This window comes from Streptomyces sp. NPDC041713 (assembly GCF_055591085.1).
In genome coordinates this window covers 166,247-223,917 of sequence record NZ_JBVIZY010000011.1, presented here as the reverse complement: position 1 = coordinate 223,917, position 57,671 = coordinate 166,247, and the positions used below count along the sequence as shown (strand labels likewise).

47 protein-coding genes and 1 pseudogene (1 of these 48 cut by a window edge) are annotated in these 57,671 nt (G+C 71.8%); 29 read left to right on the top strand and 19 right to left on the bottom strand.

Annotated elements, in window-relative coordinates:
* The 5 genes from ACZ6CV_RS29520 to ACZ6CV_RS29500 form a co-directional block, all read left to right on the top strand.
* Positions 1 to 450, top strand: the final stretch of a protein-coding gene (locus tag ACZ6CV_RS29520; protein ID WP_469253876.1) for an oxygenase MpaB family protein. Its footprint begins 543 nt before the window's first position; 450 of the gene's 993 nt are visible here — the last part of the coding sequence; its start codon lies beyond the left edge, outside the window; the stop codon is at positions 448 to 450.
* Positions 432 to 2,666 carry a serine/threonine-protein kinase gene (locus ACZ6CV_RS29515; protein ID WP_469253874.1) on the top strand — a complete coding sequence of 745 codons (2,235 nt, stop codon included), beginning with the start codon at positions 432 to 434 and terminating at the stop codon, positions 2,664 to 2,666. The genes ACZ6CV_RS29520 and ACZ6CV_RS29515 overlap by 19 nt, the downstream gene beginning before the upstream one ends.
* A 576-nt stretch (positions 2,667 to 3,242) precedes the next feature.
* Positions 3,243 to 4,802, top strand: coding sequence for a phytoene desaturase family protein (locus ACZ6CV_RS29510; RefSeq protein ID WP_469253872.1), 1,560 nt, complete (start codon positions 3,243 to 3,245; stop codon positions 4,800 to 4,802).
* A 161-nt stretch (positions 4,803 to 4,963) separates the two neighbouring features.
* A complete protein-coding gene (locus ACZ6CV_RS29505) occupies positions 4,964 to 6,091 on the top strand; it encodes an NAD(P)H-dependent flavin oxidoreductase (RefSeq protein WP_469253870.1) in 1,128 nt (375 codons plus the stop codon).
* Positions 6,088 to 7,638 (top strand): acyl-CoA synthetase, encoded by a 1,551-nt coding sequence (locus ACZ6CV_RS29500; protein ID WP_469253869.1) that lies wholly within the window; start codon positions 6,088 to 6,090, stop codon positions 7,636 to 7,638. Before ACZ6CV_RS29505 ends, ACZ6CV_RS29500 begins: the two co-directional genes overlap by 4 nt.
* A gap of 78 nt (positions 7,639 to 7,716) precedes the next feature.
* On the opposite strand, the gene ACZ6CV_RS29495 is transcribed toward ACZ6CV_RS29500, so the two are convergent.
* Complete coding sequence (locus tag ACZ6CV_RS29495) at positions 7,717 to 10,125, bottom strand: penicillin acylase family protein (protein ID WP_469253867.1); 2,409 nt, start codon at positions 10,123 to 10,125, stop codon at positions 7,717 to 7,719.
* Between the two features lie 117 nt (positions 10,126 to 10,242).
* Here ACZ6CV_RS29495 and ACZ6CV_RS29490 point away from each other — a divergent pair, with 117 nt between their 5' ends.
* Positions 10,243 to 11,760 carry an acyl-CoA synthetase gene (locus tag ACZ6CV_RS29490; RefSeq protein ID WP_469253865.1) on the top strand — a complete coding sequence of 506 codons (1,518 nt, stop codon included), beginning with the start codon at positions 10,243 to 10,245 and terminating at the stop codon, positions 11,758 to 11,760.
* 129 nt (positions 11,761 to 11,889) lie between these two features.
* On the opposite strand, the gene ACZ6CV_RS29485 is transcribed toward ACZ6CV_RS29490, so the two are convergent.
* Complete coding sequence (locus tag ACZ6CV_RS29485; RefSeq protein WP_469253863.1) at positions 11,890 to 12,294, bottom strand: helix-turn-helix transcriptional regulator; 405 nt, start codon at positions 12,292 to 12,294, stop codon at positions 11,890 to 11,892.
* A gap of 228 nt (positions 12,295 to 12,522) precedes the next feature.
* Between ACZ6CV_RS29485 and ACZ6CV_RS29480 the strand changes: the two genes are divergently transcribed.
* Positions 12,523 to 13,236 carry an anti-sigma factor antagonist gene (locus tag ACZ6CV_RS29480; protein WP_469253861.1) on the top strand — a complete coding sequence of 238 codons (714 nt, stop codon included), beginning with the start codon at positions 12,523 to 12,525 and terminating at the stop codon, positions 13,234 to 13,236.
* Between the two features lie 117 nt (positions 13,237 to 13,353).
* Here the strand turns inward: ACZ6CV_RS29480 and paaK are convergent, their stop codons facing one another.
* Positions 13,354 to 14,661 carry a phenylacetate--CoA ligase PaaK gene (gene paaK / locus ACZ6CV_RS29475; RefSeq protein ID WP_469253859.1) on the bottom strand — a complete coding sequence of 436 codons (1,308 nt, stop codon included), beginning with the start codon at positions 14,659 to 14,661 and terminating at the stop codon, positions 13,354 to 13,356.
* Positions 14,662 to 14,861: 200 nt separating this feature from the next.
* On the opposite strand from paaK, the gene ACZ6CV_RS29470 reads away from it, so the two are divergent.
* Positions 14,862 to 15,707, top strand: a complete 846-nt coding sequence (locus tag ACZ6CV_RS29470) for an alpha/beta fold hydrolase (protein WP_469253857.1) — start codon at positions 14,862 to 14,864, stop codon at positions 15,705 to 15,707.
* Between the two features lie 148 nt (positions 15,708 to 15,855).
* Complete coding sequence (gene aroQ / locus ACZ6CV_RS29465; protein WP_469253856.1) at positions 15,856 to 16,488, top strand: gamma subclass chorismate mutase AroQ; 633 nt, start codon at positions 15,856 to 15,858, stop codon at positions 16,486 to 16,488.
* Here aroQ and yczE read toward each other — a convergent pair.
* On the bottom strand, positions 16,471 to 17,121 hold the full coding sequence (gene yczE, locus ACZ6CV_RS29460) for a membrane protein YczE (RefSeq protein WP_469253854.1): 651 nt from the start codon (positions 17,119 to 17,121) through the stop codon (positions 16,471 to 16,473). The two genes, aroQ and yczE, sit on opposite strands and share 18 nt — an antisense overlap.
* 134 nt (positions 17,122 to 17,255) lie before the next feature.
* On the opposite strand from yczE, the gene yczR reads away from it, so the two are divergent.
* Positions 17,256 to 18,755 carry a MocR-like transcription factor YczR gene (gene yczR, locus ACZ6CV_RS29455; RefSeq protein ID WP_469253852.1) on the top strand — a complete coding sequence of 500 codons (1,500 nt, stop codon included), beginning with the start codon at positions 17,256 to 17,258 and terminating at the stop codon, positions 18,753 to 18,755.
* Between the two features lie 180 nt (positions 18,756 to 18,935).
* Positions 18,936 to 19,835 carry a LysR family transcriptional regulator gene (locus ACZ6CV_RS29450; protein ID WP_469253970.1) on the top strand — a complete coding sequence of 300 codons (900 nt, stop codon included), beginning with the start codon at positions 18,936 to 18,938 and terminating at the stop codon, positions 19,833 to 19,835.
* A 665-nt stretch (positions 19,836 to 20,500) separates the two neighbouring features.
* On the opposite strand, the gene ACZ6CV_RS29445 is transcribed toward ACZ6CV_RS29450, so the two are convergent.
* On the bottom strand, positions 20,501 to 21,169 hold the full coding sequence (locus ACZ6CV_RS29445) for a hypothetical protein (RefSeq protein WP_469253851.1): 669 nt from the start codon (positions 21,167 to 21,169) through the stop codon (positions 20,501 to 20,503).
* A 100-nt stretch (positions 21,170 to 21,269) separates the two neighbouring features.
* Between ACZ6CV_RS29445 and ACZ6CV_RS29440 the strand changes: the two genes are divergently transcribed.
* The gene (locus tag ACZ6CV_RS29440) at positions 21,270 to 21,551 is read left to right on the top strand and encodes a hypothetical protein (protein WP_469253850.1); all 282 of its coding nucleotides are present in this window, start codon (positions 21,270 to 21,272) and stop codon (positions 21,549 to 21,551) included.
* Between the two features lie 21 nt (positions 21,552 to 21,572).
* On the opposite strand, the pseudogene ACZ6CV_RS29435 reads toward ACZ6CV_RS29440, so the two are convergent.
* Both ACZ6CV_RS29435 and ACZ6CV_RS29430 read right to left on the bottom strand, forming a co-directional pair.
* A pseudogene (locus tag ACZ6CV_RS29435) lies at positions 21,573 to 22,414 on the bottom strand (IS5 family transposase).
* Positions 22,415 to 23,256: 842 nt separating this feature from the next.
* Positions 23,257 to 24,870: an acyl-CoA synthetase gene (locus ACZ6CV_RS29430; RefSeq protein ID WP_469253968.1), complete on the bottom strand. Its 1,614-nt coding sequence runs from the start codon at positions 24,868 to 24,870 to the stop codon at positions 23,257 to 23,259.
* A 264-nt stretch (positions 24,871 to 25,134) separates the two neighbouring features.
* Between ACZ6CV_RS29430 and ACZ6CV_RS29425 the strand changes: the two genes are divergently transcribed.
* The 9 genes from ACZ6CV_RS29425 (at position 25,135) to ACZ6CV_RS29385 (ending at position 34,515) form a co-directional block, all read left to right on the top strand.
* Positions 25,135 to 25,935, top strand: a complete 801-nt coding sequence (locus ACZ6CV_RS29425) for a crotonase/enoyl-CoA hydratase family protein (protein ID WP_469253849.1) — start codon at positions 25,135 to 25,137, stop codon at positions 25,933 to 25,935.
* A 97-nt stretch (positions 25,936 to 26,032) separates the two neighbouring features.
* Positions 26,033 to 26,992, top strand: a complete 960-nt coding sequence (locus ACZ6CV_RS29420) for a Zn-ribbon domain-containing OB-fold protein (RefSeq protein ID WP_469253847.1) — start codon at positions 26,033 to 26,035, stop codon at positions 26,990 to 26,992.
* Complete coding sequence (locus ACZ6CV_RS29415; RefSeq protein WP_469253846.1) at positions 26,992 to 28,071, top strand: thiolase domain-containing protein; 1,080 nt, start codon at positions 26,992 to 26,994, stop codon at positions 28,069 to 28,071. The genes ACZ6CV_RS29420 and ACZ6CV_RS29415 overlap by 1 nt, the downstream gene beginning before the upstream one ends.
* 8 nt (positions 28,072 to 28,079) lie before the next feature.
* Entirely contained in the window at positions 28,080 to 29,246 is a 1,167-nt protein-coding gene (locus ACZ6CV_RS29410) for a thiolase domain-containing protein (RefSeq protein ID WP_469253967.1), read from the top strand.
* A 106-nt stretch (positions 29,247 to 29,352) separates the two neighbouring features.
* Positions 29,353 to 29,595, top strand: a complete 243-nt coding sequence (locus ACZ6CV_RS29405) for a DUF397 domain-containing protein (RefSeq protein WP_355809102.1) — start codon at positions 29,353 to 29,355, stop codon at positions 29,593 to 29,595.
* A 259-nt stretch (positions 29,596 to 29,854) separates the two neighbouring features.
* Complete coding sequence (locus ACZ6CV_RS29400; protein WP_355809099.1) at positions 29,855 to 30,355, top strand: hypothetical protein; 501 nt, start codon at positions 29,855 to 29,857, stop codon at positions 30,353 to 30,355.
* A gap of 294 nt (positions 30,356 to 30,649) precedes the next feature.
* A complete protein-coding gene (locus tag ACZ6CV_RS29395; RefSeq protein WP_469253966.1) occupies positions 30,650 to 32,974 on the top strand; it encodes a glycoside hydrolase family 95 protein in 2,325 nt (774 codons plus the stop codon).
* Between the two features lie 394 nt (positions 32,975 to 33,368).
* Positions 33,369 to 33,857: a lamin tail domain-containing protein gene (locus ACZ6CV_RS29390; protein ID WP_469253845.1), complete on the top strand. Its 489-nt coding sequence runs from the start codon at positions 33,369 to 33,371 to the stop codon at positions 33,855 to 33,857.
* Between the two features lie 478 nt (positions 33,858 to 34,335).
* A complete protein-coding gene (locus ACZ6CV_RS29385) occupies positions 34,336 to 34,515 on the top strand; it encodes a hypothetical protein (protein WP_362362227.1) in 180 nt (59 codons plus the stop codon).
* Between the two features lie 77 nt (positions 34,516 to 34,592).
* On the opposite strand, the gene ACZ6CV_RS29380 is transcribed toward ACZ6CV_RS29385, so the two are convergent.
* The 3 genes from ACZ6CV_RS29380 to ACZ6CV_RS29370 form a co-directional block, all read right to left on the bottom strand.
* Entirely contained in the window at positions 34,593 to 35,018 is a 426-nt protein-coding gene (locus tag ACZ6CV_RS29380; protein WP_469253824.1) for an NUDIX hydrolase, read from the bottom strand.
* Positions 35,019 to 35,191: 173 nt separating this feature from the next.
* Positions 35,192 to 37,174, bottom strand: coding sequence for an N-acetylmuramoyl-L-alanine amidase (locus tag ACZ6CV_RS29375; RefSeq protein WP_469253822.1), 1,983 nt, complete (start codon positions 37,172 to 37,174; stop codon positions 35,192 to 35,194).
* Positions 37,175 to 37,446: 272 nt separating this feature from the next.
* Positions 37,447 to 37,719: a hypothetical protein gene (locus ACZ6CV_RS29370; protein ID WP_469253820.1), complete on the bottom strand. Its 273-nt coding sequence runs from the start codon at positions 37,717 to 37,719 to the stop codon at positions 37,447 to 37,449.
* A gap of 392 nt (positions 37,720 to 38,111) precedes the next feature.
* Between ACZ6CV_RS29370 and ACZ6CV_RS29365 the strand changes: the two genes are divergently transcribed.
* Positions 38,112 to 38,582, top strand: a complete 471-nt coding sequence (locus ACZ6CV_RS29365) for a hypothetical protein (RefSeq protein WP_469253818.1) — start codon at positions 38,112 to 38,114, stop codon at positions 38,580 to 38,582.
* A gap of 198 nt (positions 38,583 to 38,780) precedes the next feature.
* Complete coding sequence (locus ACZ6CV_RS29360) at positions 38,781 to 39,005, top strand: DUF6207 family protein (protein WP_469253816.1); 225 nt, start codon at positions 38,781 to 38,783, stop codon at positions 39,003 to 39,005.
* A 54-nt stretch (positions 39,006 to 39,059) separates the two neighbouring features.
* Here ACZ6CV_RS29360 and ACZ6CV_RS29355 read toward each other — a convergent pair whose 3' ends face one another.
* Positions 39,060 to 40,763, bottom strand: a complete 1,704-nt coding sequence (locus tag ACZ6CV_RS29355; RefSeq protein WP_469253814.1) for a putative Ig domain-containing protein — start codon at positions 40,761 to 40,763, stop codon at positions 39,060 to 39,062.
* Between the two features lie 452 nt (positions 40,764 to 41,215).
* On the opposite strand from ACZ6CV_RS29355, the gene ACZ6CV_RS29350 reads away from it, so the two are divergent.
* A complete protein-coding gene (locus ACZ6CV_RS29350) occupies positions 41,216 to 44,104 on the top strand; it encodes an AAA family ATPase (protein WP_469253812.1) in 2,889 nt (962 codons plus the stop codon).
* Positions 44,105 to 44,126: 22 nt separating this feature from the next.
* On the opposite strand, the gene ACZ6CV_RS29345 is transcribed toward ACZ6CV_RS29350, so the two are convergent.
* The 5 genes from ACZ6CV_RS29345 to ACZ6CV_RS29325 form a co-directional block, all read right to left on the bottom strand.
* Positions 44,127 to 44,486 carry an STAS domain-containing protein gene (locus tag ACZ6CV_RS29345; protein WP_469253811.1) on the bottom strand — a complete coding sequence of 120 codons (360 nt, stop codon included), beginning with the start codon at positions 44,484 to 44,486 and terminating at the stop codon, positions 44,127 to 44,129.
* Positions 44,483 to 45,781: a PP2C family protein-serine/threonine phosphatase gene (locus tag ACZ6CV_RS29340; RefSeq protein WP_469253965.1), complete on the bottom strand. Its 1,299-nt coding sequence runs from the start codon at positions 45,779 to 45,781 to the stop codon at positions 44,483 to 44,485. The genes ACZ6CV_RS29345 and ACZ6CV_RS29340 overlap by 4 nt, the downstream gene beginning before the upstream one ends.
* The gene (locus tag ACZ6CV_RS29335) at positions 45,781 to 46,590 is read right to left on the bottom strand and encodes an alpha/beta fold hydrolase (protein ID WP_469253809.1); all 810 of its coding nucleotides are present in this window, start codon (positions 46,588 to 46,590) and stop codon (positions 45,781 to 45,783) included. The genes ACZ6CV_RS29340 and ACZ6CV_RS29335 overlap by 1 nt, the downstream gene beginning before the upstream one ends.
* A 140-nt stretch (positions 46,591 to 46,730) precedes the next feature.
* Positions 46,731 to 48,266 carry a carboxylesterase/lipase family protein gene (locus ACZ6CV_RS29330; RefSeq protein ID WP_469253807.1) on the bottom strand — a complete coding sequence of 512 codons (1,536 nt, stop codon included), beginning with the start codon at positions 48,264 to 48,266 and terminating at the stop codon, positions 46,731 to 46,733.
* Positions 48,263 to 49,183: an MBL fold metallo-hydrolase gene (locus tag ACZ6CV_RS29325; protein ID WP_469253964.1), complete on the bottom strand. Its 921-nt coding sequence runs from the start codon at positions 49,181 to 49,183 to the stop codon at positions 48,263 to 48,265. Before ACZ6CV_RS29325 ends, ACZ6CV_RS29330 begins: the two co-directional genes overlap by 4 nt.
* A 189-nt stretch (positions 49,184 to 49,372) precedes the next feature.
* On the opposite strand from ACZ6CV_RS29325, the gene ACZ6CV_RS29320 reads away from it, so the two are divergent.
* From ACZ6CV_RS29320 to ACZ6CV_RS29305, 4 genes are all read left to right on the top strand, one after another.
* The gene (locus tag ACZ6CV_RS29320; protein WP_469253805.1) at positions 49,373 to 50,272 is read left to right on the top strand and encodes a helix-turn-helix domain-containing protein; all 900 of its coding nucleotides are present in this window, start codon (positions 49,373 to 49,375) and stop codon (positions 50,270 to 50,272) included.
* A 52-nt stretch (positions 50,273 to 50,324) separates the two neighbouring features.
* Entirely contained in the window at positions 50,325 to 50,792 is a 468-nt protein-coding gene (locus ACZ6CV_RS29315; protein WP_469253803.1) for a VOC family protein, read from the top strand.
* 111 nt (positions 50,793 to 50,903) lie between these two features.
* The gene (locus ACZ6CV_RS29310; RefSeq protein ID WP_469253801.1) at positions 50,904 to 51,422 is read left to right on the top strand and encodes a methanogen output domain 1-containing protein; all 519 of its coding nucleotides are present in this window, start codon (positions 50,904 to 50,906) and stop codon (positions 51,420 to 51,422) included.
* Positions 51,419 to 52,156 carry a hypothetical protein gene (locus ACZ6CV_RS29305; protein WP_469253799.1) on the top strand — a complete coding sequence of 246 codons (738 nt, stop codon included), beginning with the start codon at positions 51,419 to 51,421 and terminating at the stop codon, positions 52,154 to 52,156. The genes ACZ6CV_RS29310 and ACZ6CV_RS29305 overlap by 4 nt, the downstream gene beginning before the upstream one ends.
* A 143-nt stretch (positions 52,157 to 52,299) precedes the next feature.
* On the opposite strand, the gene ACZ6CV_RS29300 is transcribed toward ACZ6CV_RS29305, so the two are convergent.
* On the bottom strand, positions 52,300 to 53,487 hold the full coding sequence (locus ACZ6CV_RS29300; protein ID WP_469253797.1) for an aminoglycoside phosphotransferase family protein: 1,188 nt from the start codon (positions 53,485 to 53,487) through the stop codon (positions 52,300 to 52,302).
* Positions 53,488 to 53,721: 234 nt separating this feature from the next.
* Between ACZ6CV_RS29300 and ACZ6CV_RS29295 the strand changes: the two genes are divergently transcribed.
* A complete protein-coding gene (locus tag ACZ6CV_RS29295) occupies positions 53,722 to 55,215 on the top strand; it encodes a DNA-binding protein NsdB (protein WP_469253795.1) in 1,494 nt (497 codons plus the stop codon).
* 16 nt (positions 55,216 to 55,231) lie between these two features.
* Here ACZ6CV_RS29295 and ACZ6CV_RS29290 read toward each other — a convergent pair whose 3' ends face one another.
* Together ACZ6CV_RS29290 and ACZ6CV_RS29285 are read right to left on the bottom strand one after the other, a co-directional pair.
* Positions 55,232 to 56,656: a PP2C family protein-serine/threonine phosphatase gene (locus tag ACZ6CV_RS29290; protein WP_469253793.1), complete on the bottom strand. Its 1,425-nt coding sequence runs from the start codon at positions 56,654 to 56,656 to the stop codon at positions 55,232 to 55,234.
* Positions 56,657 to 56,823: 167 nt separating this feature from the next.
* Entirely contained in the window at positions 56,824 to 57,483 is a 660-nt protein-coding gene (locus ACZ6CV_RS29285; RefSeq protein WP_469253791.1) for a TetR/AcrR family transcriptional regulator, read from the bottom strand.
* Positions 57,484 to 57,671: the final 188 nt, after the last annotated feature.

Genomic DNA, 57,671 nt, shown 5'->3' with positions numbered 1-57,671 from the left:
GCGTCGACGGCCGAGCTCGCCGCCTACTTCGCGAAGGTGCGGCCCGAGCTCGCCCTCGGCGCCGACGCCCGCGCCGTCGACGACTTCCTGCAGCGTCCGCCCACGCACCCGCTGCTCGTACCGGCGCGCGCCCTACTGTGGCGGCGCGTGGTGAACCTCGCGTACGCCTCGCTGCCGCCGTACGCCCACGCGCTGTACGGCAGGGCAGCCCCGCGCCCCGCCGCGGTGACCCGTCGGCTGGTCCTCACGGGCACCCTGCTGCGCCGCGTCCCCGCGCGCGTACGCTGGCAACTTCCGCCCCAGCACATCCTGCGGGCCATGGCCAGGCTCGGGCCGGGCAGCCGCCCGGCGCCGTACGGACTCCGCAGACGGAACGCCATACTGGACGGACCGGGGAGGGCGCAGCGAAGCAACGGGGGCGACAGCGGGAGATGGCGGACACGAGGCTGATCCAGGGCCGTTACCGGCTCCTGGATCTGATCGGCCGTGGCGGCATGGGCGAGGTGTGGCGGGCACGCGACGAGTCGCTCGGCCGCCGGGTCGCCGTCAAATGCCTCAAACCGATGGGGCCGCAGCACGACGAGTCCTTCGCGCGCGTGCTGCGCGAGCGGTTCCGGCGCGAGGCGCGCGTCGCGGCGGCGCTGCAGCACCGCGGGGTCACCGTCGTCCACGACTTCGGCGAGTACGAAGGCGTGCTGTACCTGGTCATGGAGCTCCTGGAGGGCCACAACCTCAGCGAGCTCATGGAGGAGAGCAAGCAGCAGCCCCTGCCGGTCGCCGACGTCGTGGAGATCGCCGACCAGGTCGCCGCGGCCCTCGCGTACACCCACGGACAAGGCATCGTGCACCGGGACCTGAAGCCCGCGAACATCATGCGGCTCGCCGACGGCACGGTGAAGATCTGCGACTTCGGCATCGCCCACCTCGGCGCCGACATCGACTTCAGCTCGCGCCTGACCGGCACGGGCATCGCGATGGGCACGCCGCACTACATGTCGCCCGAGCAGATCGGCGGGGACACCGTCGACCAGCGCAGCGACCTCTACTCCCTCGGGTGCGTGCTCTACGAGATCGCCACCGGGGCCCCGCCGTTCGACATGGAGGACGCCTGGGCCGTGCTCGTCGGGCATCGCGACACCGAGCCCGAGCCGCCCCGCGTCCACCGCGACGAGCTGCCGGACTACTTCGACCGGCTCGTCCTCGACCTGCTCGCCAAGGAACCCGCCGACCGGCCCCGCGACGCCCACGAACTGGGCCGACGCATCGCCGAGGGCCGCGGCACGCCGCCGTACGTCACGACCGTCGCGCCCTCCTCCCGCCGCCCCGGGCAGCCGCCGTCCCCCGAGGACCACCTGCCCTCCTGGACCCGCGGCATGACCACGGGGCACAAGGCGAGCGGCCCCTCCGCGCTGCGCACCACCCCGCCCGAGGCGGCGGCCGGCCTGACCGGCGAGTGGATCCCCCGCGTCGACGCGCGCCGGGCGGCTGCCCCGCGTGGACCCGAACGGCCCGCGCCGCCGCCGGAGGTGCTCGCCACGCTCACCAGCCGCCACAACGCGGGTCTCAGTCTGGGGCGCCTCGGCCGCTGGGACGAGGCGGGCGAGGTGCACCGCGCGGTCGCCGCGGAGCGCGAGCACGCGCTCGGCCCCGACCACCCCGACACGCTCGCCAGCCGCTACGAGGTGGGCTTCACGCTCTCCCGCACCGGCCGCGCCGCCGACGCGCTGCGCGAGTACGGTCGCGTCGCGCGGGGCCGGGAGCGCGCGCTCGGCGCCGAGCACTCGGAGACGCTCGCCGCCCGCCAGGAGATGGCCTTCGTCCTGGGGCAGCTCGGCCGGCACTTCGACGCCCACCAGACGTACGTCTCGGTGCTCGCCGCCCGCGAGCGCACCGCGGGGCCCGACCACCCGGACACGCTGCGCTGCCGCCACAACCTCGCGTACAACCTGAGCCGCCTCGGCCGCCTGGAGGACTCGCACCGGCTGGCCGAGGAGGTCGCCGCGGCCCGCGCCCGGGTGCTCGGACCGACCCACCCCGACACGCTCGTCACACGGTACGAAGTCGCGTACGCGCTCGGCCAGTTGGGGCGCTGGCCCGAGGCGCTGGAGACCTACCGCGAGGTCGCGGAGGCGCGGACACGGGCGCTCGGCGCGGACCATCCCGACACGCTCGCCGCCCGCTACGAGGTCGGCATCAGCCTCGGCAGGCTCGGCCGCAGCGCGGAGGCCCTCGACCTGTACCGCGACCTGATCGACGACCGTACGCGCGTGAACGGCCCCGCCGACCCCGAGACGCTGCGGGCCCGGCACGGACTCGGCGTGAACCTGGGCCGCCAGGGCCGCTGGGAGGAGGCGCTGGCGGAGGCCGGCGACGTGTGCGCCGTCCGCGAGCGGGTCCTCGGCCCCGACCACCCCGACACGCTGGTGAGCCGCCGCGAGGTGGCCGTCGGCCTCGGCTGGCTGGGCCGCTGGGCCGACGCGCTCGTCGAGTACCGCAGGGTCGCGGCGGCCCGGGAGCGGGTCCTCGGCGCCGACCACCCCGACGCCCTGGCGAGCCGCAACGACGAGGCCCACTGCCTGGAACAACTGGGCCGCGGCCCCGAGGCGGTGGACCTCTACCGCAGCGTGGCGGTACGCCGGCAGCGGTGGGCCACGGGCGGGTACTGAGAGCGGCGGGGCGCGGGGTGTGGTCCGCCGATGGGGCGAGACGCTAGCGGTGCGTGCCGGCGGATGGGAGGGGTGGCCTGGTCGGGGTCTCCTTCGCGCCCGTGCCGCCGCCTCCGAGTAGTGCCAGGATCAGGAGGACGACAACCAGCACGCCGCCGCCGCCCGCTGCCGCGGCGGGACGGCTGATCCGGCGCTCGTGCGGACGGACGTGGACACCGTTGCGGAGGTGGCCGCGTACGTGCACCGTCGCGCCCGGCGGAGAGGGAAGTGGGGTGCTGGTGGAGCGGGTGACAGTGCGGCGAGCGGAGGTTGCGCTGCTCCGAGGCCTGTTGCGGCGTTGGTGTGGTCGGACGTAGGAGCCGTCCCGGCGGTAGTGCCCACGAACGTGAGTCATCGGGGTTTTCCTCGGGTGATTTCGGGCGACCGGGCCCACTTGGACCCAAGTACGAAGGTAGCGGCCGCCACTGACAATCGGCGGGCCCAAGCAGGCCGTCCCGTCGGCCGATTGGGCGTGAGCAGCTGCCCGCCCGGACCGCGGAGGGCCACAGGCCCGCGCCCTCCGTGCTAGGAAGAGCCATGCTTGATCGTGATGCGTACGACGCCGTCATCGTCGGCGGGGGCCACAACGGTCTTGTCGCCGCCGCCTATCTCGCCCGCGCCGGGCGGTCCGTGCTGCTGCTCGAGCGGCTCGCCGGGACCGGTGGCGCCGCCGTCTCCAGCAGGCCCTTCCCCGGGGTCGACGCGCGCCTCTCGCGCTACTCGTACCTCGTCAGCCTGCTCCCCAAGAAGATCGTCCGGGACCTCGATCTGGACTTCAGGGTCCGCACCCGCACCGTCTCCTCGTACACCCCGGCCGAACGAGCCGGCCAGGCCACCGGACTGCTGGTCGGCGGGGGCGAGGCCCGTACCCGGCAGGCCTTCGAGCGGCTGACCGGGGGGCACCGGGAGTACGACGCCTGGCGGGAGTTCTACGCCATGACCGGGGAGGTCGCCCGGCGCGTCTTCCCCACCCTCACCGAACCCCTGCCCGAGCGCGCGGAACTGCGTGCCCGCGTCGACGACGAGGTGGCGTGGCGGACCCTTTTCGAGGAGCCGATCGGTGCCGCGATCGAGGAGCGCTTCGAGGACGACCTGGTCCGCGGGGTCGTCCTCACCGACGCGCTCATCGGCACGTTCGCCGACGCCCACGACCCGTCACTGCGGCAGAACCGCTGCTTCCTGTACCACGTCATCGGCGGCGGCACCGGCGACTGGAACGTGCCCGTCGGCGGCATGGGCGCCCTCACCGCCGCCATCGCCGATTCGGCGCGGATGTCGGGCGCCGTGCTGCGCACGGGGTGCGAGGTGACGCGCATCGACACCGACGGGCGGCGCGCCGAGGTCACGTACGCGACGGAGGACGGCGTGCACACCGCGGCCGCCGGCCACGTCCTGGTCAACGCCTCGCCGCAGGCCCTCGCCGCGCTCCTCGGCGACGAGCCGCCCGCGCCCGCCGAAGGCGCCCAGCTCAAGGTCAACATGCTGCTCAAGCGGCTGCCGAAGCTGCGCGACACGAGCGTCGACCCGTACGAGGCGTTCGCCGGGACCTTCCACATCGCCGAGGGGTACGAGGCGCTGGCCGCCGCCTACGCCCAGGCCGTCGCGGGCCGGCTGCCCGCCGCGCCGCCCTCCGAGATCTACTGCCACTCACTGACCGACCCGACGATCCTCGCCCCCGACCTCGTCGAGAGCGGCCACCACACCCTCACCCTCTTCGGCCTGCACACGCCCGCCCGCCTCTTCGCCCACGACAACGACGCCGTACGAGCCGACCTCCTCACCGCCACCCTCGCCCAACTCGACGCCCACCTCGCCGAACCGATCGCCGACTGCCTGGCCCTCGACGCGGAGGGACGCCCCTGCATCGAGGCGAAGACCCCCCTGGACCTGGAACACGACCTGCGCCTTCCGGGCGGCAACATCTTCCACCGCGACCTCGCCTTCCCCTACGCCCAGGAAGGCACGGGCCGTTGGGGAGTGGAGACCCGACACCCGAACATCCTGCTCTGCGGCGCGGGCGCGGTACGCGGCGGCGGCGTCAGCGGCATCCCGGGACACAACGCGGCGATGGCCGCGATGGATGCGATGGGCGCGTGACCGATGTCGTGCCCCGCCTCGTGGGGTTGGGTACGACGGTGACGAGCCGGGGCGGGGCGCGACGGTGACATGACGCAGGTCGACGGCCTGTGGTCGTAGGAAACTGACACTGCATCAGAAAATCCCTTCCCTCGGTCACGCCCCTGCGGCATCCTGCGCCCATGCAGACGGAGTTGAGTAGGAAACTGGGGATCGAGCACGCCATCTTCGGCTTCACGCCCTTCCCCGCGGTGGCCGCCGCCATCAGTCGGGCGGGTGGGTTCGGGGTGCTCGGGGCGGTGCGCTACACCGCGCCCGACGAGCTGGCCAGGGACCTCGACTGGATGCAGGAGCACGTCGACGGCAGGCCCTACGGGCTCGACGTCGTCATGCCGGCCAAGAAGGTCGAGGCCGCGGACGGGCGGCCGCTCACCGAGGCCGACATCGAGGCGATGATCCCCGAGGAGCACAGGGAGTTCGTCAGGGAGACCCTCGCCAAGCACGGCGTTCCCGAGCTCGACGAGGGCGAGGCGTCGGGCTGGCGCATCACCGGCTGGATGGAACAGGTCGCCCGCAGCCAGCTCGACGTCGCCTTCGACTATCCGATCAAACTCCTTGCCAACGCGCTCGGTTCGCCCCCGCCCGACGTCATCCGGCGGGCCCACGAGCACGACATCCTCGTCGCCGCCCTCGCCGGCAGTGCCCGCCACGCGCGCAAGCACGCCGAAGCGGGCATCGACATCGTGGTGGCCCAGGGGTACGAGGCGGGCGGTCACACCGGCGAGATCGCCTCCATGGTGCTCACGCCCGAGGCCGTCGAGGCCGTGGCGCCGCTGCCGGTGCTCGCCGCCGGGGGCATCGGCAGCGGTCAGCAGATCGCCGCCGCGCTCGCGCTCGGCGCGCAGGGCGTCTGGCTCGGCTCCCTGTGGCTCACCACCACGGAGGCCGACCTCCACTCGCCCGCCCTCACCCAGAAACTGCTCGCCGCCGGCTCCAGTGACACCGTCCGCTCCCGCGCCCTGACCGGTAAACCCGCCCGCCAGCTGCGCACGCGGTGGACCGACGCCTGGGACGACCCGCAGGGGCCCGGAACGCTGCCGATGCCGCTGCAGGGCCTGTTGGTCGCCGAAGCCGTGTCGCGCATCCAGAAGCACGAGGTGCGGGAGCTGCTCGGCACCCCGGTCGGCCAGATCGTCGGCCGGATGAACAGCGAACGCAGCGTCCAGGCCGTCTTCGACGAGCTGACCCGCGACTTCGAGCGGGCCGTCGACCGAGTCATCCGCATCGCGGAAAGGGGAAGTCAGTCGTGAGCACACCCCCCAACGGCTTCTGGGCCCAGGCCGTCGCCGACCCCGGCCGGACCGTCCTCGTGGCGCCCGACGGCGAGGAGTGGACGGCGGGCCGACTGCACGCCGTCGTCAACCAGTTGGTGCACGGACTGCGGGCCGCGGGACTGGAACGGGGCGACGCGTTCGCCGTCGTCCTGCCCAACGGCGTGGAGTTCCTCACCGCCTACCTCGCCGCGTCCCAGGCCGGTTTCTATCTCGTCCCCGTCAACCACCACCTGGTCGGCCCGGAGATCGCCTGGATCGTCGCCGACTCCGGCGCGAAGGTGCTGATCGCCCACGAGAAGTTCGCGGACGCCGCGGTGGCGGCGGCCGATGAGGCGGGCCTCCCGGCGAGCCACCGCCACGCCGTCGGAGCCGTGCCCGGATTCCGCCCCTACGCCCAACTCCTGGAGGGGCAACCGGAGTCGGTGCCTGACGAGCGCACCCTGGGCTGGGTCATGAACTACACCTCGGGCACCACAGGACGCCCGCGCGGCATCCGGCGCCCGCTCTCCGGCAAGCTTCCCGAGGAGTCCTACCTGGGCGGCTTCCTCGGCATCTTCGGCATCAAGCCCTTCGACGGCAACGTCCACCTGGTGTGCTCACCGCTCTACCACACCGCCGTCCTGCAGTTCGCGGGCGCCGCCCTGCACATCGGCCACCCGCTGGTCCTCATGGACAAGTGGACGCCACAGGAGATGCTCCGCCTCATCGACACGCACAAGTGCACGCACACCCACATGGTGCCCACCCAGTTCCACCGGCTGCTGGCGCTGCCGGACGCCACGAAGGCCGCGTACGACGTGTCCTCCATGCGGCATGCCATCCACGGCGCCGCTCCCTGCCCCGACCATGTGAAGCGCGCCATGATCGAGTGGTGGGGCGAGTGCGTCGAGGAGTACTACGCGGCCAGCGAGGGCGGTGGTGCCTTCGCCACCGCGCAGGACTGGCTCAAGAAGCCCGGAACGGTCGGAAAGGCCTGGCCCATCAGCGAGTTGGCCATCTTCGACGACGACGGCAACCGCCTCCCGCCCGGCGAACTGGGCACCGTCTACATGAAGATGTCCACCGGCGGATTCTCGTACCACAAGGACGAGTCCAAGACGAAGAAGAACCGCATCGGCGACTTCTTCACCGTGGGCGACCTCGGACTGCTCGACGAGGACGGTTACCTCTTCCTGCGCGACCGCAAGATCGACATGATCATCTCGGGTGGGGTGAACATCTACCCCGCCGAGATCGAGTCCGCGCTGCTCACCCACCCGGCGGTCGCCGACGCCGCCGCGTTCGGGATCCCGCACGACGACTGGGGCGAAGAGGTCAAGGCCGTCGTCGAGGTGGCCGAGGGCCGCGCGGCCGACGACACGCTGGCCGCCGAGATCCTCGCCTACTGCGAGCACCGGCTCGCCGGCTACAAGCGGCCGAAGACCGTCGACTTCATCGAGACGATGCCTCGCGACCCCAACGGCAAGCTGTACAAGCGACGGCTGCGCGAGCCGTACTGGGAGGGTCGCGAGCGCGCCGTGTGACGGGGCGTCAAGACAGGGCTGCAGGTGGTGGTACGGGCAAGGGGTTCGCCCATACCACCAGCCGAAGTACCCACCGCCTCAACGGCGTTCGCGCACCCGCACCACCTCCAGCGCCGGGTCGCCGAGGATGTCCTTCTCGCAGAAGCGCGAGGTCACCCAGCGCTCCTTCGCGTACAGCTTCGTCTGGTCGCTGTAGTGCGGCGAGAGGGGGTTGGAGGACTGGGAGTACGTCAGGAGCGTGCGGGCCTCGGGGCAGCGGCCGTCGTTCCAGCCGACCGCCTGGATGTGGCTCGACCCGTGCACGACCTCGGTGTAACCGCGCGCGGGATCCCACTGGGCCTCGACCTTGTTCCAGACGCCGAGGGACTCCGTACCGCCGGAGACCGGGATGCGCTTCCCTCCCCGCACCACGTACTGGTTCTCCCGCAGCGGCGCGTCCAGGGCGATGTCCGCGGCGGTCAGCTCCGTCACCGCGTCGGCCAGGGCGGTCCTGAAGCCGGGCTGCGCAGTGTCGAGGGTGTTCGGCGTGCGCACCGGATCGGCCGCAGAGAACGGCACCTTCCAGAGCTGCGCGTTCGGCACGGCCGCCGTCACCTTCCGCCAGAAGCGGTCGAAGAGCAGCGCACCGCGGCTGCCGGTGTCCATCCGGTGGTCCCAGCGGGCCAGCACCCGGCACGCACCCGACACGTCGACGGTCTTGCCGTCACTGCCCGTCGCGGTGCCGCCCGGCAGCGCCGCGCAGGCCTTCGCCGCGTCCTCGGCCGCGAGGTCCGCGGCCGGTACGCGGTTCGCGAACTGCTGCCGTTGCAGGTCCCGGACCGTGAGGCCGCCCTTCGCCGCCATCGCCGACACGTCCTCGACGGCGCCGCGGGTGCGCATCGAACGCTGGGTGCCGATCGTGCCGAAGATCCGCTCGTAGCCGGTGAGCGGCTGGTCGGCGTTGGTCAGCCAGGCGCTGTCGTTGCTGTTCTCCGCGTACGGGGCGTCCTTGAGGGTCGGCATCTTCGACGGGCCGAAGATGCCGGTCTGCACCGCGTCCTTGTCGGAGCCGAGCGCGCACGCGCCGCGCGAGCCGTCGAGGACGGCGACGCCCGACGCCGGGTAGGTGACCTTGCCGAGCGCGGTGCTGCAGCGCCGCGCCAGGTCGTCGGTGATCCGGGGGAGCACCTGGGACTGGCTGAGCAGGGAGTGGCCGCGGCGGTCGGCGGCGACGGTGTTCACCCAGGGCAGCCCCTGGGTGGTGCGCAGGGCCTTGAGGACGTCCTCGGTCGAACGCGCCGTGCCGAAGCCGAGATCGGTGTCGCTGCCGCGGAGGTTCGCGGCGTTGGGGTCGTTGAGCGCGTAGGCCGTGGTCGAGGACCAGGGCAGCGGCAGTTGGGGGCCGAGGCCGGTGACGACAGGGCCGTACCGGGTCCACCACTGGGTGCGCGTGACGGGCGCGCCGTCCTTGACCGGTACCGTGACCGTGCGCTGCGTCATCTTGTGCCGCTTGCCGTCCACCAGATACGTGGTCGGGTCGGCCGGGTCCAGCGTGAGCTGGTGGAGGTTGAGGGTGACGCCGGTGGCGACCGTGTGGCTCCACGCCACGTCGCCGTTGAAGCCGATGTTGACCACGCTCGTGCCGAGCAACGAGCCGCCGGACACGTTCAGTTGACCCGGAATGGTCTGCTGCGACTGCCAGAAGCGGCGCCCGCCCTGCCAGGGGTAGTGCGGGTTGCCGAGCAGCAGGCCCCGGCCGTTCGCGGTGGTCCTGCCGCTGAACGCGACGGCGTTGGAGCCCATGTCGGCGTCCTGTGCGGAGAACAGCTCGCGGGCGGCCTTCGCCGTGCGGTGCGGATCGGGCGCGCGGTGATCGCCCGAGGTCGCGGGCGGCGCCGCGGCCGTGATGCCGTCGATGGCGCGGCCCTGCCCGCCGAGCACCTGGACCGCGAAGCCCTGCCGGGCCACGTCGAGCGCGCTGATCGGCCGCACCCAGTCGGCCTTCGCGCAGGCCGGATCGGTGATGCGGTTCTGCTTCAGCCACGCGTTGTAGCCCGCGGCGAAGCCCCGCATGAGCTCCTTGGTCCGCCGTCCCGGACCGGCCGGCGCGGGCCGGTCCAGGAGCTTCTCCACGGTCCCGGCCTCGCGCACGCCACGGAAGTACTGGTCGCTGCCGAGGTTCGTGGTCGCGGACGACAGCGCGCCGCCGGGGGAGGCGTCGGGACCGAAGTGGCGCGAACGCTCGCCGCGGACGGTCAGATAGCCGTCGGCGAGGGTGCAGACCTGGTCGGCGGCCTGCGCCCAGCCGGTGCCGAAGCCGAGGTTCTCGTAGTCCTCGGCGAGGACGTGCGGAATGCCGTACTCGGTGTAGCGGATGGTGGCGTGCAGGCCGCCGTCGGAGGGGCGGGCGTCCCGGGGCGCGGCTCCCGCGCCGGACGACGGGAGCAGGGCCACCGCCGTCAGCAGGGTGATCCCCACCGCCGCCGTGCGTCTTGTGCGGATGCGCATCGTGCCTCCCAACTGGAGTCAGGGAAGGGGCGGTTGAGCGTACCAAGCGGTCGGTCATTTGGTCCGTCCGTTCGCCGGTCCCTTGACCCGCGGGCCCGGGGGACCCAGGATCACGCCATGACGGGTGCGGGTGGCAGCAGAGTCGACGACCTCCTCGCGCGCAGCGCGCGCCGGACACCGCGGCGGGTGGCGCTCCGCTACAAGGAGCGCGCGTGGACGTACGCCGAGCTCGACGCGGCGGTCACCGCGGCGGCCGGATTCCTCATGGACGAGGGGCTGCGCCACGGCGACCGGGTCGGAGCGTACGGGCACAACTCCGACGCGTACGTCATCGCCTTCCTGGCCTGCTCACGGGCGGGCCTCGTCCACGTACCCATCAACCAGAACCTCACCGGTGACGACCTGAGGTACATCGTCGAACAGTCGGGCAGCGCCACCGTCCTGGCCGACCCGCACCTGCGGCACCGGCTGCCGGACCCCACCCGGGTGCTCTCGTTGCGCGACACCACGGACTCGCTCCTCACCCGCGTCCGCCGCCCGCGCCCGGACGGCGAGGCAGACCTGGTCGTGCGTACGGGCGACGGGGGCGAACTCGTCCAGCTGCTCTACACGTCCGGCACCACGGCCCTGCCGAAGGGCGCCATGATGACGCACCGCGCCCTGCTCCACGAGTACGCCAGCGCCATCACGGCCCTGGACCTCAAGGAGACCGACCGGCCCGTCCACTCGCTGCCGCTCTACCACTCGGCGCAAATGCACGTGTTCCTCATGCCGTACCTCGCGGTCGGGGCCGAGAACACCCTCCTCGACGAACCCGCTCCGGAGAGGATCTTCGAGCTGGTGGAGGCGGGGGAGGGGGACAGCCTGTTCGCGCCGCCGACCGTGTGGATCGGCCTCGCCAACCATCCCGGCTTCGCCAGCCGTGATCTGGGAGCGTTGCGCAAGGCCTACTACGGGGCGTCGATCATGCCGGTGCCGGTCCTGGAGCGGCTGCGCGCCCGGCTGCCGGGGCTGGCCTTCTACAACTGCTTCGGCCAGAGCGAGATCGGACCGCTCGCCACCGTCCTCGGGCCCGACGAACACGAGGGACGGATGGACTCCTGCGGGCGGCCGGTGCTCTTCGTCGAGGCCCGTGTCGTGGACGAGAGCGGACACGAGGTGCCGGACGGCACCCGGGGCGAAGTCGTCTACCGCTCACCGCAGTTGTGCGAGGGCTACTGGGACAAGCCGGAGGAGACCGCGGAGGCGTTCCGCGACGGCTGGTTCCACTCCGGGGACCTCGCGGTGCGGGACGCCGAGGGGTACTTCACCGTCGTCGACCGGGTGAAGGACGTCATCAACTCCGGGGGAGTCCTCGTCGCGTCCAGGCAGGTCGAGGACGCGCTCTACACGCACCCGGGTGTCGCGGAGGCCGCGGTGATCGGTCTCCCGGACGAGCGCTGGATCGAGGCGGTGACCGCCGTCGTCGTACGCGGCGACAAGGAGCTCACGGAGGCCGACCTCATCGCGCACGCACGGGAGAAGCTCGCTCACTTCAAGGCGCCGAAGCGGGTCCTGTTCGTCGACGAACTGCCGCGCAACGCCAGCGGCAAGATCCTCAAGAGGGGCCTGCGGGACCGTTTCCGCACCGACTGACGGGGCGGATCTGCCCGTTCGGGGTGGGGTGTACGACGGGTGTTCCAGGTGGGCGTACGGCGGGCGTTCCAGGTAGGAGTGCGTACAGCGGGCGCCGGCGCGTGGCGCCGGCCCATGCCCGTCGTACGGTCAGGCGCTGGCGTGCTGGCGCTCTCCGCCTGTGGTGGACGATTCGTCCTCGACGGCTCTGCTGTCCTCGGCGGACATGTCGTCCTCGGGTGCACCGGTGCGGTCGGCCTCGTCCCGCGCTAGCAGGGAGAGCAGCGAGGCGACGGCCAGCCCGGACTCGGCGGGGTGGCGCAGCACCTTGGCGGGGTCGATCGAGTACGAGTTCGAGCGCCCCTCCTTGGTGTGGGAGAGATAACCGTCCTGTTCCAGGTCGGCGATGATCTTCTGAACGGCGCGTTCCGTGAGCCGGCAGTGGGCGGCGATGTCGCGGATACGGGCGCTGTGATTGTCGGCGATCGCGGCCAGTACGCGCGCGTGGTTGGTGAGAAACGTCCATCCGGTGTGTGACTCGGGCACTCCATCCATGGGCCAACTCTATGACGAGACATACACGGTTTCAAAAACACGTACTCGATTTCAGGTATTAGTTGACGTGTGTGGTGGGCGGAGGGCAGCCTTAGGGCTGGCGGTAGGCAACGAGGAGAGGGAGAGGCCATGCCGGAGCCCGCGTTCTCTCAGGAGCCCCTGATGGGCGAGAGCAGCAGTCACGGTCGTGCGCCGGTCGCACGCCCGGCACCTCCGGCTTCACTGCCCATGCGGCTGCGCCCTGGGCCGGAGGCGGGCAGGACGACCGTCGCGGTGTGGGGTGAGCTTGACCTCGATGCCGCCCAGCGGCTCCGGTCCGAGCTCCACGACGCCCTGAGTCACGCGGCCCAGGGCCTCGACCTGGACCTGCGGGAGGTGGACTTCTGCGACTGCTCCGGCCTCAACCTCCTGCTCGGCCTCCGCCACCGAGCCGTGGAGCAGGGCAAGACGGTCCTCATCGCCCGGAGCAGCCCCGCCCTGGAGCGCGTCATCGACCTCACCGGCACCCGCCACCTCCTCACGCCCACCGAGCAGACGGACGGTGCGGACGCGGCATGCCCGGTCGTCCACGAGGTGGCATCGGCCGACGACACCGAGCAGGATCTGCGAACCGTGGTGACCCAGTTGCGGCGGGCGATGCAGACCCGGCCCACCATCGACCTGGCCCGCGGCATCCTGATGTCCTCCTTCAACCTGAGCCCCGATGCGGCCTGGGACGTCCTGGTCACCGCTTCCCAGCACACCAACACCAAGCTGCACGTCCTCGCCGGGGACGTCGTGGCGACCGTCCAGGGGTGCGCCCTGTCCGACACCGTCCGCAAGCAACTGGAGGCCGCGGTCGCCAAGTCGAACGCGGCGCGCTCGGGCCCGCCGGCCACGGTCCGGTCCAATTTCGCCGTCACCGCCGTCGATCCGGGGGCGCCGCCCGACAGCATCGCCTGACGCGCGGCGGCCGGGCCGTTCCGGGGCGCACGCCTCACCTGCCGCGGGCGTTCTCACCTGCCGCGGCGCGTCCTCACCCGCCGCCCGCGTCCTCACCCGCCCCGCCCCTGGGTGCCCTCAGCCGCGCGCGTCCCTCTCGCGCAGATCCACGATGCGCTTGAACTTGCCCACCGACCGCTCCAGCGTCTCCGGGTCGACGATCTCCACGCCCACCGAGACGCCGATGCCGTCCTTCACCGCCGCCGCGATCTCCCGGGCCGCGCTCTCGCGCCGCGCCGCCGGAGTGTCCGCGCGGGCCTCGGCCCGCACCGTCAGGGCGTCCATCCGGCCCTCCCGCGTCAGCCGCAGCTGGAAGTGCGGGGCGATGCCCGGCGTGCGCAGCACGATCTCCTCGATCTGGGTGGGGAAGAGATTGACCCCGCGCAGGATCACCATGTCGTCGCTGCGGCCCGTCACCTTCTCCATCCGCCGGAAGATCCGCGCCGTACCGGGCAGGAGCCGCGTCAGGTCCCGTGTCCGGTAGCGGATGACGGGCATGGCCTCCTTCGTGAGCGCGGTGAACACCAGCTCGCCGCGCTCGCCGTCCGGCAGCCGCTCGCCCGTGATCGGGTCCACGACCTCCGGATAGAAGTGGTCCTCCCAGATGTGCAGCCCGTCCTTGGTCTCCACGCACTCCTGCGCGACGCCGGGGCCGATCACCTCGGAGAGGCCGTAGATGTCCACGGCGTCGATCGCGAAGCGCTCCTCGATCTCGCGCCGCATCTCCTCCGTCCACGGCTCCGCCCCGAAGATGCCGACGCGCAGGGACGTCGTACGGGGATCGATGCCCTGCCGCTCGAACTCCTCCAGGAGGGTGAGCATGTACGACGGGGTCACCATGATGATCTCGGGACGGAGGTCCTGGATCAGCCGCACCTGGCGCGCCGTCATGCCGCCGGAGGCCGGGATCACCGTGCAGCCCAGCCGCTCCGCCCCGTAGTGCGCGCCCAGGCCGCCGGTGAACAGGCCGTACCCGTAGGCCACATGGACCTTGTCGCCGGGGCGGCCGCCCGCCGCGCGGATCGAGCGCGCGACCACGTCCGCCCACATGGAGAGGTCCTGCTCGGTGTAGCCGACGAGCGTCGGCAGCCCCGTCGTACCGCTGGAGGCGTGCAGCCTGCGCACCTCCGACTGCTCGACCGCGAACATCCCGAAGGGGTAGTTGGCCCGCAGGTCGTCCTTGGTGGTGAACGGGAACCGCGCGAGGTCGGCGAGGCTGCGGCAGTCGTCGGGGTGCAGCCCCGCCTTGTCGAAGGAGGCCCGGTAGAACGGGACGTTCTCGTACGCGTGCAGCAGGGTGTCCTGCAGCCGTTCCAGCTGAAGGGCCCCGAGCTCACGGGGGCCGAGCCGTTCCGCCGCGTCGAGCAGTAGCGGCATGCGCGTCATAAAGAGTGCTCCCGTCCTGAACGGGCGACCGATCATTCGGTCGTCGATCTTCTGTGCAGCTCAGTAATCCAGGCCCGGCAGTGGGCGTCAAGAGATCCGGCGCAGCTGCTTTGAGCTGGGGCGCAAGGGCATGGGCCACCGTCATGGGCCACATACGTCGGCATTGCCCGGGCCGGGCCCGGGATGTGATGATCACCCGCATGCCGACATTCAGCGCGTACGACGGGACGGAGCTCGCCTACCACGAGAAGGGGGAGGGGGAGCCGCTGCTCGTCGTGCCGGGTGGCCCGATGCGCGCCTCCGTCTACCTCGACGACCTCGGGGGACTCGCCGCGCGACGCCGTCTGATCCTGCTCGACCTGCGCGGCACGGGCGACTCGGCGGTGCCGGACGACCCGGCGACGTACCGCTGCGAGCGGCTCGTCGACGACATCGAGGCGCTGCGCGAGCACCTCGGGCTCGACCGGGTCGACGTGCTCGGCCACTCGGCCGGCGCCGACCTGGTCACCCTGTACGCGGCCCGCCACCCGAAGCGGATCCGCACCCTCGTCCTCGTGACCCCCGCGACCCTCGCGGTGGGCGGCGTCGTGACTGTGGAGGACCGGATGGGCGCGGCCGCGCTGCGCAAGGACGAGCCCTGGTACCCGGCGGTCGAGACGGCGCTGCGGGAGATCGCGGCGGGCGGTGCCCCGAGCGCGGGCTGGGACGTCATCGCGCCGCTCACGTACGGCCGTTGGGACGAGCGGGCGCAGGCGCACCGGGCGCAGAGCGCGGCGCAGAAGAACGCGCGGGCCTCGATGGCCTTCTACGGCGAGGCGACCTTCGACCCGCCCGCGACCCGGGCCGCGCTCGCGGAGCTGACGGCCCCCGTGCTGGTCCTGGCGGGCGGCTTCGACGGCGGCCCCAACCCGGCCCGTGCCGAGGAGTTCGCCGCGCTGTTCCCCGGCGGCGTGTGCCAAGTGCAGCCGGGCGGCGGGCACTTCCCGTGGCTCGACGACCCGGAGTGGTTCGCGCGGCGGGTCGAGGGGTTCCTCGCGCAGCACTGACGGCACGACGTGGCGGAGGTGTCGTCGGGCTGGCGGATGGCTCGCGGGGTGTGTGCATACGGCGGGGTGGGACGTTCGGCTCGTACGATGACCGGCGACCCGTGAGCGGTCGCCGGACCGCCGTCAACGACCCCCAGGGGGAACCGCCGTGCGCCTCGCCACCGACACCCGTCGCCTCACCACCGCCGGCGCACTGGCCGCCGTCCTGCTCGCGGGTGGCGGCACGGCCGCCGTGGCGGCGCCCGCTCAACCCACCCGGCCCGCCGCGTCCGCCGCCTCCGCCACGTACGCGGATTCGTACGCCCGGCTGCACTCCCTGGCCGGCCTGTCCGCGCAGCGGCTGGCCACCGCCGACCTGGTCGCCGCGGCCAAGTACGGCACGGACAGCCCCATCGACGACCCGGCCCGCGAGCGCCAGGTCCTCGATGCGGTGGCCCGGCAGGCCGAGGAGGCGGGCGCCGACCCTGAGGCGACCGTGCGGATCTTCCGCGACCAGATCGAGGCCAACAAGGTCGTCCAGCGAGGGCTGTTCCGCCGCTGGGACGCCGACCCGTCCCAGGCCCCGAAGGAGCGGCCCGACCTCGGCGAGGTCCGCGAGGAGATCAACCGCGTCAACGCCGAGTTGGTACGGGGCATCGCCCTGTCGCCGGAGGCGCGGACGGCACCGTACTGCGGTGGAGTCCTGACCGTCGCGGCCGTGCGGGTGCGGCACGAGGATCGGCTCGACGGCCTGCACTTCGTCGCCCTGGGGCGGGCGCTGCGGTCAGTCTGTGCGGGCTGACACGCGCGGTGCGTCGCGGGGGCGCCGGTAGGCGGACCACGGCAGGAAGTACTGGGTGACGGTGCCGACCGCGACGGCGTACAGCACGGTGCCGATGCCCACCGTCCCGCCGAGCAGCCAGCCCGCCGCGAGCACGGTGAGCTCGACGACGGTGCGGACCCGCCGCAGTGAGTGGCCGGTCAGGGCGGCCGCGCCCGTCATCAGCCCGTCCCGGGGCCCGGGCCCGAAGCGCGCGCCCACGTAGACGGCGACGGAGAGACCGTTGAGGACCACCCCGCCCGCGAGCAGCCCGAGCCGGGCGGGCAGGCCCAGGCCGGCGGGGAGGACGAGCAGGCCGAGGTCGGAAGAGACGGCCAGGACGGCGATGTTGGCGAAGGTCCCGAACGTCGGCCGCTGCTTCAGCGGGATCCACAGCAGCAGCACGAGCACGCCGAGCACGGCGCTGATGGTGCCGAAGCTGAGGGACGTGCGGTGCTCCAGACCTTCGTAGAGCACGCTCCACGGGTTCACGCCGAGCGCCGCCCGGACCAGCATCGAGAGGCTGAACCCGTAGAGGGCGAGGCCGAGAAGGAGCTGGGGCAGACGTCGCAACGGCCGCTCGTGGAAAGGGACGTACGAGATGTCGTGCCGCATTGGTCTGGCCTCCGTGCCGGGTGAGCGTGTGCGCGCTTCGAGGACCGCGAGCGAAGCCGCGTGCCTTCAAAGCCATTGCGGCCACTCTGTAGAGTGATTGGCCCGGAAAGTACAGCCAATTTCAGGAGAATGGTGTGGTCGACGCGCGCCCGGAGCGGGTCACGGCCGTGGACGAGCAGGTCCGCAGGACGGACCGGACCGTGCTCGGCAGCCGGCAGCTCGCCGCGCTGCTGCCCGACCCCGCCGACATGCGGCCCGCCTACCGGCATCTGGCCCGTGCCATCAGCGAGTTGATCCTGGACGGCCGGATCGCCCTGCACGTCAGACTGCCCGCCGAACGCGAGCTGGCGGCCGCGCTCGACACCAGCAGGACCACCGTCACCGCCGTGTACGACCTGCTGCGCGAGAGCGGTTACGCGCACAGCCGTCAGGGCGCCGGCACCTGGACCGCGCTGCCCGAGGGACGCGCCCCGCACGGCGTGCGCCGGTTCCTCGCGGCCGAGGACACCGCGATCGACCTGGCCAGGGCGGCTCCCGGCCTGCCGCAGCAGGAGCTCACCGACGCGCTCGCCCGGGTCGGGCCCCAGCTGGCTGCCCACGCGCACACTCCCGGCTACCACCCGTACGGCCTGCCCGAACTCCGGGCAGCCGTCGCCGAGCGCTACACCCGGCGAGGGCTCGCCACCGTGCCCGAGCAGATCCTGATCACCTCGGGCGCCCAGCACGCGCTGACCCTCGTCCTGGGACTCCTGAGCAGCCCCGGCGACCGCATCCTGGTCGAGAACCCGTCCTACCCGAACGCGCTGGAGGCGATGCGCCGCGGCCGGCTGCGCACGCTCTCCGTACCCGTCACGGAGGAGGGCTGGGACAGCGATGTCGTCGAGTCGGCCTTCCGCCAGTCGGTGCCCCAACTCGCCTACTTGATACCGGACTTCCACAACCCGACCGGTTGTCTCATGGCGCCGGAGGAGCGGGCCGGGGTGCTGCACGCCGCTCGGCGGTGCGGCTCCTGGGTCGTCGTCGACGAGACCCTCGCCGAGCTCGCCCTCGATGTACCTGCTCCGGCGCCCTTCGCCTCGCACGCCGCGCCGGGCGGCACCGGCCAGCTCATCACCCTCGGCTCCATGAGCAAGACCCACTGGGCGGGCCTGCGCATCGGCTGGCTGCGGGCGCCCGCCCGGCTCGTCACCGAACTCGCCGGACAGCGCGTCGCCACCGACATGGGCGGCTCCGTCCTCGACCAACTCCTGGCCCTCGACCTCCTGGACCGGACGGACGACCTGCTGCCCCGGCGGCTGGAGCAGCTGCGGGCGGGACGCGCCGCGCTCACCGCAGCCCTGGCCGAGCACCTCCCGGGCTGGAGCTGGCACCTGCCGCCCGGCGGCCTGTCACTCTGGGTGGATCTGGGCGAGCCGATCGGCTCGGCGCTGGCCGAGCGGTCGCTCGACCACGGGGTACGGATCGAGAGCGGCTCCTGCTTCGCCACCGATCCGGGTATCTTCGAGCAACGGCTCCGCATCCCGTACACCACCTCGCCGGACACCCTGCGCGAGGCGGTGCGCCGGATGGCCGCCGCGCTCGCGGACGATCCGGTGCGGTCACGGGTCGGTGCGCGGTCGCACTGGGTGGCCTGAGACAGGGCGAAATCAGTGGGTGACCTGAGACAGTGCCGAGTCACTGAGTGGTCGGAGGCGGAGCCGGATCACTGGGCGGCTTGAGACAGTGCCAAAATCGGCATCGCCCACCGAAATCGGGGTCGACCCCATGACCCGAACGTCAACGCGACGACGCAGCTCAGGAGCTCGCAATTGGCACTGGACCTCAACCTGTTGCGCGTGCTCGACGCCCTGCTCCAGGAGAACAGCGTGACCCGCGCCGCCGAGCGGCTCGGCACGTCACCCGCGGCCGTCAGCCGCATGCTGGCCCGCCTGCGCCGCGCCGTCGGCGACCCGCTGCTGGTCCGCGCCGGGCAGCGCATGGTTCCCACGCCGCGCGCCCTGGAGCTGCGCGGCGAGGTCGGCGAACTGCTGCGCGGCTGTGCCGACTTGCTGCGCCCCGGGGCGGGGTTCGCCGCGGGCCGGCTCCAGCGCACGTTCACGGTGCAGGCTACCGACCTGCTCCTGGCGGGACTCGCGGGGACGTTGACCGACCGGATCCACGCCGAGGCCCCGCACGTGGACGTGGTGTTTCTGCCTGAGTCGGTGGAGGGCGGCCCCGCACTGCGCCAGGGCTGGCTGGACGTGGAACTGGGCTCGCTGGGCCATCTGGACCCGGAGATCCGGACCCAGCGGCTCGTCACGACGAGGGTGGTGGCCGTCGCCCGCAGCGGTCACCCTCTCTTCGACGGGCCGATCGACGCGCGCCGCTTCGCCGCCGCCGACCACATCGGCATCTCGCGGCTCGGCAAACGCCAGGGCCCCATCGACGGCGCCCTCGCGGAGCTCGGCCTGCGCCGCAGGACCGCGGTCGTCGTGCCGAGCCACACCAGTGCGATGGTCCTCGCCAGGAACACCGACCTCGTCGCGCTGACCCTGGACGACTGGCTCACGGACACCATCTCGGCCCTCGGCCTGCGCACGTTCCCGATCCCACTGGACCTCGACCCGGTCGAGCTCGGCATGGCGTGGCACCCACGCAACTCCTCGGACCCGGGACACCGTTGGTTCCGCGAGCACTTGGCGGCAGCGGTGCTGGGGGCGGGGTCCGCAGTCTAGGACTTGCAGCTGTGCCGGGCTTTGAGGAGCTGTTTGACGCGCGCGTCTTCAACGAGGACGGTGTCCTGCCGCACGTGTTCTTCTGGGACGTCGTTGAGGAGACCGTCGCGTCGTTGGCCTGCCCCGTGGGCTCGGCGACGTGCTGTTCGAAGGGTTCGCGTAGGGACGGCAGGCCAGGCTCAACCTGGGTCCAGAAGTGGTGAAGGGCGGCCACGTCCTTGGCCAGGAGCCATCGCATGACCTCCGGGCACCAGTGGTTCTCCCGTCCAGGTACGGCAGGAGTGAACGGAGGGTGCGCGCACTCCCAGTTGTATTCGCCCCAGAATAGTGGCGCGCTGAACTCATCGAAGGGCGTACGGAGCCCGGGCCGGACGAATCTTCGCATTGTGTCCCAGCGTTCACCGGCCCAGAAGTGCGGCTTGTACGAGGTGAGGGTGTTGCGGAACTCGTAGCGTGCGTACCAGGGGGCGCTCGCGGCATCAGGCCAGGTCCATCCCTCCGTATGGTTCGCCTCCCACACGTCGTCACTGCCGCACGCGGCGGTCTCTACCAGGTCGGCCCGCAGCTCGGTCGGCACCGCTTCTATGAATGCGCAGTCGACGATCAGGAGTTCCATGCACAGGCCCATGTGCAGCGAGCGTAGGTCAGCTCACGGACTCCGGCGATCACTTATCCACGGGACGGATGTGCAGTTCAGCCAAGAAAGCTCGGACATCCGCAGCCGTCTGCGCCGGCGTCGGCCGAGGGCCGGAGGGGATCACCGGCTGGGCCGTGACGGTGGCCGTGTCGTTGCCCCAGACACAGCGTGAACTGGTCGTGTTCGCGACCTCGTACTTCACGCAGCGCAGCTTGCCCCCAATAGGGCCGGGAGCGTAGTTCCGTACCTTGCCCGAATCCACACTCGTATTGAGAAGTACCGAGATGACCTCGTCGTCCTCACCCGGATCGGAGACGTCGACGGTCGGGTTGAGTTCCAGGGTGACCGCGTAGGATTTCTTGCCGTCCGGGCGCACGTAGGTCGCGTGAACTCTTTCCTTGGTCGGGTCGAGATTGTCGCCGCCATGCGTCGTCGACCACAGTGACTCGTCGTCCTTGCCCGCGAGCCGGTACTCAGCGAAGCCGACTGGCATCTCGGCAGTGTGCTTGACCGGCGCCTCGCCCTCATCCCCCGTCGCGAACCAGATGCCGACTCCCGCCCCGGCCACGAGGACGACGGCAACGGCTCCACCGATCACCCTCCGACGTTTGCGGAGCCGGGCCGTCCGCTCCCTGGCGGCCGCCCAGTCGATCGGGCGTCCCAGGGGCCAGCCATCATGGGCGGCCGGTGGGCTCACGTGCGAAGCGTCGTCGGAATCGGAGGGCGTCCCTGGGTGCGGCATGCTGTTCTCCCTTTAAGACGTCGTTGCATTTGGCGGTGATCGTTAGACTGCGGACGTGGCGAGCGCAGAGGACGAAACGGAAACTGTCTGCCGGGTCTGTGGTTTTGAGGGTGAGGTGTTCTGGGAGGGCGGCTGGCCGAATGAGGCAGCCATCTGTCCCTGCTGCGACAACGAGCCCGATGTCGGGGACGCCAGCGTCATGGGCCTGCGCAACTACCGCGGATACTGGGTGGGACAAGGCGCCCCGTGGAGCAGCCCGTTGGCGGAGCGCAAGCATAAGCGCCAGGGGTGGGACCTGCTGAAGCAGATGCAGAACATCCCGCCACAGTGGCGCTGATCTGGGCGATCGGTAAGTGCGTCACGGCGTGAGCCGGCGGTAGCAGATGAGGGTGGCTGCGATCCCGGCGAAAGCGAGGAAGTGCTCGGGCTTACGTTCATAGCGGCGGTGGAGGCGGCGGCAGCCACTCAGCCAACTCATCGTGCGCTCAGAGGCGGCGGCAGCCACTCAGCCAACTCATCGTGCGCTCAACGGTCCAGCGGTGCTGCCCCAGGCGGGCGGAGGACTCGATGCCCCTGCGGGCGATCCGCGGCACGATGTTACGGCTGTGGAGCCATCGGCGCAGGTGGCCGTAGTCGTAGCTCTTATCCGCATGGAGTTTGGCGGGCCTACGTCGCCTGGGCCCGCGACGAGAGCGGATTGGCGGGATCCCCCGCACGAGGGGTTCAAGTCCGTGGCTGTCGTGGGTGTTCGCGGCGGAGATGCCGATCGACAGGGGCAGCCCGGTCCGCTCGGTGATCAAGTGGATCTTTGAGCCCTTTTGCCGCGATCTACGGGATTCGGGCCTGTCAGGTCCCCCCTTTCATCGCCCGCAGGTTCACCGAATCGATCGCGCACCGGGACCGTCCAGCTCACCCCTCGCGCCGAGTTCGTCCAGCACCAGGCGGTGGAGCTTGGCCCAGAGGCGGGCTTCACTCCACTCGGTGAACCGCCGATACACCGTCGACCATGACGGCCCGAACGCCTCCGGCGTCTGCCGCCAAGTCCAGCCGGAAGTGGCCACGAACATGATCGCGGCGAGCACCTCTCGGTCCCCATGCCGCCGCCGACCACCGCCTTGCTGCCCGCACCGGGGCCACCGGCACCACGCGTGCGAACAACTCCCATAACCCGTCCGGGACTAGACGCTCCACGATCGTCATGCACGAACGCTACCAATCACCCAAATGCAGCGACGTCTAAGTACTCGGCTTACGTACTCGGCTCGGTGTCACGCAACAGTTGGGCCACGTGGATGGACGAACACCACCATCCAGTAGAAGCCGAGGAGGTACGGCTGACCCGTAGGCCTGTGGTGAGCTTACCGAGTCTTACGCGGGCCGCGAAGGTGAGCAAAGCGTGGTGCAGGAAGGAAAATCCGAACGCCGCCACAGGCTCTAGGAGCGGCGCCTACGCTACAACGGCCGACGCTTGGCGGGTGCCGCCGGGCGCTGAGGCGTGCCGTCGTGAACACCGGACTGTGTCGTCAGCGCACCGCCCGGCACGGGCGGCTCGGGAGACGGGCTCGCATGACCCGGCAGGGGCGTGTGGTCGACGGGTGCGCCTTGCAATCCTCGACCCGCTTCCTGGGTGTCCAGGTACCTGGCGATGAGGTGCGCGAACTGCGGCATCTGTTGCCGAAGCCGGTCAGCCACCTCAGGCTGCTCGCCCAGTCGATGTTCCCGTGGTCGCTGACCATGACTTGCCCTCCGGCAGGCCCAGTCGGCGCCGTCACCCTCCCCACGAGGGCGGATGCCCATGGTGATCCTTGCTCCCGGGCCGCAGCACCATAGGACGACCGACCGCTGTCACCAGGGTCCAGGGTCACCAGGGGGTGGGCCCGCACCGACCAGACTGGCGCCGCCGAGCCGTAAGGCAGGCAGGCGGCGCGAGTGCATCCAGACTGATGCGCATGCGCGCATGCGCATGACCGGCCGGACGGGCCTCACCCCGCACCTCCCGGCCGGTCGTGCCGCCCGCGAGGCCCGCCAGCTACCCCCGCCACCTACCCCGCAGCCGCCACCCTCTTAGCCCACCGATAGTCCGCCTTGCCGCTCGGTGAGCGTTGGATGTGGTCCGTGAAGACCACGGCGCGCGGGATCTTGTAGCCCGCGAGTCGCTCACGGCAGTGCGACTGGATCGCCGACAGGTCCAACGCCGAGGCCCCGGCCCGGAGTTGGACGACCGCCGCTACGCTGCTTCCCCACCGCGCATCGGGCACCCCGGCCACCAGCGCGTCGTACACGTCCGGATGGGACTTGAGGGCCTGCTCGACCTCCTCCGGATACACCTTCTCGCCGCCCGTGTTGATGCACTGCGAACCGCGGCCGAGCACGGTGACGATGCCGGCCTCGTCGACCGTCGCCATGTCGCCGAGCAGTACCCAGCGCTCCTCGCCCTTCTGGAAGAAGGTCTCCGCGGTCTTCGCCGGGTCGTTGTAGTAGCCGAGCGGTACGTGGCCGCGCTGGGCCAGCCGGCCCGGCTCGCCCACCGGGACGGGCTCGTACGTCGCCGGATCCACCACCTGCGTACGCTCGTTGACCTCCAGGCGGAAGCCCTTCTCCGGGCCCGAGTCGTCCGTCGCCCGGCCGTTGGAACCCGACTCGGACGAGCCGAAGTTGTTCAGGAGCAGGACGTTCGGCACCAGCTCCTGGAACTGGGCGCGGACCGTCTCGGACATGATCGCCCCGGACGAGGAGACGCTGAACAGGGATGACAGATCCGTGCCCTTGAGCGGGCCGCGCAGCGCGTCGATGAGCGGCCGCAGCATCGCGTCGCCGACCAGCGAGACGCTGGACACCTTCTCCCTCTCGATCGTGCGCAGCACCTCTTCCGGGACGTACTTGCGGTGCAGGGCCACCCGCTGCCCGTAGTTGAAGGCGATGAACGACGTCAGCGTCGACGTGCCGTGCATCAGCGGGGGAGCGGGGAAGAAGGTGAGGCCGGGGCCGCCCGCCGCGACGCGTTCGGCCAGCTCCTCGGGGCGCTTCACCGGTTCGCCGGTGGGCTCGCCGCCGAAGAGTCCCGCGAAGAACAAGTCCTCCTGACGCCACATCACCCCCTTCGGCATACCCGTCGTGCCGCCGGTGTAGATGATGAAGAGGTCGTCGCCGGAGCGCGGGCCGAAGCCGCGCTCGGGTGAGCCCGCCGCCTCCGCGTCGGCGAAGGCCACCACGTCGAGCGGGGGAGCGTCCGCGGGGGGCGCCCCCACCCGTATCAGGTGCCGCAGCTTCTCCGTGCGCGGCAGCGCCGCCGCTACGCGCCCGGTGAACTCGGCGTCGAACACGAGCGCCGCGAGGTCCGCGTCCCGGTAGAGGTAGACCAACTCCTTCTCGATGTAGCGGTAGTTGACGTTGACCGGCACCAGGCGTGCCTTCAGGCAGCCGAGGACGGTCTGCAGATACTCGACGCCGTTGTACAGGTGCAGGCCCAGATGCTCGCCGGGCCTGAGGCCGCTGTCGATGAGGTGGTGGGCGATGCGGTTGGCGGCCGCGTCGAGCGCGGCATACGTCAGCCGGTGCTCCGCGCCGGTGCCGGGATGGTCGATGTAGACGAGCGCCTCACGGTCGGGGACCACGTCGACGACCGACTCGAACAGGTCGGCAAGGTTGTACTCCACCGCACTCCTCCTGACCCCGGTGCCCCACGGCGACGTCCGGCCCGGCGGTTCGTCGGGCTGGGCGGCCTCGGCGACCTTCGTCGGGTCGCCCGGCCTGGCGGTCATCAGACCAGAGCGGCCACCAAGTGGGAAGGGGCCCCACGGAGGAAAACTGACTAGGTGTCAGAAAACTATTGAACTGGCTCCCCGGCTACTGCAACCTGTTCCAGGTCCGGAGGCGACAGGCCGCCCGCGCGGTGGCCGTCGATGGAGGGAGCACGGCACATGGGTGGGACGGAACACCTCTCCGTGCGGCGCGAGGGCGCCACACTGATACTCACACTGAACAGGCCCGAGGCGAAGAACGCGCTGTCCCTCGCGATGCTCGTGGGCCTCTACGACGGGTGGCTCGCGGCCGACGAGGACGACGAGGTCCGCTCCATCGTGCTCACCGGCGCGGGCGGCGCGTTCTGCGCCGGCATGGACCTCAAGGCCCTCGCGGGCAAGGGCATGGAGGGCGAGCAGTACCGGGACCGCCTCGCGGCCGACCCCGATCTGCACTGGAAGGCGATGCTGCGCCACCACCGCCCCCGCAAGCCCGTCATCGCCGCCGTCGAGGGCCACTGCGTGGCCGGCGGGACGGAGATCCTGCAGGGCACGGACATCCGCGTCGCCGGTGAATCGGCCACCTTCGGACTCTTCGAGGTCCGGCGAGGGCTCTTCCCCATCGGCGGGTCGACCGTGCGGCTGCCCCGGCAGATCCCGCGTACGCACGCCCTGGAGATGCTGCTCACCGGGCGGCCCTACTCGGCGACGGAGGCCGCCGCCGTCGGCCTCGTCGGACACGTCGTACCGGACGGCACGGCCCTGGAGAAGGCGCTGGTCATCGCCGAGCAGATCAACGCGTGCGGGCCGCTGGCCGTGGAGGCGGTCAAAGCGTCAGTGTACGAGGCGGCGGAGCTGACGGAGGCGGAGGGCCTCGCGGCCGAACTGAAGCGGGGGTGGCCCGTCTTCGACACGGCCGACGCCAAGGAGGGCTCCCGCGCCTTCGCGGAGAAACGCGCCCCAGTGTTCCGGCGCGAGTAGGCCTCCCCTCGACCGCGAGGCCGCCCCTGGCCGGCCGCGCGGTTGCCCACGCCCCGTGCAGGGGCACCCCGTCGTCGCTTGAAACGGAGTCCCGGTCATGGCATCCGCCTCCCCCGAAGCCCTGCGTGCCCCTCTGGTCGTCGAGTTCCCCTTCACCCGTTCCCTCGGACCCGTGCAGAGCGCCTTCCTCACCGGGCTGCGCGAGCGCACCCTGCTCGGGGTCAGGACCGGGGACGGACGCACCCTCGTGCCGCCCGTCGAGTACGACCCGGTGACCGCCGAGGAGATACGCGACCTGGTGGAGGTCGCCCCCACCGGCACCGTCACCACCTGGGCCTGGAACCACGAACCTCGCCGCGGCCAGCCCCTCGACACCCCCTTCGCCTGGGTCCTGGTGCGGCTCGACGGCGCCGACACCGCGCTGCTCCACGCACTCGACGCACCGGGCCCCGACGCCGTCCGCACCGGGATGCGCGTCCGCGTCCGCTGGGCCGCTGAGCGCGTCGGCGCCATCACCGACATCGCCTGCTTCGAACCGTACGAGGAAGACGACGCCCGCGCCGAAATCACGCCGCACAGCGGTGAGTTCACCGACCCCGTCACCGGGATCGTCGCCGCCGCCCGGCTCGACTACACCTACTCGCCCGGCCGCGCCCAGAGCGCCTACATCCACGCCCTCTCCGAGCAGAAGACCGTCGGCGAGCGCTGCCCCTCCTGCCGCAAGGTGTACGTCCCGCCGCGCGGCGCCTGCCCCACCTGCGGGGTCGGCACGGTGGAGCGGGTCGAGGTCGGACCGCGCGGCACCGTCACCACGTACTGCATCGTCAACATCAAGGCGAAGAACCTCGACATCGAAGTGCCCTACGTCTACGCGCACATCGCGCTCGACGGCGCCGACCTCGCCCTGCACGCACGCATCGCGGGCATCCCCTACGGCGAGGTCCGCATGGGCCTGCGCGTCGAACCCGTGTGGACCGAGGGCGGCCGCTATCCCGACCACTACCGGCCCACGGGTGAGCCCGACGCCGACTACGACACATACAAGGAGCTGGTGTGATGGCGCCCCGCAAGCCCACCGTGATGCGGCCCGCCCGCGACGTCGCCGTCGTCGCCTTCGGGCAGAGCGACCATCTGCGCACTACCGACGAGCTCTCCGAGGTCGAGATGCTCATGCCGGTACTGCACGAGGTGCTCGCCGCCACCGGCCTCAAGACCAGCGACATCGGGTTCACCTGCTCCGGCTCGTCCGACTACCTCGCCGGGCGCGCCTTCTCGTTCACCATGGCGCTCGACGGGGTGGGCGCCTGGCCGCCGATCTCGGAGTCGCACGTCGAGATGGACGGCGCCTGGGCGCTGTACGAGGCATGGGTGAAGCTGCAGACCGGCGAGGCCGACACCGCGCTCGTGTACTCCTACGGCAAGTCCTCGCCCGGCTCGGTGCGCGACGTGCTGACCCGCCAGCTCGACCCGTACTTCGTGGCCCCGCTCTGGCCGGACTCCGTGGCGCTCGCCGCCCTCCAGGCACAGGCCCTGATCGACGCGGGCGAGACGGACGAGCCTGCGCTGGCCGGCGTCGCGCGCCGCAGCCGTGCCGACGCGGAGAGCAACTCCCATGCGCAGCTGCGCGGTTCGGTCGCCCAGGGCGAGTACGCCGTCCGCCCCCTGCGCACCGGGGACTGCCCGCCGATCGGGGACGGAGCCGCCGCCGTGATCCTTGCCGCGGGGGACCGGGCCGGGGAGCTGTGCGGGCGCCCGGCGTGGATCCGGGGCATCGACCACCGCATCGAGGCACACGCCCTGGGCGTACGCGACCTCACCGACTCACCCTCGACGCGGCTGGCCGCCGAACGCGCCGGAGTCTTCGAACGCCCCGTGGACACCGCAGAGTTGCACGCCCCCTTCACCTCCCAGGAAGTCGTCCTGCGCAAGGTCCTGGAGCTCGGCGACGACGTGGCGGTCAACCCCTCCGGCGGCGCCCTCGCCGCCAACCCCGTCATGGCCGCGGGACTCATCCGGCTCGGCGAGGCCGCCGCCCGCATCCACCGGGGCGCCTCGGACCGGGCCGTCGCGCACGCCACCTCCGGGCCCTGCCTCCAGCAGAACCTGGTCGCCGTCCTGGAAGGAGACGCACGATGAGCACTCCGGTGGGCAAGGAGCCCGTGGCCGTCGTCGGGATCGGACAGACCCGGCACGTGGCCGCGCGACGGGACGTGTCGATCGCGGGCCTGGTCCGCGAGGCCGCCCAAGCCGCCCTGAAAGACGCCGAGTTGACATGGGCGGACATCGACGCCGTCGTCATCGGCAAGGCCCCGGACTTCTTCGAGGGCGTCATGATGCCGGAGCTGTACCTCGCGGACGCCCTCGGCGCCGTCGGCAAACCCATGCTCCGCGTCCACACGGCGGGCTCCGTCGGCGGCTCCACCGCTCTGGTCGCCGCCAACCTGGTCGCGGGCCGCGTCCACGGCACCGTCCTGACCCTCGCCTTCGAAAAACAGTCGGAATCGAACGCGATGTGGGGCCTCTCCCTGCCCATCCCCTTCCAGCAGCCACTGCTCGCGGGCGCGGGCGGATTCTTCGCCCCGCACGTGCGCGCCTACATGCGACGCACCGGCGCGCCCGACACGGTCGGCTCGCTCGTCGCGTACAAGGACCGCCGCAACGCCCTGAAGAACCCCTTCGCCCACCTCCACGAGCAGGACATCACCCTGGAGAAGGTGCAGGCGTCACCGATGCTGTGGGACCCGATCCGCTACTCGGAGACCTGCCCGTCCTCCGACGGCGCCTGCGCGATGGTCCTCACCGACCGTGCGGGTGCGGCCCGTTCGCCCCGGCCGCCGGCCTGGATGCACGGCGGGGCGATGCGCAGCGAACCGACCCTCTTCGCGGGCAAGGACTTCGTGTCCCCGCAGGCGGGCAAGGACTGCGCCGCCGACGTCTACCGGCAGGCCGGCATCGCGGACCCGCGCCGGGAGATCGACGCCGTCGAGATGTACGTGCCGTTCTCCTGGTACGAGCCGATGTGGCTGGAGAACCTCGGCTTCGCGGCGGAGGGCGAGGGGTGGAAGCTCACCGAGTCCGGCGTGACGCAACTCGACGGTGACCTCCCGGTGAACATGTCCGGCGGCGTCCTGTCGACCAATCCCATCGGCGCCTCCGGGATGATCCGCTTCGCCGAGGCGGCGCTCCAGGTGCGCGGTCAGGCGGGGGAGCACCAAGTCGACGGCGCCCGCAAGGCGCTGGGGCACGCCTACGGAGGCGGCTCGCAGTTCTTCGCCATGTGGCTGGTCGGCGCCGAACCACCCACCACCTGACGGCGCCCGGCCCGCCGGGGTCCGAGGTCCTGCCGTCGCGGCCTGTCCGGCGCCCGGAGCGAAAGCTAGGCTGGCGCCGGACGACGCATTCGGGAGGAGCACGGACGTGGCCGACAGCACCATTCAGCACCATCCACTCGCGGGCTGGGACAAGCCGGAGCTCGACCTCAGCACGGCGGACTGGCGATCGAGCAGCGAGGGGCGGGGCGATGTGGAGATCGCCTTCGTCGAGGGCTTCGTCGCGATGCGCAACGGTCGGCGCCCCGAGAGCCCTTCCCTCATCTTCACCCCGGCGGAGTGGGGAGCCTTCGTCCACGGCGCCCGCACGGGCGAGTTCGACCTGACGTAGGCCGGCGCGCGCTTCCCGTACGTACGAGGCACGGCTACGGGCGACGCACGGCTCCGTACGAGGAACAGCTCCGTACGACGCACGGCCCGTCCGGCACCGACGCGGTGCCGGGCGGGCCGTGCCGCTGAGGTCGTCGTCCGCACGCCGTCCCCGCCGCGCCGCCGCCCGCGCTTCGTGGCTGGTCGCGCGGTGCCCGGTGGTCCGCGGGGGCGCCCCGCCCCCGCGTCGGGAAAGGCCGAAGGACACGTACCATGGGCGCATGTCCTTCCTCCGCCGCCGCAGCTCCGCCACTCCCGCGGGCCCGGACTTCGACGTCCTGGCCATGGACCCCGGTGACTGGCCCGGCAATCTCGGCGCGGGCCTGCTGCCCGCCCCCGACGGCAGCTGCCAGGGCGTCTTCCTGCGGTACGACCTGTTCGGCGGCCGCGGCCCCGCGATGATCATCGGCAACCTCCCCGAGGGTTCGCCGGCGCGCGAGACCGCCGAGGGAGAGGTCCCCTTCGAGGTGGCCCAGCTGCTCCTGGCACTGGAGAACGACGAGGAGGTCACCGTCGTCTCGTCCGAGGACCTGCCGGTGATGCAGGGGGACAACCTCCTCATCGTGCGCCGCCTCAAGCTCTCCGAGAGCCGGATCTCCTGCGTGCAGTTCGACCGCAGTGACAACGTCTTGGTGACCATCGCCGCCTGGGACCGCCCGATCACCGACGACCTGTACGCACTGCTGAAGCCGCTGCCCGCCGAGCTCTTCCAGCAGGGCTGAGCCGCCGCCCGCGCGTCGGGGACCGCCCCGGCGCATCCGCACTTCCGCCCACGCACTGCCCCGATCCATTCCGGGATCGGGGCAGTTTTGTGTCGTGCCCTTGCCAGCCAGTCATCGGACTTTTAACGTGACCGGTCATGACTCAGGGGATCCAGAGGATCACGCGCAGGACGACCATGAAGTCCGCGCTCGGCGGGGCTGCCGCGCTGGCCGCGAGCGGGTATCACGTTCGCGGGCGCCGGTCCCGCCTCGACGGCTGCCGAAACGGCGAGGCGCGATACCTCCGATGAATTGCTGCTCTGGTACGGCAGACCTGCCGAGGAGTGGGAGCGTGAGGCTCTGCCCATCGGCAACGGGGCACTCGGCGCCATGGTCTTCGGGACCCTCACTTCCGAACGCCTCCAGTTCAACGAGAAGACCCTGTGGACCGGCGGCCCGAGTGCCCAGGACGGCTACGACTACGGCAACTGGCGCGCGCCCCGGCCCGGCGCCCTCGACTCCGTCCGCGATGAGCTCGACGCGCGAGGCCGGCTGACCCCCGACGAGGTGGCCGCGCGGCTCGGTCAGCCGCGCCGCGGCTACGGCGCCCACCAGACCTTCGGCGACCTCCACATCGACGTGCCCGGCGCCCCGGCGGCGCCCGACGCCTCGTACCGTCGCGCCCTCGACCTGGAACGGGGCCTCGCGACCGTCACGTACCTCCACGAACAGACGGGCCACCACAGGGAGTTCTTCGCCTCGTACTCCGACGGAGTGATCGTCGGCCGTCTCTCCGCCGACCGGCCCGCGCAGGTCACCTGCACGCTCCGCTACTCCTCGCCGCGCGCCGACTTTACCGCGACCGCGCACGGCGACCGGATCGTCGTGCGGGGCGAACTCGCCGACAACGCCCTGAAGTTCGAGGCCCAACTGCGCGTGGTGCATCGGGGCGGGACGCGTGTCGCGCACGAGGGCGGCGGTGTCACGGTGACCGGCGCCGACCACGTGTGGTTCGTCCTCGCGGCGGGCACGGACTACGCCGACACCTACCCCGACTACCGTGGCGCGGACCCGCACGCCGCCGTCACCCGCACCGTCGACAAGGCCGTCGCGACGGGCCATGCCGCGTTGCGCGCCCGCCATCTGCGCGACCACCGCGCCCTGTTCGACCGCGTCGCCCTGGACATCGGGCAGGCGCTGCCCGACGACGTCCCCACGGACCGGTTGCTCAAGGAGTACGGGGCGGGGACGGGGGTCGCCGAGGTTGGACCGAAGGCGGGTGCCGCCGCCGACCGGGCGCTGGAGGCGCTCTTCTTCCAGTACGGCCGCTACCTCCTCATCGCATCGTCGCGCGCCGGCTCACTGCCCGCCAACCTCCAGGGCGTCTGGAACAACAGCACCACCCCGCCGTGGTCGGCCGACTACCACACCAACATCAACCTCCAGATGAACTACTGGCTCGCCGAGGCCGCCAGCCTCCCCGAGACGACCGCCCCCTACGACCGGTTCGTCGAGGCGCTGCGCGCGCCGGGCCGGCGTACGGCCAAGGAGATGTTCGGCAGCCGCGGCTGGGTCGTGCACAACGAGACCAACCCCTACGGCTTCACCGGGGTGCACGATTGGTCGACGTCCTTCTGGTTCCCCGAGGCCGCCGCCTGGCTCACCGCCCAGCTCTACGAGCACTACCGCTTCGGCGGCTCCACGGACTACCTGCGCGCCACCGCGTACCCGGCGATGAAGGAGGCCGCCGAGTTCTGGCTCGACAACCTGCGCACCGATCCGCGCGACGGCACCCTGATCGTCACGCCGAGCTACTCGCCCGAGCACGGCGACTTCACCGCGGGCGGCGCGATGGCCCAGCAGATCGTGCACGACCTTCTCACCAACACCCTCGAAGCGGCCCGCGTGCTCGGCGACTCACCGGCCTTCCGCGCCGAGCTGGAGAAGACCCTCGACGGCCTCGATCCGGGCCTGCGCATCGGCTCCTGGGGCCAGCTCCAGGAGTGGAAGACGGATCTGGACGGCCGGACGGACGACCACCGGCACGTCTCGCACCTCTACGCCCTGCACCCCGGACGGCAGATCGAGCCCGGCAGCGCGTGGGCGGACGCGGCGAAGGTCTCCCTCACGGCGCGCGGTGACGGGGGCACCGGCTGGTCCAAGGCCTGGAAGATCAATTTCTGGGCGCGGCTGCACGACGGCGACCACGCGCACAAGATGCTCGGCGAACAGCTCAAGTCCTCGACGCTGCCCAACCTCTGGGACACCCACCCGCCCTTCCAGATCGACGGGAACTTCGGTGCGACGTCGGGCACCGTCGAAATGCTGGTGCAGAGCCAGCACGACGTGATCGAGATCCTGCCCGCGCTGCCGACGGCCTGGCCGAAGGGTTCGGTCCGCGGCCTGCGGGTACGCGGCGGCGCGACCGTCGACATCGACTGGGCGTCGGGCCGCGCCACCCGCGTCGTCCTGAAGGCGTCCCGCACGTGCGAACTGATCCTGCACAGCACGCTGTTCGACGCGGGCAGGAGCGAGGGCAGGGGCAAGAGCAAGGGCAAGGGCAAGGGCATGGGCCGGGGCGAGGGCTACGGCGAGAAAGCCGTGAAGGTGCAGGCGGGCCGACGGTATGTCTTCGACTGACCTTCTCTTTCGGTGCCCCGTACGAAGCGGGATCGCGCGTGCGAAGAAATGTGCAGAACGGTTGTTACCAAGCCGGACAGGGCCGTTCGGGTGATGCGCCGGGTGGTGTCACCGGCCGTGCGTCGGAGCGCACAAGCGCTTGCCACTGATGGATCAACGGGTGGGTGTAGTGCTCAGCAAATGTCAGGGTCACGACGTTTGTGACGTGCTGAGACGTTCAGGCAATGGTTACGGAAATGTCCGTGATTCGTAACTGATCCCGGTCGGCCTGCCGGAGGCGTCACCGAAGCTTCACAGTTTGGTTCCTCGGCCCACACCGGACCGGGAACTCGTACCGCGCACCCACCAGCCTCGGTATCGGCTGGTGGAGCACTGCTCTTGAGGGGACAGCACCATGTCTGCTTCTTCGACCGCCCGCCGCATCGCCGCCACGGCCGTGACCGTCGGCGCCGTCATCTCGACCGTCGCCCTGCCGGCCGCCGCCGCCGACCACGGCCACCACCGGCAGCCGCAGGTCGCGATCAGCGGCGTCCAGGCCGACAGCCCCGGCCGTGACGACAACTCCAACCGGTCGCGGAACGCCGAATGGGTCAAGATCACCAACACCACCCGGCACTCGGTGAACCTGAAGGGCTGGACGCTGCGCAACCGCGACGGCCAGACCTACCGCTTCCGCAACGTCTGGCTCGCCGGCCGGTCCTCGGTCAAGGTCCACACCGGAGTCGGCAACGACACCCGCGCCGACCTCTTCCAGGACCGTCGCCACTACGTGTGGGACAACCACGCCGACAAGGCGGTCCTGCGCAACGACCACAACCGCACCGTGGACGTGAAGTCCTGGGGTCGCGGCGGACACCACCACAACCACCACAACCACCACTGACCCCTCATGGGGTGAGTGATCCCGTCCGCGCCGGGCAGCCTGTGCTGCCCGGCGCGGACGTGCGGTGGTCTCGACGGCGCGGCGGACGGCAACAGCGCGCCGCCACAGGACCGTGACCGCACCCCGCCCGACGGGGGCGGCCGGACGCCGGACGGGGGCCGGCTGGCGGAGGCCCGGGACGCCGTCGGCGTGGTCGACAGGTTCTGGCAGGCCTATTGGACCGCCCACTTCACCGGCGCCTACGCCTCGCCGACCGTACGCGGCGCCTACACCCCGGCACCGCCGACGCCCCCGCCTGCGCGGGCGAACCGGCGGTCGCCTGCAACGCCTTCTACTGCCTGGCAACAGGGGAGTGGGCGCCTGCCTGAGCGTGTGACGCTCGGCCGCCGACGGGTCCCTCGTATGCCACGCGCGGGATGCGGCGGGGCGGAGGCGCGGCTGCACTGGAGACTCCACGTACCGATTGGAGTTGAGGTTCATGCGTACTCGTCGACTTCTCGCAGCGGGCATGACCGCCGTGACCGTCGTGATCATCGGCGCCGGCACCGCGGTGGCCGACGACCCCGCCGCGACCACCCAGGGCGGCAAGGGCGGTGGAGGCCTGCTGGGCGGCCTCCTCGAAGGTCTCCTCGGCGGACTCCTGGGCGGGCTTCTCTGAACCACCCCGGTACCGCCCCGGTCGACCTCTTCGCGAAGGACGCGTGCCCCGGTGGCACGCGGCACGCGCTCTTCCCGTCAGGGGCCGGTCCTGAGCCCGATCATCCCCAGGCCGTCGACCGCGGCCGGCGAGAGCGTCGACTCGTCCAGGCCCGCCAGCGGCGTCCAGGCCACGGCGGACGTGGAGTCGTCGGTCTTGGCCACCCGGACGGTCCCCGGAGCGAGCTCGACGACGTAGAAGAGCCCCACCAGGTGCTGGCTCACGCCGAACCGGCACGCCGAGTACGTCCGGGCATCCACCAGCCGCGCGTCGCGGAGTTCCAGACCGGTCTCCTCGTACAGCTCACGAGCGAGCGCCTCCTCGGGCTGTTCGCCCGGGTCGATGCCGCCGCCGGGCAGATGCCACAGTCCGGGCTCGAACACCGATGACGCGTCGGAGAGTTGCGTCAGCAGCAGTTCGTCCTGCTCGGCGGCAACGGCGTACGCCGAGACGCGTGAACGCACCTGATTCCCCACCTGCGCACCTCCGAAGTCCTCCGCCCCGCCCCGCCCGGCGGCTCGGGACCACACCAGATCGTACGAGGGGCCCCGTCGCACGTCGGGTCCGGGCCGGCCTCCACGCAGACCCGGACCCGACGCTCACCTGACGGGGCCGCCGACCGGCGGCGCTACGAGGCCTACCGCATCACCTTCACGTCGGCGGCGCGCACATACCCGACCCGGTGCCCGTACTGGATCACGTAGTACATGTCCTTGCCGCGCACCACCTTGTGCGGCGCGGTGTCGAACGTCGGGGCGTAGAAGTACTCGCCCGGCACCTTGTCGCCGATCACGTACTTCTGGCCCGCGAGGATCTTGTACGGCAGCGGGGAGACCGCCTGCACGGGCACGCCCGCCGGGTACGCCTCCTTCTCCGGGTACGCGCGTCCGTACACGGGGACCTCGGCCGCACCGTCCTTCGGCGTCACCACGAAGCCGCGCGCGTCGACCGCGGTGGGCTGCTTCTTCGGGTTCTTGAACCAGGCCTTCTGGCCGAGGTACCAGACGGCCGTCCAGTCGCCCTGGCGGTCCGCCACCGCGTACTGCTGGCCGGTGGAGAGCCGCGCGCCCGTGTCGTTCACGTCGATCGTGGAGTCCTGGCCGCCGGGGCGCCTGCCGATGTCCTTGATCAGCGGCGCGTCGTCGCGCGGTTCGGTGTGCACGCGCACCGCGGCCGAACCGTGCGGCGCGCACGTCTCGCCGGGCTTGACGCAACCCGTGTACTCCGGACGGTTCTTGGCGTAGTCGGGGGCGATGGTGACGAGGCCGCCGCCCTTGCCCTTCGCGGCCTTGAACGGCTTGCCGAGCAGCGTGAAGTAGTGCTGCCAGTCCCAGTACGGCCCCGGGTCGGTGTGCATCCCCGGGATCGACGACGTCACGGTGCCCTGGACGTTGTCGTGGCCGAGGATGTGCTGGCGGTCCAGCGGGATGCCGTACTTCTTGGCGAGGTACTTCACCAGGCGCGAGGACGTGCGGTACATCGCCTCCGTGTACCAGGTGTCGGGCGCGGTGAGGAAACCCTCGTGCTCCAGGCCGATCGACTTGGAGTTCACGTACCAGTTGCCCGCGTGCCAGGCGACGTCCTTCGCCTTCACGTGCTGGGCGATGTGGCCGTCGGTGGAGCGCAGGGTGTAGTGCCACGACACGTAGGTCGGGTCCTGCACCAAATTCAGGACACCCTCCCACCTGCCTTCGGTGTCGTGGATGACGATGGAGTCGATGCTCTGACTCTTCGGCCGGTCCGCCAGGTCGTGGTTGCCGTAGTCCGGGTTGCCCTGCGGGTCCTTGAACTCCTCGTACGGCGCCGGGATCCACTCGCACGACACGGTCTTGGGGCACTCGGTCTGCCCGGCCGGCGCCTTGCGCAGACCCATCCGTTTCACCTGCGCCGCATCGGGCCTGAGCCCCGGCACCGGTGCGAGCGCCACCCGCTGACCGGAGTCCGTGGTGCGCCGCTCGCCGTCCCGCATCACCGCGAACACGTCGTTGGCGTACGTGGCCGCCGTGGCCTCGTCGTCCGCCCCGGAGAAGCGGGCGATCGCGCCGTACCAGTCGGCGGGGTCGCCGCTCAGCGGTTTGCCGAGCCCCCGCTGGGCCGCCGCGAGCAGGGCCGCGCCGCCCTCGACGTTCGCGGCGGGATCGGTGCGGAGCCGCTGCGCGGACGTGCCGGTGAGCTTCGCCGCGCGGAGCAACGTCTTGAGCCGCGCGGGCAGTTCGGACTCCGCGGGCACCTTGGTGGTGGGCGGCGCGGCGGGGCGCGAGGTGTCGCCGCGCGGGTCCTCCGTGCCCTCGCTGTGGTGCGGGGCCGAGGCCAGGGCGGTGCGGGCGTCGGTGAGGTGCATGGGGCCGTAGCCGCCGGTGACGCTGGCCGCGCCACCGTGCCCGTCCCAGCGCGACTGCAGGTACGAGACGCCGAGCAGCACGCTCTGCGGCACGTGGTACTCGGTGGCGGCGGCCGCGAAGGCCTCCTGCAGCCCGTCCGCCGAGGTCGGTCGGGACGCGCCCGAGGACGGAGCCGCGCCGAGCAGCGGCACCAGCAGGCCGGCGGCCGCGAGGGCGCCTGCCGTCCTGACGGTGCGTCTGCGCGCGGACGGGGTGGGGGCGGTGCCGGATGCTCGCAATGCAGCCTCCTGGGACTCCTGGGCCGGTGAAGCGTGACGGGGCGTGCGGGGCCGGGCGTGGGTCAGTGGTACCGGCTCTCCGACGATCCGTCAATCATGCCCAGGGCAAGGGATTTCCCATGTCAGCGCGGGGTTCGGCGGGTTGGGGCCGGGTTTTCGCCAGAGGCGGCCCCACCGCCTGCGTCGCGTCAGTGGCATGGACCAATGAGGGGTCGGGGGATCCGCGAGATCCACCTGTTCGGTGGAATGGTGGGGGAGTGGTGGGTCCAGCCCTACGGGGAGTCGCCGGACCAGTCGAAACGGCCCGGATCGCGCGGGCGCGGACCGTACGTGGCCCGGCCACCGGCTCCGAAGCGCCCCAGCTCCGTCGGGAGGGCCACGCCCGTTTCTATCTCCTCCGGCGTCCACCCGGTGATGTCGAGCAGCAGCCCGTCCAGCGGCCCGCCGACGAGTTCGGCGTAGCGCTGTCCCGGCCGCGGGCCCGGCTGCTCGTGATCCTGGCCGTACACACGGCCGCGCAGCAGCTGCTCATCGTCGCTGTCCATACGGTCCAGCGTCTCAGCCACCACTGACAACGGGGCTGTCGCGTGCCGCTTACCCGCCGATTCCACCTTTGGGGTGTGGTTAGAGGTGCACTTCGCATTCGCTTGCATAAAGTTCAGAATGTCGTTGCACGATAAACAGGCTAATGAGTATGGAGGCCCCCCGGCCGAATTCTGTCAGTAGGCGTTAGTAGGATGGCCGAATGACAAATCGGGGGCGCACACTCAGAGTTGCAGCCGTACTCACGTTGTCGGCGCTCGCGCTGACGGGATTCACCACAGGGCGAGGCCACGGGGGAAGCAGCCGTCACGGAGGCGGTGGCGGAGGCGGGTGCAGCAGTTCGAGCCAGGACCACGACAGTTCCTCGTCGAGCAGCTCCGGTTCCTCGGGATCAGTGTCATCAGGTTCGGATTACGACGATGACGACGACGATTCGTACGGCAGCAGCAGTGGCAGCAGCAGTGGCAGCAGCAGTGGCAGCAGCACCAGTGGTGGGAGCGGCAGCAGCGGCGGCCGCTCGGGCGGTGGAGCGTACAACCGCCGGCCGAACCACGACTCCACCGCCTCCAGCTCGCCCGGAGGCCACGCACTGCGCGACGCCGAGGTCAAGCTCCTGCAGTGCGCGAGTCCGGCGGCTCCGTACGCGACCGTCAGGGTCACAAACAGCAATGACAGGACGAGCCGGTTCTACGTCTCCGTCACCTTCGTCGACGCGGCTCGCATCACTGTCCGCGCGCAGACCGAGAAGGTGAAGGTTCCCGGCAACAGCAGGGTGACAGCCCGAGTGAAGGTCGGTGACGAGGGCCTGGTGGAGTCGGTGGACCACTGCGAGGTCGAACCGCAGGCATTGCCCGTATCCAGCTGAGCCCGTCCCGGTTCCGGACCTCACGCCGCCCCACCCACTCGGCCCCTAAGAGGGGCGGTGGATGGGGCGGCGTCGTCGCGCTCCAAGGAGGAGTCGCTTCGAGCGGGCGGGGCAGCTTGCCGCCTCGAAGGTCCCTTATCCGGGTGAAGCGGATGCTTTGCCCGAACCGCCACCATAGGGCGGGTTGTCTGTTGTGGCATGACTTCTCAAGGAGCACATCTCACCGATCCCGGCCTCGCCCGGATCACCGTCCACTCCGCCGACGCGACGACCGTGAACGCCGTGGCCCACGCCATCGCCGACCACCTGAACGCCACCAGCCCCACCGATCCTGAGCCGCTGCCGGACGAGGGTGGGGTGGTGGTGCACCAGTACGTCTATGCGACTCCGCCCGACGACACGCCCCAGGTGACGGGGGAGTAGCGGAAGGCAGGAGGAACGGAAGAAGGGGAACGGCTCACGGGGGTGAGACCCGGGTCAGGACCAGACCGTGAACGTCACGGTGACGGACGACTTCCGGCCCGCCGCATCCGTGACCGTCAAGGTCGAGGTGCGGAAACCCCAGGTCGTCGGGGTGCCCGAGATCACGCCCGTCGTGGGGTGAACGGCCAGGCCCGCCGGGAGGTTCGTGGCGGTGAAGGTGTACGGGGTCGTGCCGCCGGTCACCTTCAGCGGCAGGCTCAACGGGCGCCCCACGTAAGCGTTCTGACTGCCCGGCGAGGTGAGCTGCGGCGCCCCCGTACCCGGCGCGGTCACCTTCCATGCGAAGGACGTGGACCCCTTCTTGCCGACCGAGTCCGTCGCGGTCAACGTCACCTGGTACGTCCCTGCGGTCGTCGGTGTGCCGGTCACCGTGCCGGTCGACGCCGCGACGGACAACCCCGGCGGCAATCCGATCGCGGTCCACGTGTAGGGAGCCGTACCGCCCTCCGCGCTGTTCCGCAGCTCCACCGGACTGCCGGTGGAGCCGCTCTGCGCGGACACGGCCGCCACCGTCACCTCGCCGGGCTGCGGGTCCGACGTGGCAAGCCGGGCACCGAACTTGGCGAGCGCCTCGTTCACCGGCTGGAAGATGGTGAACTTCTCGCCCCCTCCGCTGCTGCAGGTCGCGCTGCCGCCACCGGAGTGCAGACCCACGGCTCTGCCTCCGGCGGCAGTGACGTAACTGCCCCCCGAGTCACCGCCCGCCGAACAGGCGCTGGTGTAGGAGAGCCCGTCGATCACCACGTTCCCGTAGTCGACGCTCTGGTCGACCTTGGTCACCTCGCCGCACTGGTAGCCGGTCGTCTGCCCGGAGTGGCACACGGCCGTCCCGACCACCGCGTCGGCCGAGCCCGTCACGGGGACGTCACCCTTGCCCCAGCCCGCGACCCTGGGCGCCAGGGACCAGCCCGGCTGGTCGACGTCCACGATGCCCATGTCGCCCTCGCGGGCGTTGACCGACCCCGAACCGTTCCTGTTCGAGGTGCCCACGCGTGTGCCGTCCTTGCCGTACGCGGGCTGGTCGGCGTCGTTGGTGCAGTGCCCGGCCGTGAGGAACGCCTTGCCGCCGCCGCTCGTGCGCGTCACCGGAAAGCCGATGGAACAGGGGGACTCACTGCCGGGTATCCACTTCTCGCCGCCCACCACGTCGCCGCCCTGCTGGCGGGGTACGTCGCGGGACTCGACCACGCGTACGAGAGCGCCGAGGGAGGCGATTCTGGTCCGCAGGTCTTTCGTGGCCTTGGTCGACGCGTCGGGGTCGACGACCACCTCGACCCGCCCCGAGCGTGCGTCCGGGCCCCATGAGCGGACCCCGGGAACCCCTCGGCTCCAGGTGCCGATCGTCCGCGCCGCTGCCGCCAACTCGGCGCGGGAGGTACGTATTTCGTGCGGCACGGCTCCGGCGGCGCGTACGGCTGCGGCGGCTCGGTCCGTGGTGACGGAGACGTGCAGGCGGCCGTCGGCCGAGTCGAACCAGAGCGCGGTGGCGCGGTCGCCGACCGTGGCACGGACGGCGGTCGCCGCACGCTGGGCGCGGGTCTCGTCGGCCAGCCGTTCCCGTACGCCTGCGGGGTCCAGTCCCAGATCGCGCGCCAAAGCGGCGCGGAGCCCTGCGGGCAGGGGCGAGGGCGGGGTGCTGTCGGCGTGGGCGACGGGTCCGGGCAGCGCGCCGAGCCCGGCGAGAGCCGCGACGGCCACGAGGCCGGCCAGTAGGGGCCGAGGGCGAGGGCGGCGGGATGGGGTGCGGGGTGGGGTGCGCATGGGGGAGGTCCTTTCGGGAGGGGGGTGTGTCGGTGGCGGGGCATCAGCGGCGATTGGGGTTCGTACGCGGGTGACTGGGCGCTCGTGGGTGGTTGGGTGGTCGTGCGCCGGCGAGGGAGGTGCGGGCGATGGTGTGCCGTCGCTGAATGGGCCACAGCGTCCTGGGGCCGGGGGCCGGGCGGTATCCGGGAAGGCCCCTGTTCTGTGCGGGGGATGCCGGGGGTCGAGGGCTGGGGGTCAGCGGTGTCGGGGGCCTGCGACGCGGGGGCGTGCGACGTGTGCGCCGGGCCCTTACGAGGGGCAGGGGGATGTCAGGGAGATCCCTCGCTCCTGACGCGAGTCACGCACGGGCGTTGTGGCCGAGGAGGCGGCCGCCTACGGTGCCCGGTGTGCGAGGACGGACAAGCGCGGACGGAGAGTTCGAGGCGTGCGCGGCGGAGGGCGGCTGGGCCGACGTGGTCCGGGGCGCCGCATCCCTGCTGCGACGCCACGGTCGGCTGGCGGTCACCGGCTCCTGGGGCGCGGGCAAGAGCACGCTGCTGGAGGCGCTGGCCGAGCGGTCACCGGCCCAGGAAGGGGCCACGGCGCGACACTCCCTGTGGGTGACCGCCCAAGAAGGCGACGCCGACGTCCGCTACGGCGCACTGGTCCAACTGCTCGGCGCGGCGGAGGCGAACGGCTGCGAGAGCGGGACGCCACCGTGCCCGCAGGACCGCGCCAGTACCTGCGCCGGTGTCTCTCAGCTCCTGCGACACATCGCGGCCCCCTCTCCCGTACACCGACTGGCGCTACGGCTGGGTCTGACGCGGATGTTCTGCGAAGGGCCGCCGACGCTCCTCGTGATCGACGGCGCGCAGTGGCTGGACCCCGACAGCGCGGATCTCATCGGCTACGCGCTCCGCACGGTTCCCCCGGCGCAGCTGGGGGCCCTGGTCGCCGAACGCACCGGTGGGCGCCCGCACGTTGCGACCGCGCTGCTCGGCGGGCATCCGGCGGTGTTCCCCGTACCGCCCGCGGATCTGACCGAGACGGCCGCGACCTGCGCGCGCATCGGGCTGCCCGTACGGTGGGCGGCGGCCGTCCACCGGCACTGCGGGGGTCACCGGGCCCTGCTCGACGCGTGGGTCCGGCACAGTCCAGGGCGGGCGCTGACGCCCGACGCGACGGCTGTCCTCGACGTACCGTTCGGCGTGACGGTCGCCCTCTCGCCCGCCCCGCCCCGCCAGGTGCGCGAGCTCGCCACCGCGTGGCTCGCCTCCGTTCCATCGGACGTACTCGAGACCCTTCAGGTCGCCGCTCTGGCCGACACCTGTGATGTGGACCTGTTGCGTCACAGCGGTCGGCGTCGGGCCGAAGACCACCTCTCCCACGCGTACGAGGCCGGGCTGCTCCTCGCCGACCAAGACCAGAGCCAGGGCCGGGGCCGTGGCCAGGGCCAGGGCCAGGGGCAAGGCCCTGGCCACGGAGCCCCGTACCGGTTCGCCGCGGCCGCCCTCGCCGACGCCGCGGCCGCCACCGTGTCCCACGACCGTCGTATCGCCATCCACCGCGCACTCGCGGCCTGCTCGCACGGCCCCGTCGCACGGGCCCTGCACGCCGCCCTGGCCCAGGAGACACCGGACCCGGTCGTCGCCGAGGAGACCGCGTACGCCGCGTCCCTGGCGCACGCCGCGGGTGAACGTCCGCGCGCCGCACAGCTGTTGCTCCTCGCCGCCCGCCTCACCCCGGCCGACCGGCCCCGGCTGCGCCTGGAACGGTTCGCCGCGGCCGCGGAACAGGCGGCAGCCGCCGGGTCCGCCGCCCTCACCCGGCGTGCGGCGGACCGGATCATGGCGGAGCACGGCACCCGGGCCCAACAGGTGCACGCCCTGCTGGCCGTCGTCGACGCGACAGGTCAGGACACCGCCGGCGCCCGCCCCCTGCTCGCCACCGCCCGCAGGATCGCCGCGGACGACCCGGAACTGCTCGCCGCCGTCGAGCTCCGTGCCGCCGTGCAGGCGAACATCTCCGGCGAGGACCACGCCGGCGCCCTGCACCACGCCGAGGCCGCCACCGCCCTCGCCGTACGCGCGCGCAACTCACCTTTGGAAGCAGCCGCGTTGACGATGACCGCCCGGATGCGGCGCGTACTCGGCCGCGTCGACGCCGCCGCGACCGTACTGGATCGGGCGCTGTCCCTGGCCGTACCGCCTGCGCGGCTCGGGGTGCGGAACAGCCCGCAGTATCTCGCCGCCCGGCACGCCGTGTTCGACGCCCGCCCTGCCGAGGCCCGCACCCTGCTGCTCCAACTCCTGCCCGTCGCCGAGGAGTCGGGGGAGCCGGAGGATCTGGTCGACATCTGGCGGAGCCTCGCCGAGGTGGACGCGGGCCGCGGTGCCTGCGGTGACGCCCTGCGCTGGGCGGACCGCGCCGTCGACCTCACCGCGGCCGCCGGCCTGTCACCCGGCCCCGCCTGGTACACCGCCGCGCTGGCCCAGTCCTGCGGCGGACGGCACGATCGCGCGCTGCACTTCGCCGTCCACGCCGTACGCGCGTCCCGGGAAGAGGAGGACGCGCTGCACACGGCGCGCGGCCTGTGGGTGCTCGGGGCGACGCTTCTGCACACCGGCCGCGTCGAGAGCGCCGGCGCGGCGCTCGGGGAGGTCGCCGAGCTGGAGTCCCGGGCCGGGGCCGCCGACCCCGCCGTACTGCGCTGGCAGGGCGACGCGGTCGAGGCGTTCGCCCTCAGCGGGCGCACGCGTGAGGCACAGGGTCTGCTGGAGACCATGCAGGAGCGCGTCGGACCGCATCCCGCGCACGCCGCGTTGCGCGCCGCGCTCACCCGGGCCCGCGGACTCTGCCACCACCTCGGCGGCGACGGCGACGAGGCCGCCGAGCTCCTGACGGATGCGGCGGAGGTCTTCGCCCGGCTCGGCCTGCCGGTCGAGGAGGGCCGCACCCATCTGCTGCGCGGCCGGGTCGAGCGGCGCCGTCGCCGGGCCGCCGCGGCCCGCGCCGCGTGGGAGACGGCCCGGTCGCTCTTCGCGGACGCCGAGGCACACCCCTGGAGCGCGCTCGCCGACGACCACTTGTCCCATCTGGCAGGCCGCGCGCCGGGACAGCTTCTGACCGAGCACGAACTGCGGCTTGCCGAACTCGTGCGTACGGGTGCGACCAACCAGGAGGCGGCGCAGCAGATGTTCATCTCGGTCAAGACGGTGGAGACGGTCCTGAGCCGCGTCTACCGCAAGCTCGGCATCCGCTCCCGCACCCAGCTCGCCGCCGCGCTCACCGCCTGACCGGTCCCGCGACACCCGCGCGTCAGCTCGGAGCCGGCCGCCACGCGGCCTCCGCCGCCTCGACGGTCGGGTGGGTGGGAAAGACCTCGTCCAGCCCCGCGATGCGGAACACGCGGGTGACCCGCGCGGGGACCGCCACCAGGACGATGGCCGCACTCGCGGCGAGCGCGTGGTTGCGGGCGGCGAGGAAGACCGTGATCCCCGTGGAGTCGCAGAAGGTGAGCCGGCCGAGGTCGAGGACGAGTTGCCGGCCGGGCCGCAGTTCGAGTCCGCGGAGCGCGACATGGACATCGGGGGCGGTGCGGTGGTCCAGTTCCCCGGTCAGCTCTATGACCGCTCCGGCCGGACCGACGAGCGTACGGATCGTCAGGAGTTGGGTCACTGCTGCTCTTCACTGGTGGGTCGGGGAACGTTGATGGCCAGCACGGCGGTGTCGTCGTCCACGCCGGTGCCGAACGTGTCGAGCAGCCCGCGGATCGCGGCCACGGTGTCGGCGGCCGTGGTGGGCGCCAGATCGCGTGCGAAGTCGAGGAGGGCCTCGTCGCCGTAGCGGTCGTTGGCGCCGGTGCTCGCGGTGTGGGCCTCGGTGAGCCCGTCCGTGTGCAGCAGCAGGGTGTCGCCGGGTTCCAGGCGGATCGTCGTGGTGGCGATGTGCGCGTTGGGCAGTACGCCGATCAGCTGGCCGCCGGGCGTCGGTACGTAGTCGGCGGTGCCGTCGGCCCGCATCAGCACCGACGAGGGGTGGCCGCCACCGGCCAGCGTCACCCGGAAACCGCCGTCGTCGCCCTCGGGCGTCATCAGGCCGAAGATGACGGTGCAGAACCGGGGGTCGGTGCCGTTGTACTCGTGGTTGAGCACGGTGTTGAGGTTCTTCAGGACCGCCACGGGATCCGGGTCGTAGACGGCGGCGGCACGCAGGGTGTAGCGGGCGAGGGAGGTGACGGCCGCGGCGGCGGCGCCCTTGCCGCAGACGTCGCCGAGGAACAGCCCCCAGGCACCCGAGCCCAGCGGGAAGAGGTCGTAGAAGTCGCCGCCGACCTCGTCCGTGGACGCGATGTGGTAGTGCGCGGCCACGTTCAGACCGGGCACGCTCGCCAGCGTCGGCGGCAGCAGCGTCTGCTGCAGGGTGGCGTTGAGGCGTTGCAGCCGCTCCCGCTCCCGCTCGGCCTCCTGGCGGGCGCGCAGCAGCTCCTTCTCGTACGCGCGACGGTCGCGGGCGTCGAAGAGGGTGGTGCGGATCAGCAGCGGCTGCCCGTCGCTGCCGGTCTTCACCACCGACGTGACGAGGACCGGGAGGCGGGTACCGTCGGCGGCCTTGAGCTCCAGGGCGATGCCGCTGATCTCCCCCTGCATGCGCAGCAGCGGGGCGAAGTGCGTCTCGTGGTAGAGCCGGCCGCCGACGGTCAGCAGGTCCGAGAAGTGCCTGCTGCCCACCAGGTCGCCGCGCTCGTAGCCGAGCCAGTCCAGCAGGGTGGCGTTGACCTTGGCGATCCGGCCGTCGAGGAGCGTGGAGAGATACCCGCACGGAGCGTGTTCGTACAGGTCCTCCGCACTGTCTTCCAGCAGTGCGGAGAACTGCGCGCGCTCCTCGGCCGAGCCGGAGCCGAGGCCGGGTTCGTGGTCCCCGTCGCCGCAGCCCCGGCCGTTGCCGTGCTCGCCGTTGTCGGTCTTGCACATCATCTGAGGGCACCCGCGAACGCGGCGATGGCTGACGCGGTCTCCTCGGGGGCGGCCAGCTGCGGGCAGTGCCCCGTCGCCTTCAGCGTCACGAACTGGCTGCCCGCGATCTGCTGGTGCACGAACGCGCCCACCTCGGGCGGGGCGATCGCGTCGTGGGAGCACTGGGCGACCAGGGTGGGCACGCTCACGCGCGCGAGGTCCTCGCGGTTGTCGGAGAGGAACGTCACCCGGGCGAAGACGCGCGCGATATCCGGGTCGGTGCGGCAGAAGCTGTTCGTCAGCTCCTCGCCCAGCTCGGGCCGGTCCGGGTTGCCCATGATGACCGGTGCCATGGCACCCGACCAGCCCAGGTAGTTCGCCTCCAGCGACTCGAGGAGCTCTTCGATGTCCTCGGCGCTGAACCCGCCGCGGTAGCCGGTGCTCGGGTCGTCGATGAAGCAGGGCGACGGGGCGAGCAGTACGAGACCGGCGAACGCCTCCGGCTCCCGCGCCGCGGCGAGCACGCCCACCGTCGCGCTCACCGAGTGCCCGACGAAGGTGACAGGCCCCAGCGCCAGCTCGCGGCAGATGTCCAGGACGTCGTCCACATAGCCGTCGAGGGTCGAGTACCGCTCCTTGCTCCACGCCGAAAGGTCCGAGCGCCCCGCGCCCACGTGATCGAAGAGGACGACGGTGAAATCGCGCTCCAGCACCGGAAGGACCAGCCGCCACATGTTCTGGTCGCACCCGAACCCGTGCGCCAGCATCAGCACCGGCCCGTCGGGCCGGCCGGTCACCGTCACGTGGTTCCTGCTCCGTACATCCATGGGGCACATCCTTTCAGACGGACAAGCTGGGGGCGTCCTCCGGCCGGGCTCCCTGCGATCGGCCTCCCTCCCCTGAATTTCAGCAGATGGGGGAGGCACCTTCTTTCAGGGGGGAGTCCCTACGGGATGGACCCCGGCGATCACGGCGCCCAGGCCCGCCGCAGGGGTCCGCGGGGGTCCTCGCACACCTCGCACTCGCGGTCGATGACCATCGTCGAACGGCTCCGGGTGTCGTACGCGGCCCAGCCGGGGTCGCCGGTGCGGGCGAAGCGGATCCAGGCGGCCCGCATGCGTGCGGCCAGACCGGCCGGCGGGTCCCCGGGGCCGAGCAGCGCGCCGGGCCCGCGCAGGGGAGTGGGATCGGCCCCGAAGACGAAGGGGAGCTCCGTCGTGTGGGCGGCGCCGAGCTCCCCGCCCACGGCGCGCGAGCGCCACGCGAACAGATAGCTGTACGTGCCACCGGCGGACCCGTCGGCGTGCGCGTCGGCCAGGGCCCAGCTGCCCGCGCCGAACAGCGCGTCCCCCAGGACGGCCGACCGCAGCCGCCCCGGCGCGGCCCCCGGGTACGCCGCGCGGTATGCCTCCACGAGGAGATCGGGCGCCGGGTGTGAGGCCTCGGCGACGGCCCGGACGTCCGCGTTCGTGGACGTGGCGTGGGCGCCTGAGGGCACCAGGTAGAGGTTGCCCTCTTCCGCGTTGGTGCCGATGAGGAGGTCCACGTCGGCCCCGCTCCCGGCGGCGACGGCGTCGGCGGGCTGCCGGTCGGCGACGACGCTGAAGGGACTGAGCCGAACGAGGGGGTCGAAGGCGTCGGCGGTCCGCAGGTCGATCCCGCCGAGCCCGGCCGCGGCCTCGACCAGCCGCGCGTCGGGGACGGAAGCGAACGCGTCGGCGTGCGGTGCGACACCCAGCGCGGCCGCAGCCGCCTCCCGCACCCGCCCGGCCTGCTCCGGCGTGAAGGCACCCAGGCCACTGCCGCTCTGGACGATGACGCGCCGCACCAGACCACGGCTCTCCGGCGCGGCGACCGCTGCCGCCGTCAGCGTGGCCCCGGCGGACTGCCCGAACAGCGTGACCCGCTCCGGATCGCCTCCGAAGGCCGCGATGTTCTCCCGCACCCAGCGCAGGGCGGCGAGCACGTCGAGGAGCCCGCGGTTGCGGGGCGCGCCGGGGAGATCGAGGAACCCGGCGATGCCCAGGCGGTAGTTCACCGTGACCAGTACGACTCCGTCGCGGGCGAACCCCGCGCCGTCGTACAGGCTCGCCCGGGTCGACCCCGCCACGAAGCCGCCGCCGTGGACGAAGACCATGACCGGCAGACCTGTGCCACCGGCGGGCTCGGGCGCCCACACGTCGAGGGTGAGGTAGTCCTCCGGGTCCTGCCCCCGGCAGCCCTCCCCGCGGACCCAACCGGGCCCGAAGTAGGGCGACATGTCGATGGCCCCGAGGTCGCGCCCGGCCTGGGGTGCGGTGGGGCCCGGCACCGTCGCGTCCCGCACGCCGGTCCAGGGCGCGTGCGGCCGGGGCGCGGCGAAGCGGGCGGCGCCGACCGGGGGAGCGGCGTACGGGATGCCGCGGAACACCTCGTAACCCTCCCCGCGTGCGCCGACCACCGCTCCCTGGGCGGTGCCCACGATCCGTGTCTGTGCGCCGTCGCGTCGCCGGTCGTCGCTCATGCGCCGGCCTCCACTCGGGTGTACGGGGTGAAGGGAGCCCATCCCTTGATGGCGAAGGTGCTGCCCGAGCGCTCGACCTCGGCCGCGCCGTGGCCGCCCAGATGCGCGGGGACGACGAGGGCGTTGTGGTCGGCGGCCCAGCCGAGCACCCGGCGGCGCGTGGCGCGGGCCTCGACGGGGTCCTCGCAGAAGCAGCTGTTGTGGTCCGGAGCGACGATCTGCGCCGGGCTGTGGAGCAGATCCCCGACGAACACCGCGCGGTCCGTGCCGCTGTCGAGGGTGAGGACACTGGAACCTGGCGTGTGGCCGGGCGCCGCCTCCAGGACCAGGTCGGCGTCGATCCTGTGCCGCCCCTCCCAGAGCCGGACCAGGCCGGCCCGGTGGACGGGGGCGACGCTGTCCTCGAAGACGTTCTGGTTGCCGCGCCCGAGCAGTGTCCGGTGACCGTTCTCCGGGTTCCAGAACTCGAAGTCGGCCCCGGGCATCAGGTACGTGGCGTTGGGGAAGGTGGGGACCCAGTCCCTGCCGTCCAGACGGGTGTTCCAGCCCACGTGGTCGACGTGCAGATGCGTGTTGATCACCACGTCGACGTCCTCCGGAGCGACGCCCGCGCGCGCCAACTCGCCCAGGAAATCGGTGTTCAGGTGGCTCCACACCGGCGAGTAGGGGCGCTCCTTGTGATTGCCGGCGCCGGTGTCGACGAGGATGGTCCTGCCCTCGCTGCGCAGCAGCCAGCTCTGCACCGCCGAGTTGACGACGTTCGTGCGCGGATCGAGGAAGTCGGGTGTGTGCCAGGCGGTGTTCTCCCAGGCGCCGGGAGGGCCGGTCGGCAGGAACGCGTTGGGGCTCATGCCGACGGGCCCGTAGTACTCCTTGATCCGCGTGACGGTGACCGTGCCCAGCTCGATCTGGTCCACGGGGTGTTCTGCTGCCATCGGTGCTCCATGGTGTCGTCGTGATTGGCGTCGTCGTGCCGTCGCCTTACGGTCGGGCGTCGGCTTTGGATCACCACGGTCGCCGGGCCCGTCCTGGGCAACCAGACCCGCCGCTGCCTATCCCGGACAGGGGCAGGCTGTCGGGTGTGGGGCGGCGGCAGACTGGGGGGCATGAGAGAGCGAGGCCGACTCGGCGACTTCCTGCACGCGCGACGTGCACAGCTGCGTCCCTCGGACGTCGGCCTGAAGGACTACGGCGACCGGCGGCGCGTCAGTGGCCTGCGCAGGGAGGAGATCGCACTGCTGGCCGGGGTCAGCGCCTCGTACTACACGCGGTTGGAACAAGGGCACTCGACCGGTGCGTCGCCGGAGATCCTGGACGCCGTCGCCTCGGCCCTGCGGCTGGACGGAGCGGAGCGCACGCACCTCCACGACCTCGCCGACGCGGGACGGCGGCGCACGGCGGCCCGACCTCCTCGGCCCGAGCACGTGGGAGCCGCCACCCTGGACCTGCTGCACAGCCTCGACGGCGTCCCCGCCCTGGTCACCGGCCGCCGCGCCGACGTGCTCGCCTGGAACGGCCTCGGCCACGCCCTGTTCGCGTCGCACGTGGACCCCGCGAGCCCGCGGCGGGCGGCCGAGCGTCCCAACCTCGCCCGCATGCTCTTCCTCGATCCGCACACGCGTGAGCTGTACGTCGACTGGCGAGCGAAGGCCGCGGCGATGGTCGAGAACCTGCGCATGGTCGCGGGCCGGCACCCCGACGACGCGCTGCTCTCCGCCCTCATCGGCGAACTCGCCGTGAAGAGCCCCGAGTTCGCCGCCATGTGGTCCGGCCACGGGGTGCGCCCCTGCCACCTGGCACGGCACGAGATGCGCCACCCGCTGGTCGGCACGCTCACCGTCACCCACCAGAGCCTCGGACTGCCGGAGTCCGAGGACCAGCACGTGGTCCTGGCCGTCGCCGAGCCAGGTTCGCCGTCGCAGGCGGCCCTGACCCTCCTGGCCCAGGCCACGGTGGCGGACCGAGCGGCGGACGACGGGGCGGACGTGAGGGTGGGCCGGGCCTGACCCGGACGAAAGACCGGTGCCACGTGCGGGCCCTGTGCCCGATCATGGGTGGATGACCGCCTTCTACCACGTGTGCTTCGTCGTTCCCGACCTCGAACGGGCCATGCAGGACTTCCGGCGCTCCGCCGGCCTCGAGTGGAGCGCCCCGCACTCGGACCGCCTCGGCACATGGGACTACCGCATCGTCTTCAGCGCGGGCGGCCCGCCGTTCATCGAACTCATCGAGGGTCCCGCGGGCAGCCCCTGGGACGCCTCACAAGGAGCACGCTTCGATCACATCGGCTTCTGGTCCGAGGACGTCCGGCAGGGTTCGCGGCGTCTGGAGCAGGAGGGCATGCCCACCGACTTCACCGGTTGCCCGTACGGCCGCCCCTTCGCCTACCACCAGGTGGACAGCATCGGTGCCCGCATCGAACTCGTCGACGTCGCACGGCAGGCCGCGTTCCTCGACCGGTGGCATCCGGGCGGAGACCCGATGCCCGCCGTGGCCGAAGACACGCGCCCGCCTCAAGAGGCATGATGCGGCACCACCATGGCCGAATCGGTCGACAACGCATGTCACCGCACGCAATCATGGAGTGACCACAGGTGAGGCCCGTACGTCGATCGGTCGCACCACGAGGGGGCCCCAGTGGAACCATCGGAAGCAGACATCGCCCTCGACCGCGATGTGTTCATGCGGAGCCTGATCCGTGAACTGGCGAGAGTGCTGGAGGACGTGGTCGGCCTGGAGGAAGCGGCCGGATACGTCAGCCTCGTCAGCCAGACCCTCGGCGCGGGCATCAACCGTCAGTACGCCAAGGCGCTTTCCGCCGACCGGCTCGACCTCGGACAGGTGGCCAAGGTCATGGTCGACCTCAAGAGGCGCCTGGGCGGCGACTTCTTCGTCATCGAGGAGAACGAAGAGCGGATCGTCCTGGGCAACCGAGTCTGCCCGTTCGGCGAGAAGGTCGTCGGCCGGCCCTCGATGTGCATGATGACGTCGAACCTCTTCGGGACCATCGCCTCGGAGAACCTCGGCTACGCGCGCGTGGAGCTGGACAAGACCATCGCCCGCTGGGACGTGGGCTGCCGCGTCGTCGTCCATCTGCGGCCGCCGTGCGAGGCGGACCAGAGCACCGGGCGCGAGTACTACGGCGACATCCCGTGATCCATGACGAGACGCTGACCCTGTTCCGCAAGATCACCGGACTGCTCACCGAACCGGTGCTGCTCGTCGCCGCCGACACCCGGGTCCTGGCCGCGAACCCGGCGGCCGTGCGGCTGCTCCCCGGCGTCGAGGACGGGCTGTCCCTGAGCGCCATGGTCTCCGAGACCGCCGACGACGTCGCCTCGTTCGTCCGCCAGTGGCTGCGCACCGGCCACCCCACGCCCGCCGGCCTCACCCTGCACGGGTACGACGGGTCGCGGGTGCGGTGCCGTTGCTTCGGCGCCCGAGCGCAGTGGCTCGCCACACCCACCGTCCACCTGCGCGCCGTCCGCATCGACCCCGGCGACCGGTTCCTCACCCTGAAGGAGCGGGTCGCCGCCCTGGACCGCGAGCGCACGCTCCGCTTCCGCGCCACGGAGGACCGCGTCGCGCTCACCGCGGCGCTGGACGCCGCCCGCGCCAGACTCGACCGGATGCACGCCCTCGTCGTGACGCTCAGAGCCGCCGCCACGGCGGCCGACGTCGTCCGGATCGTCGCCGACCGTGTCCCCGGGATCCTCGACTGCGCGCGAGCCGACCTGTACCTCACGGCCGTGCCGCCCGCCCCCACCCGCCTGCACATCCCCGTGCCGCCGCACGCATCCCTCGTCCTCACCGCGGACAGCCCGCCCCCGCCGGACCACCTGGAGTCGGTGACGACACTGATCGCGGGCGCGCTCAACTCCCGTACCTGAACCGGCGCGACGGTCACCCCGGACCGCCGTACCCGCTGCCTATGCGTACATGCGTCCGGGTCATAGTCACCAGGAAGTAGCCGGAGGCATACGAAGGTCCGCAGTGCGCCCCTGTCCAAAGCGCACTGCGGACCTTGTCCCCGTCAGCGAGTGCCGACCGCCGCTCGCACAGCCCTGCGGGCCATCTGGCAGTCGTCGTGCAGCCGCCTCAGGAGCAGCCGTTGTTCCTCGCCGGACGGCGCGGCACCGGGGTGGGCCTGGGCCGATGCCGTCGGGGTCGCGTCGTGCATCGAACGCTGCACGGCGGTCTCGTAGGTTCGGATCTCGCGGGTCAGCACCAGCATCAGGTTCACCAGGAACGCGTCGCGTGCCGCAGGGCCCGTGGCCTGCGCCAGCTGGCTGATCTCGCGCCGGGCCATCGGGGCGTCACCGAGGACCGCCCACAGCGTCGCCAGGTCGTACCCCGGCAGGTACCAGCCGGCGTGCTCCCAGTCGACCAGGACGGGGCCGGTCGGGGAGAGCAGGATGTTCGACAGCAGGGCGTCACCGTGGCAGAACTGCCACATGGACTGGGGGCCCTGGCCCTGGTGCCCGACCGAGTGCGCGATGCCGTGCAGCAGCTTCTGCAGGTCACCCATGTCGCGGTCGGTCAGCAGACCCAGCTCATGGAAGCGGGAGATCCGCTTGCCGTAGTCCAGCGGCCTGCCGAACATTTCGGCCGGCGGGCGCCACTGGTTGAGGCGGCAGACCGAACCGAGCGCCGCTCGGATGTCGGCACGGGGCGGTGACTCGATCGGGTGGCGCAGCAGCGCCGCCACCCGCCCGGGCATCCGCTCGATCACCAGCGTGCAGTCGTCGGGGTCGGCGGCGATGAGCCGCGGAGCCCGGACCGGCGGGCGGTGCCTGACGAACGAGCGGTAGGCCGCTATCTCGTGCCTGATCCGCTCGGCCCACACCGGTGAGTGGTCGAGCAGACACTTGGCGACGGCGGTACCGCGCCCCGCCGTGCCGACGAGCAACACCGTGCGCCCGCTGCGGCGGAGTACCTGCACGGGGTTGAACTCCGGGCAGATGCGGTGCACCGAGGCGATCGCGGTGCGCAGTTGCGCCCCCTGGGGGCCTGACAAGTCGAGTCTCCCGCTGAGCGGTTGCGTGCCGGTACCCGGCATGCGGGGCGTGCGGCCCACGCCCAGCGGTGCGCCGACGGCGCGCACCGGTTCCAGGTAGGGGCCGCTCCCCGACGAGGGGGGAATCTCGCGGCTCCGGTGGACCGGGGGGCGCGGGCGCAGCGGCCGGGGCGGGGCGGACACGGAGGACGATGCTGCGTACATGGGCGATACAGATCCCTTCGTGTGCCTGTGAGTTGCGTGCGCCTCCCGGCCCGGCCGCTTCGGGTGCACCCTGGGGAGTGCCGTACGGCGGTCGGGTCGGGGTGGCGCATTCCTACCTGACACCCGTCGTCCCCTGGCACACCATCTGGCGCACCCTGGCGAACCCTGGCGAATAGTCGCTCAGCAACTGACAGACGGTTACTGTCAACTCAGCCGAGAACCTGGGGGCTTGACGTGAACGGACAACCCAACACCCGCCTTTCGGACCTGTTCGGCCTGGCCGGCTGGTCCAAGGGTGAGCTCGCGAGACTGGTGAACCGGCAGGCGGCGGCCATGGGCCACCCCCAGCTGGCCACGGACACCTCGCGGGTGCGGCGGTGGATCGACATGGGAGAGATCCCGCGCGATCCGGTGCCGCGGGTGCTGGCTGTTCTCTTCACCGAGCGTCTCGGCCGTGTCGTGACCACTGAGGATCTAGGCATGGTCCGGCACGGGCGCGCAGGGAAACGGCGTGGCGACGGGAGTGTGGAGCACCCCGACGGCGTGCCGTGGGCGCCCGAGCGGACAGCCGCGGTCCTCACCGAATTCACGGGAATGGACCTCATGCTCAACCGACGCGGCTTGGTGGGCGCGGGCGCTGCGCTTGCCGCAGGCTCCGCACTCAGCAGCGCCATGCACGACTGGCTGCACACCGATCCGGCCTTCGCGGCCGACGCCCCCCGCATCGACGATCCCCTGCACGCCGACCCCGCCGGGTTCGACCGCTACGAGGCCGCCCCCATCGGGTCCCAGGAGATCGAGGAACTGGAGCGCTCGGTCGAAGTGTTCCGCGCGTGGGACGCGGCCCGCGGCGGCGGGCTGCAGCGCAAGGCCGTGGTGGGCCAGCTCAACGAGGTGGGCGGCATGCTCGCCTACCGGCACCCCGACCATCTGCAGCGGCGCCTGTGGGGCGTCGCCGCCAACCTCGCCGTGCTCGCCGGCTGGATGTCGCACGACGTCGGGCTCGAGCCCACGGCGCAGAAGTACTTCGTCATCGCGGTGCACGCGGCCCGTGAGGGCGGCGACCGGCCGCGCGCCGGGGAGGCGCTGTCCCGCGCCGCGCGCCAGATGGTGCACCTCGGCAAGCCGGACGACGCCCTGGACCTGATGAAGCTCGCCAGGTCCGGCGCCGGCGAGGAGGCGCTGCCCCGCACGCAGGCGATGCTGTACACCATCGAGGCGTGGGCGCAGGCGTCCATGGGGCGCGGTCAGGCGATGCGGCGCACGCTCGGCATCGCCGAGGACCTCTTCGTGTCCGACAAGGGCGATGTGCCACCGCCGAGCTGGATGCAGATGTTCGACGAGGCGGATCTGCACGGCATGCAGGCCCTGGCGTACCGCACCCTCGCCGACCACGAGGCGTCCGCGGCGAGCGTCGCCCAGCGGCACGCCAAGGAGGCGATCGAGCTCCGGGCGAAGAACCGTGACCGGTCGCAGATCTTCGACTACATCTCCCTCGCCTCGGCCTGCTTCATCGCCGACGACCCCGAACAGGCCGACCGGTACGCGCGATTGGCCCTGGTGTCGATGCGGGCCAACTCCTCGCAGCGCACCTGGGACCGGCTCCGGGAGATGTACCGGCTGACGGCGCAGTACGGCGGCTACCCGAAGATCCAGGACCTGCGGGAGGAGATCAAGCTCGCGCTGCCGAGGGCGGCCAGGGGGGCGGGGAGGACGGCGAGGGCGTAGCGGGTACGGAGAGGGCTCAGATCCGTACGACCAGCAGGCACGCGTCGTCCTCGCGCGGAGCGACGTCGAACTCCTCGACGATGGTGCGCACGCCGTCCTGTGCGGTACGCGCCTCGGTGAGGCGGGACGCGAGGGAGAGCAGCGATCCCGTCGCGGTGTCCCTGTCGTGCCGTGGCACCAGGCCGTCGGTGTGCAGCAACAACAGGTCACCTGACTGTAGTTGCTCTTCGGCCTGCTCGTACTCCGCCCCCGAGGTGGCGCCGAGGAGGACGCCGTGCGGGGGTGTCAGGGCGCGTCCTGTCCCGTCGCGGAACAGCAGTGGGGTGGGGTGGCCGGCCTGCGCCCAGGTGAGGAGGCGGGTGGCGGGGTCGTAGCGACAGCAGACGGCGCTGCCGAGGGCGGGCTGGACCGTCGCGTCCAGTAACTGGTTCAGCCAGCCCATGAGCCGGCCCGGCGCCGCACCGGCGACCGCCATGCCGCGCAGTGCGCCGAGCAGCATCGCCATGTCCGAGGTGACCGACACGCCGTGCCCGGTGAGGTCGCCGACGCTCAACAGGGCTGTGCCGTCGGGGAGTTCCATCGCGTCGTACCAGTCGCCTCCTATGAGGGAGCTGGTCGAGGAGGGGAGGTAGTGCGCGGCGAGGTCGAGCCGTCCGGGGCCGCCGTGCGGGAACCGCAGGGAGTCGCGCCAGGGCGGCAGGACCGCCTCCTGCAGCTCGACCGCGAGGCGGTGCTCGGTCTGTGCGATGTCGTGCCGGCGTCGCAGGGAGTCGCGGCTCTCGCGCAGCACGCGCTGGCTGCGGCGTAACTCGCTGACGTCCCGGACCACCGCCCACATGGAGGCGGTGGAGCCGTCCGGGGCGAGCACCGGCTCACCCATCATGTGCACCTGGCGCAGCCGACCGTCGGAGCGCTTGATCCGGAACTCGCCGTCGATGGGCTTTCCGTCGATGAGGCAGTCCGTGACCATCGTGGTGAGTCGCGGCTGGTCCTCGGCGTGCACCAGGGAGGGGAGTTCGTCCAGGGAGAGCGGGGGAGCGGCCGGGTCGCGGTCGAGGATGTGGTAGAGCTCGCCGGACCAACTGGCCTCGTCGGTCAGGAGGTTCCACTCGGCGCTGCCCACCCGGCTCAGCAGCGATCCGTGGTGCGGATCGGCGCCCTCCGCGGCGGCCGGGACCGCGGGCTCCCCACCCGCCCGCGGCGGGCCGTCCCGCAGCTGCGCCAGATGATCGTCGAGGTCGTTGAGCTGATGCACCGCCAGGTCGCACAGGGCCCGCTGCCAGCGTCCCTCGAGGTCCCCGCGGCCGGCCTCGGCCACGGCGTCGCGCCGCACGGCGTCGACCTCGCCGCGCAACCGGCGCGTCTGCGAGATCAGCGCGTCGACCGTGCCGCGCTCGGGCGGCTGGGCGGCTGCGTGGTCCGCGAAGACATGGGACGGCATGAGGTGCTCCGGTGAAGGTGCGGTGCGACCGACTTGACGGGTGGTGGACCGCTAACGACTTTCGCACAGCGGAGAGTGGCCCGTAAGGGATTTGGCAACACACGATGCGGTGGTGCTTCTGACATATGCCTTAGTCCTACGGGTACGTGGCCGATGCAGCAGAAGCCCTAGCTCGGGCGGATCGCGGCCTCGATGTGGGCCAGTTGGGCCGCCAGGATCTCGTCGAACGCGGCGCGGCGATCCGCGCCGAGCGGACGCACGTCACGGGCGAAGTGTGCCAGGGCGGGGAAGCGTTCGGGGTCGGCGCCGAGCACCGTGACGCGGAACAGCTCCATGCCCTGTTCGTACTCCTCCGGGCCGAGCGCGCCGACTCCGGCCTCCGAGGCGACCAGCGCGGCGAGGAGAACCGCGAGCCGGTGATAGCGCACCGGGACCTCCTCGTCGGGCAGTCCCGACGCGCGCAGGGCCTGCAGGATCTCCTCCACGACCAGCCGGGAACCGGCGCCGCCCGAGGCGTACCGCCCCCAGACCGCGGCGAGCTGGGGCTGCTCTCCGAAGGCCTCCCGCACGCGCAGGGCCACGGCGGTGATGCGCTGCTTCCAGTCGCCCTCCGCGCGGTAGCCGTCCATCGACGTCAGGAGGGTGCGGTCGGCGACCGCGCGCAGCAGCTCCGTCTTGCTGCGGAAGTGCCGGTAGAGGCTGGAGGAATCGGTCCCCAGGGTCGCGGCGAGCTTGCGCACGCTGAACGACTCGGTGTCGCTCGTACGCAGCAACTCCGCTGCCGCGTCCAGGATTTCCTCGGTCGTCCAGCGCTTTCGACCTGCCATTTCGCCCCTCTCGTCACGCTCAGTCTAACCTATGCACGCACTGCGCACGCGGCATGCGCTTGGCGTTGCACGCACCGCGTGCATAATGGAGGCATGGGCGTGCCGAGCGCCCCGGCAGCAGGCGGGCCGACGTGCCGCGCATGCCCTGTCACCCGGCTCGGGCAGCCGATGCGGAGCCCGGCCCGAGC

Coding starts and splice junctions, on each gene's coding strand:
- ACZ6CV_RS29330 (WP_469253807.1), bottom strand. CDS start 48,266: ATGAGCGACGACCGGCGACGCGACGGCGCACAGACACGGATCGTGGGC.
- ACZ6CV_RS29300 (WP_469253797.1), bottom strand. CDS start 53,487: ATGTACGCAGCATCGTCCTCCGTGTCCGCCCCGCCCCGGCCGCTGCGC.
- ACZ6CV_RS29315 (WP_469253803.1), top strand. CDS start 50,325: ATGACCGCCTTCTACCACGTGTGCTTCGTCGTTCCCGACCTCGAACGG.
- ACZ6CV_RS29510 (WP_469253872.1), top strand. CDS start 3,243: ATGCTTGATCGTGATGCGTACGACGCCGTCATCGTCGGCGGGGGCCAC.
- ACZ6CV_RS29485 (WP_469253863.1), bottom strand. CDS start 12,294: ATGGATGGAGTGCCCGAGTCACACACCGGATGGACGTTTCTCACCAAC.
- ACZ6CV_RS29390 (WP_469253845.1), top strand. CDS start 33,369: ATGTCTGCTTCTTCGACCGCCCGCCGCATCGCCGCCACGGCCGTGACC.
- ACZ6CV_RS29490 (WP_469253865.1), top strand. CDS start 10,243: ATGACGGGTGCGGGTGGCAGCAGAGTCGACGACCTCCTCGCGCGCAGC.
- ACZ6CV_RS29400 (WP_355809099.1), top strand. CDS start 29,855: ATGTCCTTCCTCCGCCGCCGCAGCTCCGCCACTCCCGCGGGCCCGGAC.
- ACZ6CV_RS29480 (WP_469253861.1), top strand. CDS start 12,523: ATGCGGCTGCGCCCTGGGCCGGAGGCGGGCAGGACGACCGTCGCGGTG.
- ACZ6CV_RS29495 (WP_469253867.1), bottom strand. CDS start 10,125: ATGCGCATCCGCACAAGACGCACGGCGGCGGTGGGGATCACCCTGCTG.
- ACZ6CV_RS29505 (WP_469253870.1), top strand. CDS start 4,964: ATGCAGACGGAGTTGAGTAGGAAACTGGGGATCGAGCACGCCATCTTC.
- ACZ6CV_RS29515 (WP_469253874.1), top strand. CDS start 432: ATGGCGGACACGAGGCTGATCCAGGGCCGTTACCGGCTCCTGGATCTG.
- ACZ6CV_RS29370 (WP_469253820.1), bottom strand. CDS start 37,719: ATGGACAGCGACGATGAGCAGCTGCTGCGCGGCCGTGTGTACGGCCAG.
- ACZ6CV_RS29360 (WP_469253816.1), top strand. CDS start 38,781: ATGACTTCTCAAGGAGCACATCTCACCGATCCCGGCCTCGCCCGGATC.
- ACZ6CV_RS29340 (WP_469253965.1), bottom strand. CDS start 45,781: ATGTGCAAGACCGACAACGGCGAGCACGGCAACGGCCGGGGCTGCGGC.
- paaK (WP_469253859.1), bottom strand. CDS start 14,661: ATGACGCGCATGCCGCTACTGCTCGACGCGGCGGAACGGCTCGGCCCC.
- ACZ6CV_RS29285 (WP_469253791.1), bottom strand. CDS start 57,483: ATGGCAGGTCGAAAGCGCTGGACGACCGAGGAAATCCTGGACGCGGCA.
- ACZ6CV_RS29420 (WP_469253847.1), top strand. CDS start 26,033: ATGGCATCCGCCTCCCCCGAAGCCCTGCGTGCCCCTCTGGTCGTCGAG.
- ACZ6CV_RS29335 (WP_469253809.1), bottom strand. CDS start 46,590: ATGGATGTACGGAGCAGGAACCACGTGACGGTGACCGGCCGGCCCGAC.
- ACZ6CV_RS29415 (WP_469253846.1), top strand. CDS start 26,992: ATGGCGCCCCGCAAGCCCACCGTGATGCGGCCCGCCCGCGACGTCGCC.
- ACZ6CV_RS29290 (WP_469253793.1), bottom strand. CDS start 56,656: ATGCCGTCCCATGTCTTCGCGGACCACGCAGCCGCCCAGCCGCCCGAG.
- ACZ6CV_RS29425 (WP_469253849.1), top strand. CDS start 25,135: ATGGGTGGGACGGAACACCTCTCCGTGCGGCGCGAGGGCGCCACACTG.
- ACZ6CV_RS29320 (WP_469253805.1), top strand. CDS start 49,373: ATGAGAGAGCGAGGCCGACTCGGCGACTTCCTGCACGCGCGACGTGCA.
- ACZ6CV_RS29385 (WP_362362227.1), top strand. CDS start 34,336: ATGCGTACTCGTCGACTTCTCGCAGCGGGCATGACCGCCGTGACCGTC.
- ACZ6CV_RS29470 (WP_469253857.1), top strand. CDS start 14,862: ATGCCGACATTCAGCGCGTACGACGGGACGGAGCTCGCCTACCACGAG.
- yczE (WP_469253854.1), bottom strand. CDS start 17,121: ATGCGGCACGACATCTCGTACGTCCCTTTCCACGAGCGGCCGTTGCGA.